The organism is Promicromonospora sp. NPDC057488 (assembly GCF_042802395.1).
GTDB lineage: Bacteria > Actinomycetota > Actinomycetes > Actinomycetales > Cellulomonadaceae > Promicromonospora.
Genome location: NZ_JBHVEG010000024.1, coordinates 1 through 55931, shown reverse-complemented (window position 1 = coordinate 55931; position 55931 = coordinate 1). Strand labels below are relative to the sequence as shown.

Below are 55931 nucleotides of genomic sequence, written 5' to 3'. Positions count from 1 at the left end.
CGATAACTTCACAACCACACTCACACGAGCTAAAAATCAAGTTCATTGCGTGTCGCGTCCACTATGCGGTTCCCGAGTCACGGGCACCAACCCCCTACAACCCCTACCGGTTTAACTGGTGTGAGCGGTTGGGTGTGGGGTTGCCTGTTCTCGATAGTGTTACGGTGGTCATAGCGTGGGGGAAACGCCCGGTCCCATTCCGAACCCGGAAGCTTAGCCTCACAGCGCCGATGGTACTGCCCTGGTGACGGGGTGGGAGAGTAGGACGCCGCCGGACAACCATTCCCAGGAGGGGGTGGAGCAGCAGCCCGTCAGGGTTGTCTGCTCCACCCCCTACCTGCATTCCCGGAACACCTGCATTCCCGGCACAACATTCGCAGCCGGCGGGTGGCATTCGAGGGCTCGGCCCGAGCCGGCGTCCGGCATGTGCGCGAGTTGCGGGGCGCGCAGCGCCCGCGGCTATCGTGGCGGTGTGAACGCAGACTCGACCCGCACTGCCGCGGGCTCCACCAGCACCCAGCCCGCAAGCAGCACCGAGGCGGCGTGGCGTCGCGAGCACTTCGTGTCGCTGCTGCGGTTCGCCGAGGCCTCGATTCGTACGGACGGCGCTGCGTGCTGGCTCGACGACGAGGGTCGACCCGACAGTTCGCACCCCGTCGAGACCTGGATCACGGCCCGGATGGCGCACACCTTCGCCGTCGGGCATCTGCTGGGGGTGAGCGGGACCGAGGAGTACGCGACGCGTGCGATCGCCGGGCTCCGTGAGGTGCTGGCCGACGCCGAGTTCGGCGGCTGGCTCGCCGCGCGCGGCGAGGGCGACGAGCTGGTCGGGACCAAGGAGGCGTACGCGCACGCGTTCGTCGTGCTCGCCGCCTCGACCGGCAAGGTGGCCGGCATCGCCGGCGCCCCGGAGCTGCTCACCGACGCCCTCGCGGTGCTGGACGCGCGGTTCTGGGAGCCGGAGCGGAACCTGCACCTCGACGAGCGGTCGCGCGACTGGGCCACCGCGTCGGACTACCGCGGCGTGAACGCGAACATGCACTCCGTCGAGGCGCTGCTCGCCGCCCACGCCGCGACCGGGGACAGCATGTGGCTGGAGCGTGCTTCGGCCATCGGTGACCAGGTCGTGAGCTGGGCAGAGGCCAACGACTGGCGGATCCCCGAGCACTTCGACGCCGACTGGAACCCGCTGCTGGAGTACAACGCGGACCGCCCCCGCGACCAGTTCAAGCCGTACGGCGCCACGCCCGGGCATGGGCTGGAGTGGGCCCGCCTGCTGCTGCAGATCGACGCCGAGGCGAACACACCTGGCGTGCGCACCGCTGCTGCCGCCGCGCTCTTCGACCGGGCTGTCGCGGACGGCTGGGATGCGCAGGGCGGGGGCGGCTTCGTCTACACGACGGACTGGTCCGGCACGCCCGTCGAGCCCCGCCGCTTCCACTGGGTCGCCGCCGAGGGCGCTGCCACGGCCAACGTCCTGGGTCGCGTCACCGGGGACGCCCGCTACACCGAGCTCGAGCGCGAGTGGTGGGCCTGGATCCGGGAGTACCTCGTGGACGACGAGCACGGCTCGTGGCACCACGAGCTCGACACCGAGAACCAGCCGTCCGGGCTCACCTGGGTGGGCAAGCCCGACGTCTACCACGCGGCGCAGGCCGTGATCCTGCCGGAGCTGCCGCTCACGGGCTCGTTCGCGGCCTCGGCGCGGCAGGCCGGCCAGATCCTGGCCTGACGAGGGCTGGGCCTGACGAGGGGCTGGGCCCGACGGAGTGTCAGGCCCAGCCTCGGACGGCAGCACACCCACGACGCAGCACACCCGCCACGGGCCACCCGAGCCCAGAGAACAGCAGCCCAGTGATTACGCCGGGTACAGGTCGACCTCGGTCGCCTTGACGGTGAACCACACCTCGTCACCCGGCGTGATCGCGAGGTCGGCCGCGGCCTGCGGGGTGATGTCCGCGCTGAGCCGGCCCGCCCGCACCCGGACCAGGTCGCCCTGGGGTTCGAGGGCGGTGACGGTCACGGGCCAGGAGTTGCGCGGCGAACCGGTCGCGCGCGCGGGGAACACAGAGACGGTCACGGGCCGGAACGCGGCGACCATCGGCGTCCCTGTGACCGGGACAGCGCGGTCAGCCTGATCGGACCGCTCGGCGCCCCCACCGTCGTCGTGCAGGCGGCCGTGGACCAGGTCGCCCGCGGCGGTGCGGACTGCGTCGTCGCCGGCGGACCAGGTGCCCGACGTGATGTTCAGGCCCGCGATGCGCGCGGCGAAGGCGCTGCGCGGCCGGGACAGCACCTCACGGGTGGGCCCGTGCTCGACGACGCGTCCGCCGTCGAGCACGACGACGCGGTCGGCGAGCAGGAGCGCGTCCAGGACGTCGTGCGTGGCGATGACGACCGTGCGGTCGGCGAGGACCTCCCGGAGCAGGTGCCGCAGCGCCGGCGTGACGTCCACGTCCAGGGCGGCCATGGGCTCGTCGAGCAGCAGCAGGCGCGGCTCCGCGGCCAGGGCCCGGGCCACGGCGACGCGCTGGGCCTGCCCGCCGGAGACGGCCGACGGCCGGCGTCCGCCGAGGTCGGGCAGGCCGATGCGGTCCAGCCAGCGGTCGGCCTCGAGGGCCGCCGTGCGGCGGGAGGCGCCGCGGGAGCGCGGGCCGAACGCGATGTTGTGCCGCACCGAGAGGTGGGGGAAGAGCAGCGGGTCCTGCGCCAGCAGGGCCACCTGGCGTGCGTGCGGCGGCACCCAGGCGCGGGTGCGGCCGGCCTCGACGTGGGTGAGGGTGCGGTCGTCGAGGGTGACGCGTCCGTCCTGCGGGCGCAGCAGCCCGGCGGCGATCGCGAGCAGCGTGGACTTGCCGGCGCCGTTGGGGCCGAGCAGGGCGACGGTCTCGCCGTCGGCGACCTCGAGGTCGACCTGGACGTCGCGTTCGGGCAGGTGCGCCGACAGGGAGAGGCTCACAGGGCGCTCCTGCTGCGCCGGGTCAGGCCGATCACGAGCACCGCGACCGCCACCAGCACGAACGACAGGGCGACGGCGGCGTCGGGGTCGGTCTCCCGCTGCAGGTAGATCTCCAGCGGGAGGGTGCGCGTGACGCCCTGCAGGCTGCCCGCGAACGTGATGGTCGCGCCGAACTCGCCCAGGCACCGGGCGAACGAGAGCACGGTCCCGGACAGCAGGCCCGGCCACACCAGGGGCAGCGTGACGCGGAACAGGACCGTGGTGGGCCGCGCGCCCAGGGTGGCCGCGACGACGTCGTACCGCGTGCCGGCCGTGCGGATGGCGCCCTCCAGGCTGATCACGAGGAACGGCAGCGCCACGAACGTCTGCGCCAGCACGACGGCGGCCGTGGAGAACGCGATCTGGATGCCCGCCAGCTCCAGGGACTCGCCGAGCAGCCCGCGGCGTCCGAACGTGTACAGCAGCGCGATACCGCCGACGACGGGCGGCAGCACGAGCGGGACCAGCACCAGCGAACGCAACAGGTCGATCCCCGCGAAGCGGGCGCGGGCGAGGACCAGCGCCAGCGGCACGCCGACCACCAGGCAGAGCAGCGTGCTCACCGCGGACGTGCGCAGGCTCAGCAGCAGTGCCGCCACCGACGACTCGCTGGTGATCAGGGTCCAGAAGTCGGCCCAGTTCACGCGGGCCGCCATCGCCGCGAGGGGGAGCACCACCAGGAGCGCCCCCACCGCCGCGACGGCGGCGACCCAGCGGGGGATCATGGCGCCGCGAACCCCGCGTCGCTCAGCACCTCTTGCCCGCCCTGGCCCAGCACGGCGTCGACGAACTCCTGGGCGAGCTCGGGCTCCGCGCTCTGCCCGAGGGCGGCGATCGGGTACACGTTGACCGCGCTGTCCGACTCGGGGAACTCGATGCCCTCGACCTTGTCGTCCGCGCCGCGGACGTCGGTGACGTAGACCAGGCCGGCGTCCGCCTCGCCGGTGATCACCTTGTTCAGCACGTCGGTGACGCTCTGCTCCTCGCTGACTGGTGAGAACGTCAGCCCGGCGGCCTCCTCGACCCGTTCGGCCGCGGCCCCGCACGGCACCTCGGGAGCGCAGACGACGAGGTTCACGTCGTCGCCGGCCAGGTCGGCGAGCGAGGCGACGTCGGCCGGGTTGCCCGGCGGCACCGCGATCATCAGGGTGTTCGAGGCGAAGTCGGCGGGCGTCCCCGCCTGCAGGTCGTCCGCGACGATCTTGTCCATGTTCGCGGTGTCCGCCGAGGCGAAGACGTCGGCCGGGGCGCCCTGCTGGATCTGGGCCACGAGGTCCGACGAGCCGGCGAATGACAGCTCCACGTCGACGCCCTCGTGGGCGGCCTCGAAGTCCTCCGCGATGTGCTCGAACGTCGTCGTCAGCGACGCGGCGGCGTAGACGGTCAGCGTCCGGTCCGTGGGGTCGTCGACGTCGGAGTCGGCGGCCCCGCCCGACCCCGCGCCGCACGCCGTCAGGGCGCCGGCCGCCAGCAGGCCGACGGCGCCCGCCGCGATGATCCGGGCCGACGCGCGGCCCCTGTGTGTGTACCCGGTCATGCGGATCCCCTCTGGTTCTCGGTCTCGATGACGACGTTCGTGGACTTGATGACTGCCACCGCCACCGACCCCGGCTCCAGGCCGAGGTCGTGCACCGCCTCGCTGCTCATCAGCGAGACCACGCGGAACGGGCCGCACTGCAGCTCGACCTGCGCCATGACGGCGTCGGCCTTGATGTCGGTGACCAGGCCCACGAACCGGTTGCGGGCCGAGCTGCGCAGTCCCGGCGGCAGTCCCGGCGGCGACGCGTGGTCCCGGGCCACCATGGCGACCTCGTAGCCGTCGACCACCTTGCGGCCCGCGTCGTCCGTGCGGGCGCCCAGCAGGCCGCGGTCGATCCAGCGACGCACCGTGTCGTCGCTGACGCCGAGATAGGCGGCGGCCTCTCGAATCCTCATGTGCGGCACGAACGGGACGTTAGCACCGCGTTCACGTATTGATAAAGGGCGTCCAGCCCGGATCTGCGGAGTGGAGGCGGCCCGGTCCGGTGGCCGGGGGAGAATGGACCCATGAGGATCTCCGCACGAGCCGACTACGCCGTCCGGGCAGCCGCCGAGCTGGCGGCCGCCGACCAGGACGGGCCCGTCCGCGCCGAGTCCCTGGCCCGGGCGCAGGACATCCCGCACCGCTTCCTGGAGGGGATCCTGAGCGACCTGCGTCGCGACGGCCTCGTGACCAGCCACCGCGGCGCCGGCGGCGGCTACCGCCTGGCCCGGCCCGCCGACTCGATCACCATCGCCGACGTCGTGCGGGCGGTGGACGGGCCGCTGGTCTTCGTGCGTGGCAACCGCCCTTCCGACCTGGAGTTCCAGGGCGCGGCCGCGCCGCTGCTGCACGTGTGGGTGGCCCTGCGGGCCAACGTCCGCGCGGTGCTGGAGACGGTCTCCCTCGCGGACCTGGTCAGCGGATCGCTGCCGGACGAGGTGCGCGCCCTGACCGAGGGCGAGTCGGCCTGGTCCAACTCCTGATCTCGCGGGCGACCGGTATTTCGCAGGGCGCCCGGCGCCCGGCTGAACTCCGATCGGACGGAGGGCTTTCACCCCGCTATCTGATACACACTTATCCGACCTGTGAGATGGTCATTGTTTCCGACCGGGTTAGGTGGATACCTTGACGGAGGCCTGAATGTGCCAGGCCTCGTGTCGCATCCCCCTTGACCTGGAAGGTCACGACCATGAGAACCCTGATCCTGCTGGCGCTCGTCGGCCTCGGCGCGCAGCTGGTGGACGGAAGTCTGGGCATGGCCTACGGCGTCACCTCCACCACGTTGCTGCTGGCCATCGGCACCAACCCCGCCGCGGCGTCGGCCACGGTGCACCTCGCCGAGATCGGCACCACCCTCGCGTCCGGCGCCTCCCACTGGCGCTTCGGCAACGTGGACTGGAAGGTCGTCGCCAAGATCGGTATCCCCGGCGCGGTCGGCGCCTTCGCCGGCGCCACGTTCCTCTCGTCGCTGTCGACGGAGGTCGCCGGGCCGGTCATGTCGGTGATCCTGCTCGCTCTGGGCCTCTACGTGCTGCTGCGCTTCACGGTGCAGGGCCTGCCGACCCGCTCGGACAAGCCCCTCCGCAAGCGGTTCCTCGCACCCCTCGGCCTGGTGGCCGGCTTCTTCGACGCCACCGGTGGCGGCGGCTGGGGCCCGGTCGGCACGCCCGCCATCCTCGCGAGCGGCCGCCTGGAACCGCGCAAGGTGATCGGCTCGATCGACACCAGCGAGTTCCTCGTGGCCGTCGCCGCCAGCGTCGGCTTCTTCGTCGGCCTGTCCGGCGAGGGCATCAACTTCACCTGGGTGCTCGCCCTGCTCATCGGCGGCCTGATCGCGGCGCCGATCGCGGCCTGGCTGGTGCGCCTCGTGCCGCCGCGCATCCTGGGCTCGCTCGTGGGCGGCGTCATCGTGCTCACCAACTCGCGCACGCTGCTCAACAGCGACTGGATCGCGGCCTCCGACGCCGTGAAGATCCCGGTCTACGTGGTGATCTGGCTGGGCTGGGCCGCCGCCGTCGCCTGGTCCGTGCGGGCGCACCGCAAGGCCGAGGCCCTCAAGCCCGCGCCCGAGCAGGCGCAGGAGCCGGAGGCCGATAGCGTGTCGGCATGACGTCCGACCAGGTCGCGGTGATCACCGTCTCCGACCGATGCGCACGCGGCGAGGCCGAGGACCGTTCCGGCCCCGCCGCGGTGCGCGTCCTGCGGGAGGCGGGGTTCACCGACCTGGTCACCCATCTCGTGCCCGACGGCGTCGAGCCGGTCCGCGACGTGCTGCGGACCGCGCTCGACGCCGGCGCGCGTCTGGTGCTCACCACCGGCGGCACGGGCATCACGCCCCGGGACCTGACGCCCGAGGGCACGCGCGAGGTGCTGGACTACGAGGTCCCGGGCGTCGCGGACGCCGTCCGGCAGCGGGGGGTCGCCGCGGGGGTCCCCACCGCCGTGCTGTCGCGCGGGCTGGTGGGCGTGGCCCGCGGGTCCGCCGGCACGCGCGCGCTCGTGGTGAACCTGCCCGGGTCGTCCGGGGGCGTGCGGGACGGCCTCGACGTGGTGCTCGCCCTGTGGCCGCACGTCCGGTCGCAGCTCGAGGGCGGCGACCACCCCGCCCCGGCGGCGTAGCGTCAGCCGCCCGCGAAGGGCGGGAGCACGTCGACCGTGACGCCGTCCGGCACCGGGGCGTCGTCCGCCGTGGTGCGGGCGCCCGCGACCAGCAGCGCGCACCGCGGGAGCACCGTGGTCAGGCCCGGGTGGGCGGCGGTGAGGGCGCCGCGCAGGGCGGCGACCGACGTCGGGCCGTCGAGCTGTTCGGTGGCGCGCCCGGCGGCCTCGCGGGCGCCGGCGAAGTAGCGGACCGTGATCACTCGGCACGCACCCAGTCGCCCGACTTGCCGCCGGTCTTGCGCTCCAGCCGCACGTCCGCGAGCGAGACCGACTTGTCCAGGCCCTTGACCATGTCGATCACGGCCAGGCCCGCCACGGACACCGCCGTCAGGGCTTCCATCTCGACGCCCGTGCGGTCGGCGGTGCGCACGGTCGCGGTGACCACGACGCCGTCGTCGGTGACCTCCAGGTCGACCGCCGCGCCGTGCACGCCGATCACGTGGGCCAGCGGCAGCAGCTCGGGCGTCCGCTTGGCGGCGGCGATGCCCGCGATCCGGGCCACGGCCAGCACGTCGCCCTTGGGCACGGCGTTGTCGCGCAGCGCCTGGACCACGGCAGGGGTGCAGCGGACCAGACCGGAGGCGGTGGCCGAGCGGACGGTCGGCTGCTTGGCGGTGACGTCGACCATGCGGGCCTGGCCGCGGTCGTCAAGGTGCGTGAAGCTCACGGCACCAGGGTGTCACGTCCTCACACGGCGGAGCGGCGGGCGGCGATCCGCACGGCCGCACGGTGCGCGCCCTTGGCGGCGATCCGCTTGGCGAAGACCGCTGTACCCGCGGCGACAGCGGCGAACACGGTCGCCTGGAGCAGGTCCAGCTCCGGGTCGTCGGGCTTGTTGGGCGCGTCGTTACCCGTCACGCCCTTCCAGATCATGCTGACCGCCTTCTGCGCGACCCAGCCGGCCGCGATCGTCAGGGCGAGAGTGCCGACCTTCTCGCCGAGTGTCTGTTCCGTCTCAATCTGGGCCATCTCCACACCGTAGCCCCCGGCAGCCGACTAGGCTGCATGGAAACGACAGGGGAGCGCCCCCACGGCGCTGAGAGTGCGGAAAGCCGCAGACCCTTGAACCTGATCCGGTTGACACCGGCGGAGGAAGTCGGAGGCACGATGTTGCGTCTTTCCGGTGCCCACAGGGGCACCATCACCACCGGCACGATCGCGGGCACGCTGTCGGCGGCGCTGCTGCTCGCGGGCTGCTCGGGCACGGGTTCCGGCGACGACGCGTCCGGTCCGGGCGACGACGCCCCGACCGTCACGCTCGTGACCCACGACTCCTGGGCGCTCGACGAGAAGCTGATCGACCAGTACGAGCAGGAGACCGGCACCACCGTGGAGGTCAGCGCAGCCGGCGACGCCGGCACGCTGGTCAACCAGCTCGTGCTGACCAAGGACGCGCCGCTCGGCGACGCCGTCTTCGGCATCGACAACACCTTCGCCTCCCGCGCCCTGGACGCCGGGGTGGTCGAGGAGTACACGCCCGCCGACCTGCCCGAGGGCGCCGAGCAGCTCGGCGGGGCGCTCACGCCCGTCGACCAGGGCGACGTGTGCGTGAACGCCGACGAGGCGTGGTTCGAGAAGTCCGGCCTCGAGGTCCCGAAGACCCTGGAGGACCTCGCGGACCCGCAGTACGAGGACCTGCTCGTGGTGACCAACCCGGCGACGTCGTCCCCGGGGCTCGCGTTCCTGCTGGCGACCGTCGGGGCGTTCGGCGAGGACGGGTTCGAGGACTACTGGACGTCCCTGGTGGACAACGGCGTCAAGGTCGCCGACTCCTGGGAGGACGCCTACTACGTGGACTTCTCGGGTGCGGGCGAGGGCGGCGAGCGTCCGCTCGCGCTGTCGTACGCGACGTCGCCGGCCTTCACGGTGAGCGAGGACGGTTCGGAGTCGACCACCAGCGCGCTGCTGGAGACCTGTTTCCGGCAGGTCGAGTACGCGGGCGTGCTCGCGGGCTCGGACAACGTGGAGGGCGCTCGGGCGCTGGTGGACTTCCTGCTCACCCACGACGTCCAGGCCGCCCTGCCGGAGTCGATGTACATGTACCCGGCCGACTCCGCCGTGGAGCTCCCCGACGACTGGCAGAAGTTCGCGCCGCAGGCCGAGGCCCCGTTCGAGGTGGACCCGGCCCAGGTGAGCGAGCACCGCGACGAGTGGATCGAACGGTGGACCGAGACAGTCGTGGGCTGACGCCGACGAACCGGCCCGGGCGCCGGCCGCGCCTCGCACCGTTCCTGTGGGGAGCGGCCGTCGTCGTCCCCCTCGCCTTCCTCGCGATCTTCTTCGCGTGGCCGGTGGTCGCGCTCGTCGTGCGGGGCTTCGTGCCCGACGGCGTGCTCGACCTCACCGGCTTCGCCGAGGTGCTGTCCCGGCCGCGCACCTGGCGGCTCGTGGGGCTCACGCTCACCCAGGCGGTGCTCGGCACGGCGTTCTCGGTGATGCTCGGGCTGCCGCTCGCCTACCTCCTGTACCGGCGGGCGTTCCCCGGCCGCACGCTGGCGCGCGGGCTGGTGACGGTGCCGTTCGTGCTCCCGGCCGTGGTGGTCGGCGTCGCGTTCCGCGCCCTGTTCGCGCCCGGCGGCACCCTCGGGTTCCTCGGGCTCGAGGAGTCGCTCGCCGGGATCGTCGTCGCGCTCGTCTTCTTCAACGTGTCCGTGGTGGTGCGCACCGTCGGCGGGCTGTGGGAACGGCTCGACCCCCGCGCCGAGGAGGCCGCCGCGTCGCTCGGCGCGGGGCCCGCCCGGGTGTTCCGCACCGTCACCCTGCCCTCGCTCGCGCCCGCGATCACGTCCGCGGCCTCGGTGGTCTTCCTGTTCTGCGCCACCGCGTTCGGGGTGGTGCTCGTGCTCGGCGGCGTGCGGTACGGGACCATCGAGACCGAGATCTGGACCCGCACCACCCAGTTCCTGGACCTGCGGGCGGCGTCCGTGCTCTCGATCCTGCAGCTCGTGGTCATCTCGGGCGCCCTCGCCGTCTCCGCGCGGGCCCGCCGGCGCCGCGAGGCCGCCCTGCACCTCGTCTCGGCACGCCGCGCGGCCCGCCCCCTGTCCTGGCGCTCGCCCGCCGACGTCGCCGCGGCGCTCGCGGGCATCGCGATCGTGGCCGGGCTGATCGTGCTGCCGCTGGCCGGGCTGGTGGCCCGCTCGTTCCGCGAGCCGGACGGCTCCTGGGGACCCGGCAACTACCTCGCGCTCGGCACGACCGGCGAGCGCAACGCCCTGGTCGTCACCGTCTGGGAGGCCACGGCGACCTCGCTGCGGATCGCGCTGGCCGCGACCGTGATCGCGCTGGTCGTGGGCGGGCTCGTGGCCCTGGTCGTGTCCCGCCGGCCCCGGTCCGCGGGGGCACGCCGCGCCGTCGGGACGCTCGACGGCCTGTTCATGCTGCCGCTGGGCGTGTCCGCGGTGACCGTCGGCTTCGGGTTCCTGATCACCATGGACCAGCCGGTGCTCGGCCTCGACCTGCGCACCTCCGGGCTGCTCGTGCCGGTGGCCCAGGCCGTCGTGGCCGTGCCGCTCGTGGTGCGCACCGTGCTGCCGGTGCTCCGGGCCATCGACCCCCGCCTGCGCGAGGTCGCCGCCGTGCTCGGCTCCGGGCCGGGCCGCGTGCTGCGCACCGTGGACCTGCCGATCGCCCTGCGGTCGGTCGGGCTGGCCACCGGGTTCGCGTTCGCGGTGTCGCTCGGCGAGTTCGGCGCCACGTCGTTCCTCGCGCGGCCCGACGGCGCCACCCTGCCGGTCGTGATCTACCGGCTCATCGGGCGGCCCGGGGCGGAGAACTACGGGATGGCGCTCGCGGCGTCCGTGGTGCTGGCCGCGCTGACCGCGACGGTGATGATGGTGGCCGAGCTACTGCGCGACGACCGCGCGGGAGGGGAGTTCTGATGGCGGGGCTGGAGGTCCGGGACGTCTCGGTCCGGTACGGCGGCAAGACGGCGGTGGACGGGGTGACGCTCGACGTCGACCCCGGCGAGGTGGTGGCGCTGCTCGGGCCGAGCGGCTGCGGCAAGTCCTCCCTGCTGCGGGCCGTGGCCGGGCTGGAGCCGCTGGCCGGCGGGCGCGTGCTGTACGACGGCGCCGACCTGGCCGGGCTGCCGGTGCACAAGCGCCGGTTCGGGCTGATGTTCCAGGACGGGCAGCTCTTTCCGCACCGGGACGTGCGGCGCAACGTCGCCTACGGGCTGGAGACCCTGCCGCTCACCCGCCAGGAGCGGGACGAGCGGGTCTCCGCCCTGCTGGACCTCGTGGGGCTCGCCGGGTACGAGCAGCGGTCGGTGCCCACCCTGTCCGGCGGCGAGCAGCAGCGGGTGGCCCTCGCGCGCGCCCTGGCGCCGCGGCCCCGGCTGCTGCTCCTCGACGAGCCCCTGTCGGCGCTCGACCGGCAGCTCCGCGAACGCCTGGCCGGCGAGGTGCGGGCCGCGCTGGTGGAGACCGGGACGACGGCGGTGTTCGTGACGCACGACCATGCCGAGGCCTCCGCGGTGGCCGACCGCGTGGGCGTCATGGACCAGGGCCGGCTGCTCCAGGTGGCGGCGCCGCAGGAGCTGCGCACCGCGCCCGCGTCGGACCGGGTGGCCGAGTTCCTGGGGCTGCGCGCCTGACGGCGCCCAGCCGCGTCAGGCCGCGCCGGCCTGCTGGACGAGCAGCGCCACCTGGGTGCGGTTCTCCACGCCGAGCTTCACCAGCACGCTGGAGACGTGCGCCTTCACGGTCGGGACGCTGAGGTAGAGGCGCCGTCCGATCTCCGCGTTGGAGGAGCCGCGCCCGATCTCGACCGCGACGTCGCGCTCGCGGCCCGTGAGCCGGTCGAGGGCCTGGCGGGCCGCCCGCGCCTCGCCGCCCCCGGCGGCGACCGTGTCCATCAGGCGGCGGGCGATGTCGGGCGCGAGCACCGGCTCGCCGCCCGCGGCCGCGCGGACCGCCGCGGCGATCCGCGCCGGCGGCATGTCCTTGAGCAGGTAGCCGGCCGCCCCGGCGCGCAACGCGCCCACCACCTCGGTGTCGGTGTCGAAGGTGGTGAGCACGACGACGGCGGGCGGCGACGGCCGGGCCCGCACCCGGCGGGTGGCCTCGATGCCGTCGACGCCGGGCATCCGCAGGTCCATCAGCACCACGTCGGCCGGGTGCGCGTCGAGCACCTGCGCCACGTCCCCGCCGTCGGCGGCCTCGCCGACCACCCGGATCCCCTCGGCGCCGTCGAGCATGAGGCGCAGGCCCGCGCGGACCAGGGCGTCGTCGTCGACGATCACGAGGCGGGTCTCCATCAGGCCCACGGTATCCGCGCCTCCAGGACGAAACCAGCAGGTGAGCGGCCTGCGTCGAGCGTGCCGTCGAGCAGCTCCACGCGTTCGCGCAGGCCGACCAGCCCGGTGCCGGGCTCGCCGGCCGCGGCGCGTGCGGGGCCGTCGTCGGCCACGACCACCCGGACCTCGTCCGCCGTCGTGGTCACCGTGACCCGGACGGCGGCGCCCGGCGCGTGTCGGCGGGCGTTGGTCAGGCCCTCCTGGACCACGCGGTAGGCGGCCGTCGCGACCGGGGGCGACGGCTCGGCGTCGTCGTGCCCGGCAGCCGCCCGGTCGCCGGACCGGTCGAGCACCACGGTGGTGCCCACGGAGCGGGCGGCGTCCACGAGCCCGGGGATGTCGCGGAGCGTGGGCGGCGGGGCGAGCTGGTCCACCCCGCCGCGCAGGAGCCGGACGAGCCGGCGCAGGTCCTCCAGGGCCTCGGCGGCGCCGGTCCGTACCCGTCCGGCCGCCGCCGCGAGCTGCTCCGGGGGCGCGTCGGGCCGGTACTCGACGGCGCCCGCGGTCGCGGCCAGCAGGGACAGCCGGTGCCCCAGCGCGTCGTGCATCTCGGCGGCGATCCGGTTGCGCTCCCCGGAGCGGGCGGTCTCCAGCGCCTGCTCCCGGTCGGCCTCGGCGCGGCGGGCGCGGGCGCGCAGATCGGCGAGGAGCTGCGCGCGGGCCTGCAGGTAGGCGCCCCAGCCCAGGAGCGCGGCGTGGACGGCGACGTCGCACAGGATCCACCAGCCGTAGGGGAACGCCGGGGGCCGCCACAGGCCCTGCACGGCGTGCGCGACGGCGCTCGCCGCCGCGACGAGGACGGCGGTGCGCAGCGGCGACCACCGGGCGATCTGCAGCACCCCGGACGTCGCGGCCGGCGTCGCGCCCGGCGAGAGCGCCGAAAGCGCGGCCAGGGCGAGCGCCGCGGGCACCGACCGGCGGGCCCACATCACGGGCAGCAGCGCCAGCGACACCACCGCGACCACCAGGTCCAGGATGTCCAGGGGCAGTGCGGTGCCCCCGCTCGCCTGGCGGGTCAGCACCGTCGCGAGGGTCAGCACCCCGAGCAGCACCATGGCGAGCGCCACCGCGCGCCGCGGGGGACGTGTGCGCAAGGCGTCGTCGGGCGGGCAGTCCCGCTGGTCACCTGTCATGCCGGTGACACTACGCACGGCGCCCCGGGCTCGGACACCGACCTTGGTCGGGGGTGCCGCTACCGAAGGGTGACCCGGCCCGGTACCCCGGACGGATGCCCCGGACGCCGTCGGGCCAGGAGGCTGTGACCAGGCGCGACGGACGCGCCGAGAAGGAGAAGGACTCATGGCCGAGAACCTGGTGACCCGTAGCCCGTGGCCCGCCTGGGCGGTGCCGCTCGCCGCCGCCGTCGCCGCCGTGGCGGTCTGGCTCGTCGGCGCGGCGCTCGGCGTGGACCCGCAGGCGCAGGCCGGGGCGAGCACCCAGTCCGTGACCGTCGTCGCGGCGGCGGTCGCCGCACTCGTGGCCGGCCTGGCCGGCTGGGGCGTGCGAGCGCTCGTGGCACGCCTGACCAAGGGCGGCGGCGAGGTGGCGTGGCTCGTGCTGTGCGGCGTGGCCCTGCTCGTGTCGCTCACCGGGGCCGCGAGCGGCACCACGCCGGCGACGGTCGCACTGCTGATGACCGAGCACCTGGTGGTCGGCCTGGTCGTCGCGCTGGGGCTCCGGCGGGCCTAGCCGGGCCTGGCCGGGCCTAGTCGGGCGGCTGCCGCTCCAGCACGTCGCGGTGCCTGCGGCCCCACTCGCCGAGCGGCTGCATGGCCGCGACCAGCTCGGCCCCCGCCGGGGTGGGCGAGTACAGGATCTGCACCGGCATGGTCGGCACCACCTCCCGGGCGATGAACCCCTGCTGCTCCAGCTCGCGCAGGCGCAGGGTCAGCAGCCGGTCGGAGATGCCGCGGACGGCGCGGCGGTACTCGACGAACCGGCGGGCGCCCGCTACCGCCGCGTAGAGGATCGCGGCGGACCAGCGCCGGCCGGCGAGCTCCATGGTCTGCCGGAACTCCTGGCACTCCTGCTCGTTGACGGGCGCCTCGTACGGGGAACCCGCGGCGTCCGCCGCCGTCGTCCTGGAAGTCACTTACCAATAGTGAGTTGCTAACCCGGCACTTGGCAAGCCCCGGCCGGTGCCGCACGATTCCGGGGGCGCCCCTGCCGGGGCGCTCTCGCTCGCCGGGCCGTCCTGCTAGGTCGTGCCCGGCCGTCGTCCTCGGAGGACCCGTGTTCGTCGCTTCTGTCATCGTCTCCGCACTGCTGATCCTGGGCACCGCGTTCAGCGGCTGGAACAAGGTGACGCGCAACCCCCAGCTCGTCGAGCAGCTCACCGGGCTGGGTGTGCCGGAGCGGTTCATCCCGGTGCTCGGCAGCCTGCTGCTGGCCGGCGCCCTCGGCACCCTCGCCGGCATCTGGTGGGCGCCGATCGGGATCGCCGCGACCGCGTGCTTCGTCCTGTACTTCCTGGGTGCGGTCGTCACGCACCTGCGCGCGAAGGACTGGCCGGGCCTGATCCCGACCGGCGCGCTGGCGCTGTTCTCGGCCGCGGCCCTGACCCTGCGGCTGCTCTCGCTCTGATCCCCTGATCCGCCGATCTCGGATCCTCGGATCCCGGCCGGATACCGTGCCCCCATGCCCTTCCACGAGACCCCCGCCCGCCCGGACACCGACACCGACGCCCTGATCGCGGACCTGCGCACGCTGGTCGAGTGCGAGTCGCCGTCGTCGGACCCGGCCGCGCTGGCCCGGTCCGCCGACCTGGTGGCCCGGCTCGGCACGGCGCACCTCGGCGTCGAGCCCGAGCGGCTCGGCATCCACCTGCGGTGGCGGCTCGGCGGCCCGACCCGCGTGCTGGTGCTCGCGCACCACGACACGGTGTGGCCGCTGGGCTCGCTCCGGACGCACCCGTTCGGCATCACGGACGGCGTGCTGCGCGGTCCCGGCAGCTTCGACATGAAGACCGGCCTGGCCATGGCGCTGCACGTGCTGGGCTCCCTGCCCGACCGCACCGGCGTCACCCTGCTGGTCACGGGCGACGAGGAGCTCGGCTCGCCGTCGTCCCAGGCCCTGATCGAGGACGAGGCGCGCGGGGCGGCGGCCGCCCTGGTCCTGGAGGCCTCGGCCGACGGCGGCGCGCTCAAGGTGGAGCGCAAGGGCACCTCGATCTACGAGGTGCTGGTCAAGGGCCGCGCCGCGCACGCCGGGCTGGAGCCCGAGAAGGGCGTGAACGCGGTGGTCGAGCTGGCGCACCAGGTGCTCGCGGTCGCCGCGCTGGGCGACCCGGAGCTCGGGACCACCGTGGTGCCGACGGTCGCCGCGGCGGGCACGACGCGCAACACCGTGCCGGCCGAGGCGTCGTTCGCGGTGGACGTGCGGGCCCGCACGGTCGCCGAGCAGGAGCGGGTCGACGCCGCCCTGCGGGCGCTGGCGCCCGTGCTCCCCGGCGCCGCGCTGGAGATCGGGGGCGGCATCAACCGGCCGCCGCTGGAGCGCGCGCTGTCCGCCGACCTGTTCGAGCGGGCCTCCCGGCTGGCGCGGGCGGCGGGTCTGCCGGAGCTCACCGGCGTGGCCGTGGGCGGGGCGTCCGACGGCAACTTCGCCGCCGGTGTCGGCACGCCGACCCTGGACGGGCTCGGCGCCGTGGGCGGCGGCGCGCACGCCGACGACGAGCACGTGCTGGTCGACCGGATCGCCGACCGCGCGGCGCTGCTCCGCGCGCTGCTCGTGGACCTGGTCGAGGCGTGACACCCCGTGTCAGACGTACAGGTCACCGGAGGGATCCGTACGTCTGACACGTCAGGACTGGCCCGGCGGGCGGAAGCCCGTCGCGCCCCACGGGGACGCCGGCGGGTGCGGCAGCCGCGCGACGAACGCGGCCCGCGCCTGCTGCATGACCCACACGAGGTACTGCCGCTGCTGCTCCAGGCCGTGCGGGTCCAGGTCGCGCTGGGCGCCGGCCCGCTGGTGCAGCAGCGCGAGCTCGGTCGCGGCCTGCTGGTAGTCGGTCATCGCGCGCTCGGCCGGGCGGCCGCCCGCCGCCCGGGCCCAGCTCCGGGCCGCGCGGCGGCCCGGCAGGCTGGACAGCATGCGCAGGTCGTCGGGCGTGATGATGCCGACGGGCCCGTACAGGGGCAGGTAGTGCTCGATGAGCTGGACGATCCGGCGCCGGTCGCGGGCCAGGATCGCGATCAGCACGATCAGCACGACGAACCCGACGAGGTACGCGCCGCCGAGGCCGACCAGGCCGAACTTCGTGGAGCCGTTCCACAGGCTGTGGAGGGCGATCGCGCCGAGCAGACCCCACAGGGGCGCCGTGCGGCGCAGCCGGCCCGGTCCCGCCAGGGCGGCGACCGCCACGCCGATGCCCGTCATCGCGGTGCACAGCGGGTGCAGCAGCGGCGAGACGACGGCCCGGAGCACGAACACGTACCCGAGCTGGTCCGAGTCCAGGGCGTCGATGAAGTACTGCACGTTCTCGGTCGCGGCGAAGCCGAGCCCCACCATCGCGGCGTAGATGACGCCGTCGGTGGGCCCGTTCAGCTCCTGCCGCCGCCACCAGAGCATGCCGAACAGGACGGCGCCCTTGAGCAGCTCCTCGACCACCGGGGCGCCGAACGTCGCGACGACGTACCAGCCCTCCTCCTCGCCCGTGAGCTCGGTCTCGGTGAGCAGCGACAGCCCGAGCGTGTTGAGGATGCTCGCGAACAGCGCCGCGACGCCCGCGCCCCACAGGAACGCGAAGATCAGGGCGTTCGGCGGCTCGGGCTCCAGGCGGTCCAGCGCGAGCACGAGCGGCAGCCAGACGGCGACCGGCAGCAGCGCCAGCAGCAGCCCGACGACGAACGAGCCCCCGCCCGTCACCGCGTCGAACGCGAGGATCACGAGCAGGCAGACGGACGCGAAGACGATCCCGACGATCACTCCGACAGGGGCACGCCCGGGGGCGCGACCCTGGAGGATCGCACTGGGATCGATGGCCATGCCATGGGACCCTACCCATTGCGCACCCGGGACGGCGGGCGAACGGCCGCGCCGCGCCCGGCTACGCTTTCGCACGTGCCCCCACGTGTCGCTCTCGAGCTCGCTGTCCAGGACCCGGCCGGGGCGGTGATCGCAGCCGACGTCGGCGCCCGGCGCGTCGAGCTCTGCTCCGCGCTCGGCGCCACCGGCGGCATCACGCCCAGTGCCGCGCTGCTCGAGGCGGTGATCGACGCCGCGGCGGTGGTGCCGTCGTCGGACAGTGCCCCGCTCCTCGAGGTGCACGTGCTGGTGCGCCCGCGGCCGGGCGGGTTCGTCTACTCGCCCGCCGAGCACGAGCTCATGCTCCGCGAGGTGGTGCTCGCGGTCGACGCGGGCGCCGACGGCGTCGTGGTGGGCGCGCTGACGCCGTCCGGCACGGTGGACGTCGCGCGCACGCGCGACCTGGTCTCCGCCGCCGAGGACGCCGAGGTGACCTTCCATCGCGCGCTCGACGTGGTGCCCGACCCGCTCGCCGCCCTCGACGTGCTGGCCGAGCTGGGCGTCGCGCGCGTCCTGACCTCCGGCGGCGCCGCCCGCGCGGCCGACGGCCTGGACCGGCTGGCCGCCCTGGTCGAGCGCAGCGCGGAGCTGGGCATCGAGATCATGGCCGGCGGCGGCGTGACGGCCGCCGACATCCCCGCGCTGGTCGCCGTGGGTGTGGACGCGGTGCACCTGTCGGCGAAGAGGACCGTGGCCGACGCCGGCGGGCCCGGCGGCGGGGGCGACGCCGGCTACGAGGTGACGGATCAGACACTGGCCGAGGCTGCGGCCCGCGCCCTCCGCACTACGGTTGAGCCATGACCTCAGAGCCGGCCCGTGTGCCTGTCGACGCCACCACCACCAACGCCTGGGGCTCGCTCACCGAGCTCTCCAAGAACCTCGACCCCGACCTGCGCGCCTGGTTCGCCGCCGACCCCGAGCGGGCCGCCCGGCTGAGCCACCAGGCGGGCGACCTGCACGTCGACCTGTCGAAGAACCTCGTCACCGACGACGTGCTCGCCGCGCTGCTCGCGCTCGCCGAGGAGGTGGGCCTCGCGGAGCACCGCGACGCGATGTTCGCCGGCCGGCACATCAACGTCACCGAGGACCGCGCCGTGCTGCACACCGCGCTGCGCCGCCCCTCGGACGAGCCCCTGACCGTGGACGGGCAGGACGTCACGGCCGACGTCGCCGACGAGCTCGCCAAGGTCTACGCGTTCGCCGAGCAGGTGCGCTCCGGCGAGTGGACCGGCGTCACCGGCGAGGCCGTCCGCACCATCGTCAACATCGGCATCGGCGGCTCCGACCTCGGCCCCGTCATGGCGTACGAGGCGCTCGAGCCCTACGTCCAGGACGGCCTGGAGGTGCGGTTCGTCTCCAACATCGACCCCACCGACGTCGCGCAGAAGACGGCCGACCTGGACCCGACGACCACGCTGTTCATCGTCGCGTCCAAGACCTTCGGCACGCTGGAGACCCTCACCAACGCGCGGCTCGCCCGCGACTGGCTGTGGCGCTCGCTGGTCGCCGCCGGCGCCATCGAGGACTCCGAGGACGGGCGCGCCGACGCCGTCGCCAAGCACTTCGTCGCCGTGTCCACCGCCCTGGACAAGGTCGAGGCGTTCGGCATCGACCCCGCCAACGCCTTCGGGTTCTGGGACTGGGTGGGTGGCCGCTACTCCGTGGACTCGGCCATCGGCACCTCGCTCGCCGTCGCGATCGGGCCGGACGCCTTCGCCGACTTCCTCGCGGGCTTCCACGCCATGGACGAGCACTTCCGCACCACGCCGTTCGAGGACAACGTGCCGGCGCTGATGGGCCTGCTCAACGTCTGGTACGTGAACTTCCGCGACGCGCACACGCACGCCGTCCTGCCGTACGCGCAGCAGCTCCACCGGTTCCCGGCGTACCTGCAGCAGCTCACCATGGAGTCCAACGGCAAGTCCGTGCGCTGGGACGGCACGCCCGTCACCACCGAGACCGGCGAGGTCTTCTGGGGCGAGCCCGGCACCAACGGCCAGCACGCTTTCTACCAGCTCATCCACCAGGGCACGCGGCTCATCCCCGCCGACTTCATCGCCGTGGCCAACCCCGCCTACCCGCTGGCCGACGCGGGAACCGACGTGCACGGCCTGTTCCTCGCGAACTTCTTCGCGCAGACCAAGGCGCTCGCGTTCGGCAAGACGGCCGACGAGGTGCGCGCCGAGGGCGTCGCCGAGGAGCTGGTCTCGGCCAAGGTGTTCAGCGGCAACCGGCCCACGACATCGATCCTGGCGCCCGCGCTGACGCCGTCGGTGCTGGGCCAGCTCGTCGCGCTGTACGAGCACATCACGTTCGTGCAGGGCGTCGTGTGGGGCATCGACTCGTTCGACCAGTGGGGCGTGGAGCTCGGCAAGAAGCTCGCGTTGGAGATCGCCCCGGCGGTCGCCGGCGACGAGGCCGCGCTCGCGGCGCAGGACCCGTCGACGGCGGCGCTCATCGCGAAGTACCGCGAGCTGCGCGCCTGACGACACCCGTACGAGGAGCCCCGCGGCACGTCGGTTAGAGGATTCTCATCCGAATCGAAGGGCTTTCGCCGGTAGCGGCTGCGAGGATGACGTGATGACCACGCACCTCGATCTGCTGACCGGCGAGTCCGCCGCGGGGCTCCTCGACGCCGCCGTGGCGACGGCGGGCGGGGAGCTGGTCGACTGGCGGGTGCGGCAGGTGGACCACCGCCCCGGCTCGACCACGACCGTCGCCTACCGCGCCACCGTGCGCTGGAACGGCGTGGAGCGCTCCGAGACGCTGGGCGCGAGCGTGGGCCGGGCGCGGGACGGGCGCAAGCCGGGCGTGGTCACGCTGTCCGACGGCGACGCGACGGTCGCCGTCTGGCGGTTCCCCGGCGACCCCGCGCTGCCGGCCCTGCCGCGCGCGTTCGACCCGGCCGCCGTCGAGGAGCTGCTGGCGGGGCTGGGCGTGGGCCCGCGCGAGCGTGCCCATCCCGAGCTCAAGGTCCGCGCGTACCGGCCCACCCGGCGCGCGGTGCTGGAGGCCACGGCGGCGTCGTCCCGGGTGTTCCTCAAGGTGCTGCGGCCCCGCAAGGTCGCGGACCTGCACCAGCGGCACGCGCTGCTGTCCCGGGCCGGGCTGCCGGTGCCGCGCCCGCTCGGCTGGTCCGACGACGGCCTGCTGGTGCTCTCCCCGCTGCGCGGCACGGAGATGCGCACCGCCGTCCGCGACGGCGGCCGCATCCCGTCCCCGCCGGAGATCCTGAACCTGCTCGACCGGCTCCCGGCCGAGGTGCGCGACCTGCCGCGCCGCCCGGCCTGGAGCGAGTCGGCGCAGCACTACGCGGGCGTGATCGGGGCGGCCCTGCCCGCCGAAGCCGGGCGGGCGAGCGACCTGGCCGGCGCCGTCGCGGAGCGCCTCGCGGAGCGCGGCGTCGGGGCCGACCCGACGCACGGCGACCTGTACGAGGCGCAGATCATGCTCACCGACGGGCACGTCACCGGCCTGCTCGACGTCGACTCCGCTGGGCCCGGGCACCGGGCCGACGACCTCGCCTGCCTGGTGGCCCACCTGGACGTCCTGTCGCTCGTGGGCGGTTCCGACCCCGAGCAGGTGGCCCGCGCGGCGCGGATGCACCGGCTCGCGGCCGACTACGCGGCGGGGTTCGTGACCGCGCCCGGCAGCCGGGGCGCGGACCGCAGCGACCTGGCCGCGCGTGTCGCGGGCGTGCTGCTCTCGCTGGCCACGGGCCCGCACCGCGTGCAGGAGCGGCACTGGCAGGCCGCCACCTCGCGCCGGCTGGACGTCGTCGCCGCCTGGCTCGACGGCTCGCGCCTCGCGGCCGCGGGCGTGGGCCACGCATGAGCCTGCGCCGGCCGTCGGTCCGGGCCAAGGTCGTGACCGTCGTCGTGGCGGTGACCGCCATCGGGCTGCTCGCGGCCGGGCTGCTCACCCACGCCATCCAGTCCCAGCAGATCATGGACGACATCTCCGAGGACTTCGACCAGGAGATCCGCGAGCTGCAGGCGCTCGCGAAGGAGGGCGTGGACCCGGAGACGGGCGAGGACTTCCACGGCGCCGGGCGGCTGATGAGTGTTGCCATGGAGCGCAACATCCCGGGCACCAACGAGATGTTCGTGAGCTACCTGGACGGCGTGCACCAGCAGTCCAACCCGTCCACCGCCGGCCGCGTGGTCGTGGACAGCCCGGAGGTGCAGCAGCTCGTGGACGGCCTGACCCCGCAGTCGGCCACGACCGTCGAGCGGGAGATCGAGACCGAGATCGGCCGGGTGTGGTTCGTCGTCGTGCCTGTGACGGTGCCGGACCGGCAGGAGGTGGGCGCGTACGTCATGGCGTCCGCGCTGGACCAGTCGCTCGCCGCCGAGACCGCCGTGATGCGCACCTACGCGATCGTCTGCTGCGTGGCGCTGGTGCTGCTGGGGCTGTTCGCCTGGCTCGTGGTGAGCCGCCTGCTGCGGCCGTTGCGCCAGCTCAGCGCCACCGCGACGCGGGTGACCGAGACCGACCTGACCCAGCGCGTCCCCGTCGCGACCGACGACGACCTGGGCGAGCTCGCGGGGGCCTTCAACACCATGCTCGACCGGCTGTCGACGGCCATCGAGACCCAGCGCCGGTTCCTGGACGACGCCGGCCACGAGCTGCGCACGCCGCTGACCGTGCTGCGCGGCCACCTGGAGGTGCTCGACCCCGACGACCCGGCCGACGTCCGCGAGACCCGTGACCTGCTGCTCGACGAGACCTCCCGGATGGGGCAGATCGTCGAGGAGCTCGTGCTCCTCGCCAAGGCGGAGCGCTCTGACTTCGTGACCCTTGCCCCGGTGGACCTCGGCCGGTTCACGGACGACGTGCACGACAAGGCGCGGGCGCTGGGCGCCCGCCGCTGGGTGGTGGACGCGCGGGCCGACGTCGAGGTGGCCGCCGACGCGCACCGGCTCACCCAGGCGGTGCTCCAGCTCGCCGACAACGCCGTGAAGTTCACCGAGGCCGACGACGAGGTGGGCATCGGCACGCAGGTGTTCGACGGCCCCGCCGGCCGTCTCGTCCGGCTCTGGGTGCGCGACACCGGGCCGGGCGTTCCGCCCCAGGAGGCGGAGCGCATCTTCGACCGGTTCGCGCGGGGGAGCGAGACGGGCGGCACCCCGGGCTCGGGCCTGGGCCTCGCGATCGTCCGGGCCATCGCGCAGGGGCACGGCGGCGACGTCGTCGTGGAACGGTCCGACGGCGGCGGCGCGCGCTTCGTGATGACGTGGCCGCTCGGCGGCGGCCTGCAGCGGGCGGTCCCGCCCGAGGCCAGGCGCGCGACGGTGGAGGAGGCGGCGTGAACCAGATCCTGATCGCGGAGGACGAGGAGCGCATCGCGCAGTTCGTGCGCAAGGGCCTCAAGGCGCACGGCTTCCAGCCCACGGTCGTCTCGGACGGCGCCTCGGCGCTCGGCCACGCCATGTCGGGCGGCTACGACCTGATGGTGCTGGACATCGGGCTGCCCGTGCTGGACGGGTTCACCGTGCTGCAGCGCCTGCGCGACGTCGGCTCCACGCTGCCCGTGGTGATCCTCACCGCGCGCGACTCGCTCTCGGACCGGGTGGCGGGCCTGGAGGGCGGCGCGGACGACTACATGTCCAAGCCGTTCGGCTTCGACGAGCTGCTCGCGCGGATCCGGCTGCGGCTGCGCAAGGCGGCGGGGGAGGCCGCGCAGTCCGACCGGCTGGAGCACGGGGGCGTGGGGCTCGACCTGCGCACCCGCACCGCCACCGTGTCCGGGCGGGAGGTGGAGCTGTCCGCGCGCGAGTTCGCGCTCGCGGAGGTGTTCCTGCAGCACCCGGGCCAGGTCATGTCCCGGGAGCAGCTCCTGTCGCGCGTGTGGGGGTACGACTTCGACCCCGGGTCCAACGTGGTGGACGTGTACGTGCGGTACCTGCGCAAGAAGCTCGGCGCGGACCGCATCGAGACCGTGCGCGGCGCCGGCTACCGGTTCCGCGGCTGACGCGGTCCGGACCCGGTCAGGACATGAGAACCGTCTCATCCTCGTCTCCTCGTCGCCTCATGCTGGCGGGGCAGACTCGTGGTCAGCAGGCACCCGACCGAGGTGCCGGGAGAATCTGGGAGGCACTCACATGAACCCCTCGTCCATGAAGAAGCGCTGGGTCGTCGTCGGGGCGGCCGCCGTGCTCGGCGTCGCCGGGGCGAGCACCGCCGCCGCCCTGAACGACCCGGCCCCGCACACCGCGTCCTCCGCCGCCGTCGCGCTGTCGGGCGGCACAGCGGCCGACGACGGCGCGGTCGCCGCCGACCCGTCGCCCGAGTCGGCGGACTCGCCGAACGAGTCGGCCGTCGACACCCCGGGCTCCGCGCAGTCCGCGGACTCGCCGGGCGACGCAAACTACGACCCGTCGCCGGAGTCGGCGGACTCGCCGAACGAGTCGGCGGTCGACACGGCGGGCTCGGCACAGTCGGCCGACTCGCCCGACGACGCGAACTACAAGGGCGGGGCCGACGACACCCCGGACGGCCCCGGCGACGATGACGACGCCGACGACCGCGGCGACGACTGACCCCGCCGCGCAGGCATCCCGACAGGACCTCAGGTCGCCCCGGTGACCTGAGGTTCTGTCGCGTCCGGGTGGGGATGGGCCGGTATCGCCGGGGACGAACACGCACGAACCGGTAACCCGCCCCGCCTACACTGCGCGCGTGACCCGTACCCACCAGAGACCGCGGATCGCGATCTGCGGCATGGCCATCGAGTCCAGCACGTTCTCCCCGCACCGCTCGGGCTGGGAGGCGTTCACCCTGCTGCGTGGCAACGAGCTCGTCCGGAGGTACCCGTTCCTGCGCGACGGCACAGCCCTGCGCCGCGAGGCCGAGTGGGTCGGGATCCTGCGCGCCGGGGCGCTCCCGGGCGGCGCCGTCCTGACGGACGTCTACGAGACGGTCCGCACGGAGATCGGCCTGGCGCTGGAGGCGCAGGGTCCGTTCGACGGCGTGCTGCTGGAGATCCACGGGGCCATGGCCGTGCTCGGGTACACCGACGCGGAGGCGGACCTCGCGCGGGCGGTACGGGCCGCCGTCGGGCCGGACTGCCTGGTCTCGGCGTCCATGGACCTGCACGGCAACGTGTCGCGGGACCTCGCCACGACCGTCGACCTCATCGCCTGCCACCGCACGGCCCCGCACGAGGACGAGGACGAGGCGCGGGAGCGGGCGGCCACCGACCTGCTGCGGCGCATCGACGGGGCGGGCCGGCCGCGCAAGGCCTGGGTGCAGGTGCCCGTGCTGCTGCCGGGGGAGCGGACGAGCACCCGGCTGGAGCCCGCGAAGGGCATCTACGAGGACGTCGCCCGGGTCGGCGAGCTCGACGGCGTGCTCGACGCCTCCCTCTGGGTCGGGTACGCGTGGGCGGACGAGCCGCGCAGCCGGGCCGCCGTCGTGGTCATGGGCGACGACGACGCCGTCATCACCCGGGAGGCCGAGCGCCTGGCGCGCCGGTACTGGGACGCGCGCGACGAGTTCGAGCTCGTCGCCCCGGCCGGGACGTACGAGGAGTGCCTGCGGGCCGTCCTGGCGAGCGACGCCCGGCCGTTCGTCCTGTCGGACTCCGGCGACAACCCCATGGCCGGCGGGGCGGGCGACGTCACCTGGACCCTCGCGCGGCTCCTCGCGGAGCCCGCCTTCGCGGCCCCGCCCGCCGACGGCGGCCGCAGCGCCATCTACGCCGCCCTGCCCGACGCCGACGCCGCCCGCGCGGTGGCCGCCGCCGGGGTGGGCGCCGTGGTCGAGGTGGAGGCTGGGGCCCGGGTCGACGCCGGCCCGCACGGGCCGGTCACGCTGCGGGGCGTCGTCGAGCACGTGCGCACCGACGATCCCCTCGCGGGGATCGTGTGCGTCGTGGCGGCCGGCGGGCTGCGCGTGGTCCTGACCGAGCGCCGGCGGCCGTACCACCTGGAGTCCGACTTCACGGCGATCGGCCTGGACCCGCGCGGCACCGACGTCGTGGTGGTGAAGATCGGCAACCTGGAGACCGAGCTCCACGACATGGCCGAGGACTGGATGCTGATGCTCACCCCGGGCGGCGTGGACCAGGACCTGCCCGGGCTGCGCCACACCGGCCTGGGCGGCCCCGTGCACCCGTTCGACGACGACGCGGCGTTCGGCGACGGCCCCGACCTCACGCCGGAGCTGCTCTGACGAACGCCGAGCGGGCTACAGCGGGCCCTGGAAGTCCGCGCTGCCGCCCGCCGGCACGAACCCGAGCGCGATGTTGATCGCGAGCATGTGCGGGTTCTCCTCGTTGTTCCACGTGTAGATGCGCCGGGCGGCGGGGCGCAGCAGCGCGTGCTCGCGCAGGTTGACGGCCTTGACGAGCATCCCGAGCCGGTGCCCGCGGTGCGCCTTGAGCACCACCGTCGACTGCTGGTTGGTGTGCTCGGGCTTGTCGTCGCTCCACTGGAGCATCGTCATCGCGACGAGCTCCCCGGTGGCCACGTGCTCGGCCGCCGTCACCACGTACCGGTCGCCCTTGGCGGCGATCGTCGCGTCCTCGCCGCGGATCCGCTCCGCGTCCCAGACGTCGGACTCGACCTCGAGGCCACCGCGCGGCTCGTCGTCGGCCAGGGCCTGCTCCAGGGCCGCGTACTGCTCGATCCACTCCTCCGGCGTCGGAGCCGTCCAGGTGTGGACGCGGTACGCGTCGCCCGCGACGGCCCGGGCCTCGGCCTCGAACCGCGAGATCGCCTCGGGCAGGACCGGCAGGTCGATCCGGGAGCGGCGCTCCACGAGCTGGAGCGTCAGGCCCAGCTTGCGCGCGAGGCGCACGCCCGGCAGGTCGGCGGCGACCTCGCCGGTGCCGGACGCCGGGGTCAGCGTCTCGCCGGTACCGTCCTCCGGCCGGGGGCCGAAGTCGACGGGGGCCAGGAGCGTCGTCCGGCCCTCCGCGCGGGCCGTGTCCTGGATCCACTGTGCCAGTGCCGACCCGATGCCCTGCCGCCGGTGCTCCGGGCGGACCGCGACGACGCCGAACGCCAGCTCCGGGTTCGACCGCACGTGCAGGAACATGAAGCCGCTGCCCACGACCTGCGGGCCGGCCGGCGTGTCCACCACGGCGACCTGCCGCAGCTTGCGCAGGTACTTCTGGTTGTTCATCCCCACGAGGATCCCGATCGGCGTCGGGGCGCCGTCCGCGTTGCCGGTGTCCGCGGCCTCCGCCGCGGCGTGCGTCTCCGCGATACCCCGGTACGCCCAGGCGTCCGCGTCGTCCAGCGAGTCCGGGTGTGGCGGGGTCATGAGCCGCCACGCCGACGTCGCCGGGGCGGGTACTGCCGAGGATGTGGTCATGGGTCCAGGGTGCTCCGCCCCTCCCCGGGGCGCACGGCTTTATTTCGGTCCCGGTAGCGTGACCGCATGACGAAGAGGTCGCGTGCCCGGGCCGCGTCGGCCGCAGGGGCGACGGATCCCGCCGACGTCGTCCGGCGGCTCACCCTGCGGCAGAAGGCCCGGCTGCTGTCCGGGTCCTCGTTCTGGACCACCGCCGAGGCGCCCGGCGTCCCGGCGGTCTACCTCGCCGACGGCCCCCACGGCGTGCGGCGGCTCGCGGCCGACGTCGGCGACATCGAGGGCGCGCTCCCCGCCACCTGCTTCCCGCCCGCCGTGGCCCTGGGCAGCACGTTCGACGTCGACCTCGTGCGCCGGGTCGGCGCGGCCGTCGGCGCGGAGGCCCGGGCACGCGCCGTCGACGTCGTGCTCGGCCCGGGTATCAACATCAAGCGCAGCCCCCTGTGCGGCCGCAACTTCGAGTACGTCGCGGAGGACCCGCTGCTCGCCGGCGAGATCGGCGCGGCCCTGGTCACCGGGATCCAGGGCGGGGGCGTGGCCGCGTGCGTCAAGCACTACGCCGCGAACAACCAGGAGACCGAGCGCATGCGCGTCTCCGCCGACGTCGACGAGCGCACCCTGCGCGAGATCTACCTGCGCGCGTTCCAGCGGGTGGTGACCAGGGCGCGGCCCGCCACGCTCATGTCGTCCTACAACCGGGTCAACGGCACGCACACCGGCGAGGACCGGCGCCTGACCAACGACGTGCTGCGCGGCGAGTGGGGCTTCGAGGGCCTGGTCATGTCCGACTGGGGCGCCGTCCACGACCGCCTCGCCGGCGTCCGCGCGGGACTGGACCTGGAGATGCCCGGCGCCGGCGAGGTCCGGGTCAAGGAGATCGTCGCGGCCGTCCGGTCCGGCGGCCTCGACGTGGCCGACGTCGACCGCTCGGCCACCCGTGTGGTCGCGCTGGCGCTCGCGGCCCGTGCTGCGCGGGAGTCGGCCGCGGACGGGACGGACGCCGCGCCCGGGGCGCTTCTCGCGGAGCGGGGCGACGACCCCGAGGCCTGGCACGACGACGCGCACCACGCGCTGGCCCGCGAGGCGGCGGGCCGCGCGGTGGTGCTGCTCAAGAACGACGGTGGCCTGCTGCCTCTGGCCCCGCGCACGCGCCTTGCCGTGATCGGCGAGCTCGCCCGGACGCCGCGGTTCCAGGGCGCGGGCTCGTCCCAGATCGTGCCCACCCAGGTCGACGACGCGCTGTCGGCGATCCGCGACTCGGCGGCCGACGTCGTGTTCGCGCCGGGGTACGAGCTGGGGCCGGGGGACGGGTTCGGCCCGGCGGGTCGCCGGGCACGAGGCCGGAGGGGCCTGACCGCCGGCCGCCGCGCGCGTGCCGCCGCCGCGCTGGCCGACGAGGCCGTGGCCGCGGCCCGGGACGCGGGCGTGGTCCTGTTCTTCGCGGGCCTGCCGCAGTCGGCCGAGGCCGAGGGCCGCGACCGCGCGCACATCGAGCTCCCCGCGGCGCAGCTCGACCTGCTGGACCGGGTGCTCGCGGTCAGCTCCCGCGTGGTCGTGGTGCTCTCCAACGGCTCGGTGGTGCGGCTGTCCGGCTTCGCGGACCGCGTGCCCGCGATCGTCGAGGGCTGGCTGCTGGGCCAGGCGGGCGGCGGTGCGGTGGCCGACGTCCTGTTCGGCCGGGTCAACCCGTCCGGCCGCCTGGCCGAGACGGTCCCGCTCCGCATCGAGGACACCCCCGCGTGGACGAGCTTTCCGGGCACCGGGCTGCACGTGACCTACGGCGAGGGCATCTTCGTGGGCTACCGCTGGTACGACGCGCGGGACCTGGCCGTGCAGTACCCGTTCGGCCATGGGCTCTCGTACACGACGTTCGGGTACTCGGGGCTGGTGGTCTCGACAGGCTCGACCAGCGGGGCGGGCTCGGCCAGCGGGCTGGCCGTGCGCGTGACCGTCACCAACACGGGCGGCGTGGCGGGGCGCGAGGTGGTGCAGTGCTACGTGTCCGTGTCCGGCTCCGCCGTCCCGCGGGCGCCGCGCGCGCTGGCGGCGTTCGCCGTCGTCGACCTGGTGCCGGGGGAGTCACGCGAGGTCGAGCTGGTCGTGGACCGGGCCGACCTCGCGTACTGGGACGTGCGGGCCGACCGGTGGCACGTGGAGAACGGCACCTACCGCGTCGAGGTGGGCGCCTCCAGCCGCGACCTGCGGGTCGCCGCCGAGGTGGAGGTGGCGGGCGACGTGTTCGTCGCGCCGCTCACCCCGGAATCCTCGGTGGGGGAGGCGATGGCGCACCCGGTGATCGGCCCAGCGGTGACGGCGCTGCTGCGGGCGGCCGGCCTGTCCGACGACGTCATGACCATGACCATGGCGATGCCCTTGGAGCGCCTCCCGTACCAGCCGGGCTCTGGCATCACGCACCGACGCGTCCGCCAGCTGCTGAGGATCGCGAACGGCCGGCTGGCCGCTCGCCTGCGCGGTAGTAAAGGCTCCTGACTCGAAGGCGAAGTGCATGATCTGTAGCATCCAAGCTGCAGGATTCGAAGCGTAGATCATGCATGAGATGGAGCGTAGAGACTGCGAAATCTGTAGCCTAGATGCATGGTGGCTTACTCGACACGCGTTGTGGATCGTCTGCTTGACCGATATCTCGAAGGCCTGCCTGCAGTGGCATTGCAGGGGCCGAAGGGCGTGGGCAAGACGGCGACAGCGCAGCAGCGGGTGCAGCGAACGATCGACCTGTCGGACCCCTTTGCGCGCGAGGCGTTCCGCGCGGCGCAGGATCCGTTGGCCGGCTTGGACGGGGCGACGCTGATCGACGAGTGGCAACGAGAGCCGGGCTCGTGGGACCAGGTCAAGCGTGCTGTTGACGGTGGTGTCGCTCCAGGCTCGTTCCTGATCGCCGGAAGCTCCACACCGCCTGGGGCGACCGTTCACTCCGGGGCTGGCCGGATCCTGACGCTACGGATGCGCCCACTGTCCTTGTACGAACGAGGTGTTGCCGTCGACGGTGTCAGCCTTGCCGAGCTCCTGGTCGGCAAGAAGCCGACGATCGCCGGAAATACCAGCGTAGATCTGCGTACCTACACCAACGAGATCCTTGCGTCGGGGCTGCCGGGTGTCCGACGGACACCTGTGGACCTGCGACAGGATCAGATCGACGCCTACTTGGAAGCAACGGTCAGCCAGGAGTTCGCGGAACAGGGTGTGTCTGTGCGTCGCCCGGCGATCTTGCGTGCCTGGATGGCTGCCTACGCTGCCGCGACCGCGACGACGTCGACCTACACGACGATCCTCGACGCGGCCACGCCAGGCCTCCCGGACAAGCCAGCTCGTTCGACGACTCTCGTCTACCGAGACGTGCTGACCCGGGCCTTTCTCCTCGATCCCCTCGAACCGTGGATGCCGTCCCGGAACCATCTGAAGAGGTTGGGACAGACGCCGAAGCACTACCTGGCTGACCCGGCGCTGGCCGCGCGGCTCCTCGGTGCCAGTGAGAACGGGCTGCTCGCGGGGCGCGCCGCTGGGCCCGACGTGCCGCGGGACGGCACGCTTCTCGGCGCGCTGTTCGAGCACCTCGTCGCGTCGTCGGTCCAGGTCTACGCACAGGCCGCTCGGGCGAGGACGGGCCACCTGCGAACGCAGGACGGCAGGCACGAGGTCGATCTGATCGTCGAGCGCGACGGCGCAGTTCTCGCTCTTGAGGTCAAGCTTGCGGCGACCGTGACGGATGACGACGTCAAGCACCTCCTCTGGCTCCGCGAGCAGATCGGCGAAGAGCTGGTGGACGCCGCAGTGATCTCCACCGGCCCGGATGCCTACCGTCGTCGGGACGGGATCGCTGTGATTCCTGCGGCGCTGCTCGTTCCCTGAGCGGAACTCCTGCGTCCGAGACGGTCAGAGGCGCTTCTGCAGGGCGGCCTCCGCGCCCGACGGGCGGAAGCCCAGGGCCACGTTGATGCCCAGCATGTGCGCGTTCTCCTCCGCGTTGAACGTGTGCACCCGTTCCGTCTGCGGGTAGCGGGCGGCGAGCTCGCGGAGGTTCACGGCCTTGACGAGCATCCCGAGCCGGTGCCCGCGGTGCGCCTTGAGCGCGATCGTCTCCTCCTGGAACACGTACGCCGGCTTGCCGTCCTGCAGCAGGAACGAGGTGCCACCCGCGATCTCGCCCGACGGGACGTGCACCACCAGGGTGGTCAGCAGGCGCTCGCCGCTGTCGGCCCGGGATGCCAGGTAGGTGCGCACGCGCTCGGCGTCCCAGGTCTCCTCGCCGAAGTCGAGCTCGCCCTGCGGCACGTCCGTGGACATCCGCGTCATGAGCTGGGCGTATCCCTCGTGCCACTCCTCGGGGATCCCCTCCCAGGTGTGGGTCACGTAGTCGGCGCCGGCCTTCTCCCGCGCCTCGGCCTCGAAGGCGGCCAGCGTCTCCGGGTCCACGGGCAGGTCGAGGCGCGACATGCGCTCCACCTGCTCCAGCGTGTACCCGCGGCCCAGCGCGAACCGCACGCCGGCGGCGTCGGCGGGCAGCCGTCCGGCGCCGGTGGCGGGCACCAGAGCGTCCTCGCCCTCGGCCGCCTCGCGGGCCGAGAGCGACCAGCCGAAGAACGTGGTCCGGCCCGCGTCCGCCGCCACTCGTTCCGCCTGCTCGGCCAGGGCGCTGCCGATGCCGCGGCGCCGGTGCTCCGGGTGCACGCCCACGTAGACGTCGGCGGTGTGGGTGTTCTGGTCGCGGCTCATCGTCAGCAGCCCGAAGCCGACGACGTCGTCGACGGTGGGGGTGGCACCGTCCGCCCGGTCGAGGACCGCGACGAACCGCCGCTTGTCGGCGTACTCCTGGTGCAGCATGCCGCTGACGAGCTGCTGCTCGGTGCGGGCGAGGTCGTCGTAGCCCAGGTTCGCCGTCTCGACGGCCCGGTCCACGGCGGCGATGCCGTGGTAGGCCCAGGCGTCGGGGTGGTCGGCCGCCGGTGCGGGGGCGACGTCAAGGATGCGCCACGTCGTCGGCTCGGGCGCGAAGCCGGTGGGAGAGGTCATACGACCAGGGTGCCCCGCACGCCGCCGGGCGGCGAGAGATTTTCGACGGCGTGCGGGCCCGGGTCAGGCGGCGACGGAGATGGCCTGCCCGACGGCGGTCCGGTCGGTCAGGGCGTCGCGCATCGCCAGGGCCAGGTCGGGGCGGGCGATGGTCCAGGCCCACCGCACGTTGCCGTCCCGCCGGGCCTGGTAGCGGCCGGTGCCCGGGCGGTCCTGGAGGCGCGGTGGGCGCATGATCGTCCAGTCCACGTGGCTGGCCCGGATCACCTGCTCCATGGCTTCCAGGTCGGCGTTCGCCACCGCCAGCGCCCGCTTGAGGATCGGCTTGGCGACGTAGCGGGAGAGCGGGTCGTCGCCGTCGACCAGCCAGCCGCTCGCGCTGATGGCGACCAGGCGGCGCACGCCGGCCTGCTCCATGGCGGCGACGACCGCCGTGATCCCGTCGCGCAGGACGTGCGGCGACTCGCCGGGGACCGGTCCCAGGCAGCTCGCCACGGCGTCGACCCCCTCGAACGCGGCGGCGAGGGCCGCGACGTCGGTGGCCTCGGCGACCCGGACCTCGCCGGGCGCCCCGGTCAGGCGGGACGGGTCGCGAACGACGGCGACCACCTCGTGGCCGGCCGCCGCGAGGACGCGGACGAGCTCGCGCCCGGTACGGCCGCTCGCTCCGACAACTGCGATCTGCATGACGTCTCCTCGGTCTGGGGTGGTGCTCGGCAGGGGGTGAGTGAATACTTACTTACACCGTGGCACGAGCCAGGACCGCAGGTCAAGGGAACGGGGGGCGAGAATGTCTGCCATGAGCACACGGGAGCGGATCCTCGACGCGGCGGCGCGGGTGATGCGCGAGCAGGGCGTCGCGCACGCGACGACCAAGGAGATCGCCCGCGCGGCCGGCTGCTCGGAGGCGCTGCTCTACCGGCACTTCGACGACAAGCAGGGCCTCTTCATGGCCGTGCTGCAGGAGCGCCTGCCGCGGTTCGACCTGCCCGACGACGCCGTGGGCGCCGCGACCGTCGCGGCCAACCTCGAACGGCTCGTGTCGGGGCTGCTGGACTTCTACGTGGACAGCTTCCCGATCTCGGCCTCGATCTTCTCCAGCAGCACGCTGCTGGCCCGGCACCGGGAGTCGATCGCGGCGAAGGGGGCAGGCCCGGCGACGCCGCAGCTCCGGCTGCAGGCCTACCTGGAGGCAGAACGTGCGGCCGGCCGGGTGCGCGCCGACGCCGACGTCGAGGCCGTGGCGCGCCTGCTCGTGGGCGCGGCGCTGCACCAGGCGTTCCTGGCCACCTTCTGGGGCGACGGGAGTGCCGACGAGCCGGACCTGGCCGGTCGTCTGGTGACCCCGGTCCTGCCGGGGCTGCTGGCGGGCTAGGCCCTACACCCCAGGTGGCGCCGTGCTCGAACGTTGCACCAGCCGCGTGGGCAGCCGGGTGTGGTGCCCGGCCGACGGGCCGGACTCCAGCATCGAGATGACCATGCGGAGCGCCTCGGCGCCCATCTCGTGCAGGGACTGCGCCACCGTGGTCAGGGGTGGCGTGCACCCGGCGGCCTCGGGGACGTCGTCGAACCCGATGACCGAGAGGTCCTCCGGCACGCGCAGGCCCAGCTCCTGGGCCACCTGGATGACGTGGATCGCGGACAGGTCGTTCGCGGCGAAGACGGCCGTGGGCCGGTCGGGGCGCTCGAGCAGGTCGTGCGTGGGCCGGTCGGAGCGGTCGGGGCGGTAGCCGCCCTCCAGCACCAGGCTGGGGTCCGGCGTCAGGCCCGCCGCGTTCATCGCCTCGAAGAAGCCCAGCTCGCGCAGGCGGGCCGACTCCAGGTCGGCGCGTCCGCCCAGGTAGCCGATGCGCGTGTGGCCCAGGCCGATGAGGTGCTCGGTCGCGGTGCGGGCGCCGCCCAGGTTGTCGGAGTCGACGGTGGCCGGGCCCGTGGGCCCGGTGTGCGGGTCGATGGCGACGATCGGGACGCCGTCGTGCTGCGGGAGGGCGAGCGTGGGTGTCACGATGACCACGCCGTCGATCAGCGTGCCGGCGAGGCGCGACAGCGAGCGGCGCTCCCAGCCCACGTGGTCCGAGCGGCCGGCGTCGCCGCAGTAGGCGAGGAGCTCGTAGCCCGTGCCGGCGATCGCGGCGGAGATGCCCTTGAGGAGCTCGGTGCTGAACGGCTCGAACTCGGCCACGAGCACGCCGATCACGTTGGTCTGCCGGCGGCGCAGGCTGCGCGCGACCAGCGACGACTCGTACCCGAGGTCGGCCACGACGGCGAGCACGCGCTCGGCGGTGGCAGCCGCCACGCCGTACCGGCCGTTGACGACCTTCGACACGGTGGCGACCGAGACTCCGGCGACGCGCGCGACGTCGGTGATGGTGGCGCGGCCGGTCGCGCGCTCGTCGGTGCCGGACTGCCCGAGGATCTCGGGGTCGTCCCGCACGCCGTCACCCGGTCCGGCGGTGGACCCGGGTGAGCCTGTCCCACTGTGCACGGAAGAGACAGTACATCCGGGCGGGGCGGTCCGTGTGCCGGGCCGAGCCGTTTCGAAATCGATATCGAAACCGTTTGACGAAACGATGGCGCTCCTGACACTCTCCTGGTTGACGGACTCCGTGGTCCGTCGTAGAGGCAGGCTCCTGCCAACCGTCGATGACGACTTACAAGGGGTTCCACAATGATGAGGAAAACGCGGGCCTCGGGCATCGTTGCCCTGGGTGCCACCGTTGCCCTGCTGGCCACGGCTTGTTCGGGTGGCGGGGGCAATGAGGGAGGTTCGGACGGCGAGGTCTCGATGACCTTCTGGCACAACTCCACCACCGGGCCGGGCAAGGCGTTCTGGGAAGACACCGTCGCCGCCTTCGAGGAGGCCAACCCGGGTGTGACGATCGACGTCCAGTCGATCCAGAACGAGGACATGGACGGCAAGCTGCAGACCGCCCTCAACTCGGGCGACGCACCGGACATCTTCATGGCGCGCGGCGGCGGCAAGCTGGCCGACGTCGTCGAGGCCGGCCAGATCATGGACCTCACCGACTCGATCGACGAGGCGACGAAGACCAACGTCGGCGCCGGCTTCGACGCCTTCACCGTCGACGGCAAGGTCTACGGCATGCCGACCGCCATCCTGCCGGGTGGCCTGTTCTACAGCCAGGACCTGTTCGACGAGGCCGGCATCACCGAGACGCCGACCACCGTCGACGAGCTGGACGACGCGGTGTCCGCCCTGAAGGACAAGGACATCTCCCCGATCGCCCTGGGCGCCAAGGACGCTTGGCCTGCCGCCCACTGGTTCTACTTCTTCGCGCTCCGCGAGTGCTCGCAGGAGACGCTCGAGACCGCGGCGCAGTCCCGCAGCTTCGACGACGACTGCTGGATCGCGGCCGGCGAGGACCTGCAGGCGCTCGCCGACACCGAGCCGTTCCAGAACGGCTACCTGACGGCGACCGCCCAGCAGGGCGCCGGCTCCTCGGCGGGCCTCATCGCGAACCACAAGGCCGCCATGGAGCTCATGGGTGCCTGGGACCCGGGCGTCATCGCGGGGCTGACCCCGGACCAGAAGCCGCTGAAGGACCTCGGCTGGTTCCCGTTCCCGGCCACCGCGAGCGGTGACGGCGACCCGGCCGCGTTCATGGGCGGCGTCGACGGCTACTCCTGCTTCGTCGAGGCTCCGCCGGAGTGCGCCGACTTCCTGAACTTCTTCATGCAGAAGGAGTACCAGGAGAACTACGCCGAGGCCTTCGTGACCCTGCCGGCCAGCAAGGAGGCGCAGGAGGTCGTGACCGACCCCGCGCTGCAGTCCGTGCTGGCGGCCTACAACGAGGCACCGTACGTCTCCGTCTGGCTGGACACGCTCTACGGCCAGAACGTGGGCAACGCGCTCAACGCCGGCGTCGTGGAGATGCTGGCCGGCGACGGCACCCCGCAGAGCATCGTCGACGCCGTGAACGCCGCGGCCGCGATGGAGTAACGAGCCAGATGACTCACTCCCTGGGCGAGAGCTCGACAACCAGGACGGCCTCGCCTGAGGGTCCCACGGCGGGCGGGGGCGGCGTGCAGACGCCGTCCCCGGCCCCCGGGCCGCGGTGGGGCAGGCGGACCGACTGGCGCAAGACGCTCGAGATCACGGTGCTCTCGGGCCCTGCCATCGTCGTGTTCCTCGCGTTCGTCATCTTCCCCGTCTTCCTGGCGGCCTACTACGGGTTCTTCAAGTGGAAGGGCTACGGGCCGCCGACCGAGTTCGTCGGGCTGGACAACTACCTGACGATCTTCCGGGACTCGGCCTTCCACGACGCGCTCCTGCACAACGGCTACATCGTGGTGCTCTCGCTGATCCTGCAGGGGCCGGCGGCCGTCGCGCTGGCGCTCCTGCTGAACCAGAAGATCCGCGGGCGTTCGATCATCCGGGTCCTGATCTTCGTGCCGTACGTGATCTCCGAGGTCATCGTGGGTACCGGCTGGAGCCTGCTGCTGCAGAGCTCCGGTGCGGTGAACGACCTGTTCGAGAAGATGGGCCTCGGGTTCCTGGCCGTCGACTGGTTGTCCGATCCCAAGATCGCCCTCTGGTCCCTGATGATCATCATCAGCTGGAAGTACATCGGCTTCGCCGTGATCCTGTTCCTCGCGGGCCTGCAGAGCATCCCCGAGGAGCTCTCGGAGGCGGCGGCGATCGACGGCGCCTCGTACTGGCAGATCCAGCGGACGATCACGCTGCCGCTGCTCGGGCCGACGCTCCGTATCTGGGCGTTCCTGTCGATCATCGGCTCGCTCCAGCTCTTCGACCTCGTCTACATCATCTGGGGCCAGTACATCTCCGCCACCGCCGGTACGTCGACGATGGCGACCTACATGGTCCTGAACGGGCGCCTGGCCGGGAACTTCGGTTACGGCAACGCTGTCGCCGTCGTCCTGTTCCTGATCTCGCTGGTCATCGCGCTGGTCTACCAGCGCTACGTGCTGCGCCGGGACACCGAGGGTGCGCTCACGGAAGGGAAGAAGTGATGGCGACGCTGCTCCAAGCCCCCACCACGACCGGGCAGGCGCTCCGCCGGCAGCCGAAGGTCGCCTGGGGAAGCCCGATGACCTACGTCGTCGCGTTCCTGTTCGTCGGCATCTGCATCGCCCCCGTGCTCTACATCATCCTGGGCGGGTTCCGGACGAACGCGCAGATCACCACTGACCCGTCGGGCCTGCCCGCGCCGTGGGTGGTCGAGAACTACGTCAGCGTGCTCGTGAGCGAGGTGTTCTGGCGCCAGGTCGCGAACTCGGCGGTGGCGGGCATCCTCACCACCGTCGGCGTGGTGGCGCTCGGGCTCATGGTCAGCTTCGTGCTGGCGCGGTACGACTTCAAGCTCAACGCGGCCATGTACTCGCTGTTCGCGGCCGGTCTCATGTTCCCCATGACGGTCGCGATCACGCCGCTGTACATCCTGATCCGTGACCTGGGCCTCATGAACACCATGGGCGGGATCGTCCTGCCGCAGATCGCGTTCGCACTCCCGACCACGATCATCATCCTGGTGCCGTTCCTGCGTGCCATCCCGAAGGAGATCGAGGAAGCGGCCTCGATCGACGGCGCGAGCCGCATCGGGTTCTTCTTCCGGATGGTCGTGCCGCTGTCGCTGCCCGGCGTCATCACGGTCGGCATCCTGGCGTTCGTCGCGTCGTGGAACTCGTACATGCTGCCGCTGTTCATCCTGAACGACGAGCTGTCGTACACGCTGCCGCTCGGCGTCCAGGCGTTCGCGTCGCAGTACTCGGTCGACACCGCGCGCGTGCTGGCCTTCACGTCGCTGTCGATGATCCCCGCGCTGATCTTCTTCTCGCTGTTCGAGCGGCGCATCGTCGGCGGCCTCACCGGAGCCGTGAAGGGCTGACCGGGCGCGGCCGCGCCGCGCCACCTCCGCACAGGGTCGTACAAGCAGGTCGTACAAGCAGGTCGAGGAAGGAAATTCATGACGGAGCTGCCGGTGGCGCTTCGGGCGATGCCCGAGGTGTCGGAACGCGTGCGTGAGCTGCACGCCCAGATGACGCTCGAGGAGAAGCTCGCACAGCTTGTGGGGTACTGGCTGGACCAGGGCGGCAACGTCGTGGCCCCGATGCAGGGCGAGATGGCGGGCGGCCAGGGCACCACCGCGCTCCCGGACATCACCCGGCACGGGCTGGGGCACTACACCCGCGTGTACGGCACGCGGCCCGTGGACCCGGCCGAGCGCGCCGCGTGGCTCTGGGCCGAGCAGCGCCGGATCAAGCGCGAGACGCGCCTCGGCATCCCCGCGCTGGTCCACGAGGAGTGCCTCACCGGCCTCGCGGCCTGGAAGGCGGCGACCTTCCCGACGCCGCTCGCCTGGGGCGCGTCGTTCGACCCGGAGCTGGTCGAGGAGATGGGCCGGCTCATCGGCGACTCCATGAAGGAGCTCGGCATCCACCAGGGCCTGGCGCCGGTGCTCGACGTCGTCCGCGACCCCCGCTGGGGCCGCGTCGACGAGTGCATCGGCGAGGACCCGTACCTCGTCGGCACGGTCGGCACCTCGTACGTCCGCGGCATGCAGGGCGCGGGCGTGCACGCCACGCTCAAGCACTTCGTCGCCTACTCCGCCTCCAAGGCGGGGCGCAACCACGCCCCGGTGAGCGCGGGCCCGCGCGAGATCGCCGACGTTTTCCTGCCGCCCTTCGAGATGGCCGTGGTCGACGGCGACGTGCGGTCCGTCATGGCCTCGTACAACGACGTCGACGGCGTGCCGATGCACTCCTCCGGCGAGTACCTCACCGAGCTGCTCCGCGAGAAGTGGGGGTTTGACGGCGTCGTCGTCGCCGACTACTTCGGCGTCGCGTTCCTCAGCGTGATGCACGCGATCGCCGCCGACCGGGGCGCCGCCGCCGCGGCGGCCCTGCAGGCCGGCGTCGACGTCGAGCTGCCCTCCGGCGACGCGTACCTCGAACCGCTGACCGCGCTCGTCAAGGACGGCGACGTACCGGTCGAGGTGGTGGACCGGGCCGTGCTGCGCGCGCTCAAGCAGAAGGAGGAGCTCGGCCTCCTCGAGCCGGATGTGTACGAGGACGAGCCGCCCGCCGTCGTGGACGTCGACTCGCCCGCGCACCGCGACGTCGCCCGGCGCCTCGCCGAGGAGTCGGTGGTGCTGCTGGCGAACGACGGCGTGCTGCCGTTCGGGTCCTGGCACGACAAGCCGGCCCGCGTGGCCGTGATCGGGCCCAACGCGGACCGTCCCGAGGCCCTGATGGGCTGCTACTCGTTCGCCAACCACGTGCTGGCGCACCACCCCGGTGTCCCGGCCGGGTTCGAGATCCCGTCCCTGGCCGAGGCCCTGGCCACGGAGCTCGGCGGCCCGGACGCGCCCGAGCTCACCTTCGCGCGCGGCTGCGACGTCGAGGGCGACGACACCTCCGGGTTCGCCGAGGCGGTCGCCGCCGCGGAGGCCGCCGACGTGGCGGTCGTCGTGGTGGGCGACCAGGCCGGCCTGTTCGGCCGCGGCACCGTGGGCGAGGGCAACGACAGCGAGTCGCTCGACCTGCCCGGCGTGCAGCGCGAACTCGTCGAGGCGGTGCTCGCCACCGGCAGGCCCGTCGTCATGGTGCTGCTCACCGGCCGCCCCTACGCCATCGGCTGGGCGCTCGACGGCGACGGGTCCGGCGGGCGCACGCCCGGCGCCGTCCTCCAGGCGTTCTTCCCGGGCGAGGAGGGTGGCTCGGCGCTCGCGGGCGTGCTCTCGGGCCGGGTCAACCCGTCCGGGCGCCTGCCCGTGTCGCTGCCGCGCTCGTCGGGCGCGCAGCCGTACTCGTACCTGCACCCGATCCTGGGCGGGGCGTCCGAGGTGACGTCGACCGACTCCACGCCGGTGCGCGCCTTCGGGTTCGGGCTGTCGTACACGACGTTCGAGCGTGAGCTCGTGTCCGTGGACCCGTCGGTCGAGGCGGGCGGCACGTTCCGCGCCGTCGTCGTGGTGACGAACGCGGGCGAGGTGGCCGGCTCCGACGTCGTGCAGCTCTACGGGCACGACGTGGTGAGCTCGGTGGCACGGCCCACGACGCAGCTGCTCGGCTACCACCGGGTGGACCTGGCGCCGGGGGAGTCGACGACCATCGCGTTCGACGTGCCGACCACGCGGTTCGCGTTCAGCGACCGCAAGATGGTGCGGATCGTCGAGCCCGGGGACGTCGAGGTCTGGGTCGGCGCGCATGCGGCTGACAACGTTGTCAGGGTGGTGGCCGAGGGCATCGCCGACCTGGACGAGCCGAACGACTCCGTGCCCGTCCTGCCGCCGTCGGCCCGCCGGCTCGTCACCATCACGGGCGACGTGCACGAGGTCACGACGTCGGACCGGCGGTGGGTCGACACCACCGTGGCGCCGTGACGGTTGTCCGCAACCCCGTCCTGCCGGGCTGCTACCCCGACCCGACGATCTGTCGGGTCGGGGCGTGGTACTACCTCGTCAACTCGACGTTCGAGTACTTTCCCGGTCTGCCGGTGTTCCGCAGCCGCGACCTGGTGCACTGGGAGCAGATCGGCCACGCGCTCGACCGGGCGGGGCAGCTCGACATGCAGGGGATCGCGTCGTCGGGCGGGCTGTACGCGCCGACGCTGCGGCACCGCGACGGGGTGTTCTGGCTGGTCTGCACCCTTGTGGACCAGCGGGACAGCTCGCGGGGCGGCAACTTCGTGCTGACCGCGACCGACCCGGCGGGGCCGTGGTCCGACCCCGTGTGGCTGGACGAGGACGGTATCGACCCCTCCTTGTTCTTCGACGACGACGGCCGGGTCTGGCTGCACGGGACCCGCCTTGCCCGCGAACCGCAGTGGCACGACCAGACGGAGGTCTGGCTGCGCGAGCTCGACCCGGCCACGATGCGGCTGACCGGACCCGAGCACGTGCTCTGGCGGGGCGCGGTGCTGGGTGCCGTGTGGGCGGAGGGGCCGCACCTCTACCGGGTGGACGGGACGTACTACCTGCTCGCTGCCGAAGGGGGCACCGAGTTCCACCACGCGATCTCCGTGGCCCGTTCCGAGTCGGTGACCGGCCCGTACGTCGGCAACCGGGCCAACCCGGTGCTGACCCACCGGCACCTGGGGCGGGACGTGGACGTCGTCGGCGTCGGGCACGCCGACCTGGTGGAGGCGCCCGACGGTTCGTGGTGGGCCGTGCTGCTCGCCATGCGCCCGTACGGCGGCTACCACTACAACCTCGGCCGGGAGACGTTCCTCGTACCCGTGACGTGGGAGGACGGCTGGCCGGTCTTCGCGCCGGGGCAGGGCCGCGTACCGGCGGTGGTGGAGGTGCCGGACGGTGTCCGGGCGGACGGCGTGGCTGCCGGCCCGCGTGCCGCCTGGCCGCCCGCCGGACCGGTGCTGCCCGGCGACCTGCGGTGGACCGGTCTGCGCGGCCCCGCCGACTTCGCCGAGCCGCACGGCGACGGCTGGCTGCTGCGCGTGCGCCCGCAGAACCTGACGGATGCGGCGACGCCGGCCTTCCTGGGCGTGCGCCAGCAGCACCAGGACGTCACGGTGCGGACCGTGCTGCGGTTCGACCCGGCAGGGCCGGACGAGCACGCGGGTCTCGCGGTGCGCCAGTCCGAACGGGACCACGTGCTGCTGGTCGTGGCGGGTGCGCTCGACACCGACGACCGCCGGGTGCTCGCGGTGCACCACCGGGCGGGCGTGGCCACCGTGCTCGGGGAGCGGCCGCTGCCCGCGGGCGACGCCCCCGTCACCCTGGCCGTGCAGGCACGCGGGCAGGACTACGTCCTGCTCGCGGGGGTCGGGGAGGAGCTGCCGACCCCGGTCGCGACCGCCGACGGGCGCGCCCTCGACAGCGTCTCGGCAGGTGGCTTCCTGGGGGTGTGGCTGGGCCTGGTCGCGACGAGCAACGGCGCGCCGTCGACCGGGGTCGTCACCGTCGAGCGGTTCGAGTACCAGCCGTCCGCCTGAGGGCCGGACCGGGTGGGAGGATGGGCCGATGCGCATCGACGTCTGGCTGTGGGCGGTCCGGCTGACCAAGAGCCGGTCCGTCGCCGCCGAGCTGTGCCGGAGCGGCCGGGTACGGATCAACGACAAGGTGGCCAAACCGTCGTCGGCCGTGGCGGTGGGCGACAGCGTGACCTGGCGCGACCCGCTCCGGGACCGGATCGTCGAGGTGGTCGAGCTGCTGCCCAAGCGCGTCGGCGCGCCGATCGCGGCCAAGGCCTACCTGGACCACAGCCCCGCGCTGCCCACGCGCGTGGAGCGGGAGGCGGTCGGCCTGCGCGACCGGGGCACCGGGCGCCCCACCAAGCGCGAGCGGCGCGAGATCGACCGGCTGCGGGGGCGGCACGAAGGCTGAGAATCACCCGGGTGAGATCTGGGATTCTTCGGACTTTTGCGCCTCGATAACGGTACTTTCGCGACACATCCCTGCCTTGCGCAGGTTTCAGTGCGCCTTGGTACCCCGGGCGCCCCAGCCTGGAGAGCACATGCATCCTCGCCCCCGAGCACGTACCAGGACCCTGGCCACGGCCACCGTGCTGGCACTGCTGGCAGCACCCGGAACGGCGTTCGCCGCTCCCGACCCCGACCCGGAGGGCTCCGGCAGCGTCGCCGTACGGCCCCTGCCGGGCGCCGCGCAGCCGGCCCCGAGGCTCGCCCCCGCCGACCCGGCGGACAAGATCACGCCCGCCGCCCGGAAGGCGTTCGCCGCTCCCGGCGACACGACCTTCTGGCTGCGGTTCGCCGACACCGCGGACCTGTCCGCGGCCGGCGGCATCACCAGCTGGTCCGAGCGCGGCGAGTACGTCTACGAGACGCTCCTCGCGACGGCGCAGGCCGCCCAGAAGGACGCCGTGGCGGAGCTCGAGAAGTCGGGCATCGAGTACACGTCCTACTGGGCCACGAACGCGATCCTCGTCGAGGACGCCTCGCTCGGCCTGGCCACGGACCTGGCCGCCGACAACGAGGTCCTGGAGATCCGGCCGACGGCGCACTACGAGGCGCCGGAGCCGGTCGAGGTGGTCGACGCCGCGGACGTCGCGCCGTCGGCGGCGGGGACCCCGACCTGGGGCATCACCGCGATCAACGCGGACGACATGTGGAACCGGGGCTTCACCGGTGAGGGCATCGTGGTGTCCAACATCGACACCGGCGTCGACGGCGAGAACGCCGCGCTGGCCGGGCAGTACCGCGGCCAGGGCTCCAGCGAGCTCGACGCCTACAGCTACTTCTCCGTCGACGGCGGCCTGTACCCGCACGACGACGACGGGCACGGCACCCACACGATGGGCACCATGGTCGGCGGCACGGTGAGCAACGGCGGTGCGAACCACGCCGTCGGCGTCGCCCCCGGCGCCGAGTGGATCGCCGCCGCGGGCGGTGGCGACGGGTGGCAGGACGATGACCTGATCGCCTCCGGCCAGTGGATCCTGGCCCCGTTCCGCCAGGGCTGGACCGACCCGGCCCCCGACCCTGCCATGCGGCCGCACGTGGTCAACAACTCCTGGGGCGCGGACTTCTCGACCGACCCGTTCATGGAGGACGTCATGACGGCGTGGGAGGCAGCGGGCATCTTCGCGACCTTCGCCAACGGGAACGCCGGCGAGGCCGGCTGCCAGTCGTCCGGCAGCCCGGGCTCGCGGACCGTCAACTACTCCGTCGGCGCCTTCACCCAGAGCGGCTCCATCGCCTCGTTCTCCGCGCGCGGCCCCGGCCAGAGCGGGACGGTCAAGCCCGACATCGCCGCCCCGGGAGCCAACGTCCTGTCGACCTACACGTCGCCGAGCTCGGCCTACCTCGACGGCACCTCCATGGCCGCCCCGCACGTCGCGGGCGCCGTGGCACTGCTGTGGGACGCCGTCCCCGAGCTGGTCGGCAACGTGCAGGCGACCCGCGCCATCCTGGACGGGACGGCGCGGGACGTGAACGACACGACCTGCGGTGGCACCGCCGACGACAACAACGTGTGGGGCGAGGGCAAGCTCGACGTCCTCGCCGCCTACGAGCTCGCGCAGGAGTCGGCGTTCGACACGACGACCGTGCCGACCGTCTCCGGCACGTACGAGGTGGGCAAGCCGCTGACCGCGACGGTCGGCGCCTGGAGCCCGGCCGCGACGTTCACCTACCAGTGGCGCCGGGACGTGGACCCCACCGACGACCTGGACGGCGACATGATCGCGGGGGCGACCAAGTCGACCTACACCCCGGACGACGCCGACCTCGGTGCCGAGCTGTCGGTCACCGTCGTCGGCTCCGCCTCCGGCCGCACGCCCACCTCGACGACGAGCGTCAAGACGCCCGAGATCACTGCCGGCACCCTGACGGCGTCGACCCCGACGATCGACGGCACCGTCCGCGTGGGCTCCACGCTCCGGGCGCTCGCGGGCTCGTGGACGTCGGGCACCCGCTTCACCTACCAGTGGTACGCGGACGGCTCGGCGATCAGCGGTGCCACCGGGTTCTCCTTCACGCCGACGGCGTCCCAGCAGGGCAAGAAGCTCACGGTCCGGCTCAACGGCTCCCGGGCGGGCTACAGCGGGGCGACCCGCACCAGCGGGGCCTCCGCAGCTGTCGCCACGGGCGTGTTCTCGCAGTCCGCACCCGTGATCGTGGGTCCGGCGACGCCCGGTGCCACGCTCTCCGTCTCCCGGCCCCAGTCCACCCCCGCCCCGAGCTCGGTCACCTACCGGTGGCGGCTCGACGGCACGGCCATCCGGGGCGCGACGCGGAGCACGCTGGCCATGCGGTCTGAGTGGAAGGGCCGCCTCATCACGGTCGGCGTGACCGTGAGCCAGTCCGGGTACACGACGAAGTCCGTCACCACTCCGAGCGTGCGGGTGGGCGGGAAGCACGCGAAGTCTCCGAACCCGGTGATCTCCGGCGCCACGCGGGTGGGCTCCACGCTCACGGCCGCGCGCGGCACCTGGTCGCCCACGCCGTCGTCGTTCTCCTACCAGTGGTACGCGAACGGGCAGCCGATCTCGGGAGCCACGACGTCCAGGTACACGCTCACGGGCAGCGACTACGCGAAGAAGATCACCGTTACCGTGCGCACCTACCGGGCGGGCTACGGCACGGTGCTGCGGCGCAGCGCGGCGACCAGCGAGGTGCTGGCGTCGGCCGTGCGGTGGCGGGGCGACGACGAGTACGCCTGGCTGGTCGGGTCGGACAGCGTGGCTCCGACCACGTACATCGCGCAGGCGGGTTCGGCCTACTGCGAATGGGGGCGGCAGTCTCCCACCAAGGTGCTCGGCCACAGCCTCGGGTCGGGCCAGCGGCTGTTCAGGGTGGTGAGCACCGACGACAGCGTCTGGGCGAGCGAGAGCTGCGGCATCTGGATCAAGTACTACGCCGGGATGGCCAAGGCGGGCACCTCGACGGCCGCGGACGGTATGTACGTCCTCGGCGACCACCTGGAGCGCGGGGTGTACTCCACGACGGGGCCGGCGGACGCCGAGACCTCGTGCCGCTACACCTTCTACAAGGGCTTCTCCGGACTGGACGCGGTGGTCAGCCAGGGCGAGGTGTCGTCGGCCCACACCATCACGATGCCGTCGTCCGCGACCGGGTTCGAGACGGCCGGCTGCGCCTGGAAGCGCATCGGCTGACCGGAGGACCGACCGGGAGTCCGGGAGCCGCACCGAGCCTGTCTCGGCGCGGCTCCCGGGTGCTTTTCCGCGAAGCTCGGCCTCCGCGGCGGCTGAGCGCTACCGGGTGATTTCCCGGGAGTTATCGGGACTTTGACCGTGCGGCAGCGTTACGTTCTCGGGACATCTCCTGCCGAGCGCAGGCCCAGCGCGTCCGGTACGCCGGGCGCCTCAGTCTGGAGAGTCCATGCAACGACGCACCCGAACTCTGTCCAGCGCGCTGGCCTCGGCCACCGCCCTGGTGCTCCTCGTTCCGCCGGCGGCGGCGATCGCCGCGCCGGACTCCGACGACGAGGCGCGCGGCACCGTCGCCGCGACGCCCACGGACAGCACCACTGGCACCGCCCCCGCCACCGACCCGGCGGACAAGATCAGCCGCGCCGCGGAGCAGACCTTCGCGGCGCGTGGCACCACCGACTTCTGGCTGCGGTTCGACGAGGAGCCGGACCTGGAGGCGGCCGAGGGGATCACCGTCTGGTCCGAGCGCGGCCGGTACGTCTACGACGCGCTCACGGCGGCGGCCGAGAAGGCCCAGGCGGGCACGATCGCCGAGCTGGAGAAGGCGGGCGCCGAGTACACCTCGTACTGGGCCGCCAACGCGATACTCGTCGAGGACGGGACGTTCGACCAGGCGGTCGAGCTCGCGGCGGACGGCGACGTCGTCGAGGTCCGACCGACGGTGCGGTACAGCGTGCCGGAGCCCGTGAAGGTGCCCCACGCGGCCGACGTCGCCGCGGCGGAGGCGGACGGCCTGACGACGTGGGGCATCGGCGCCATCAACGCGGACGACATGTGGGCGGAGGGCTTCACCGGTGACGGCGTCGTCGTCGCCAACCTCGACTCGGGGGTCGCCCCGCACAGTGCCCTGTCGGAGAAGTACCGCGGTGCCGGGGCCAGCAACCCGAACGCCTACAACTACTTCTCGGCCGACGGCCTGTACTACCCGCACGACACCAACGAGGTGAGCCACGGCACCCACACCATGGGCACCATGGTGGGCGGCACCGTCGTCAGGGAAGGCGTGGAGCGGGCGGTCGGTGTCGCGCCGGGCGCGCAGTGGATCGCCGCCGGGGTCGGGGACGACCTGTCGGACGAGAACCTGGTCGCGGCCGCCCAGTGGATCCTGGCCCCGTACGACCAGGCCTCCTCGGAGCCGACGCCCGACCCGGACCGCCGGCCGCACGTGGTCAACAACTCCTGGGGCGCCGAGTTCTCGACCGACCCCTTCATGGAGAACGTGATCACGGCCTGGGAGGCGGCGGGCATCTTCTCGACCTTCTCCAACGGCAACGCCGGGGAGGCCGGCTGCACCTCGGCGGGCAGCCCGGCCTCGCGGCTGGTCAACTACGGCGTCGGCGCGTACGACATGGACGGCGTGATCGCGCCCTTCTCGTCGCGCGGCCCCGGCCAGAGCGGCACCGTCAAGCCGGACATCGCCGCGCCGGGCGTCCACGTGCTGTCGACCACCCGGACCGGCACGGCGTACCTGAACGGCACGTCGATGGCCGCGCCGCACGTCGCGGGCGCGGTCGCGCTGCTCTGGGACGCCGTTCCCGGGCTCGTCGGCGACGTGCCGGCGACCCGGGCGATCCTCGATGCCTCCGCCCATGACGAGAACGACACGAGCTGCGGCGGCACGGCCGACGACAACAACGTCTGGGGCGAGGGCAGGCTCGACGTCCTGGCCGCGTACCGGCTGACCCAGGACGAGGAGGAGTTCGAGGCCACGCCGGCACCCGTCATCTCGGGCGACGACTACCGGACGCCGTTCCCGGGCTCGTCGGCGACGTGCCGGCGACCCGGGCGATCCTCGATGCCTCCGCCCATGACGAGAACGACACGAGCTGCGGCGGCACGGCCGACGACAACAACGTCTGGGGCGAGGGCAGGCTCGACGTCCTGGCCGCGTACCGGCTGACCCAGGACGAGGAGGAGTTCGAGGCCACGCCGGCACCCGTCATCTCGGGCGACGACTACCGGGTGGGCGTGCCGCTGACCGTGACCACCGACGCCTGGACGCCCGCCGCCTCGTTCGCCTACCAGTGGCGCAGGGACGGCAGGGCGATCTCCGGCGCCACGGGGACGACCTACACGCCGACCGGTGCCGACGAGGGCAAGTACGTCACGGTGACCGTCACGGGCACGGCCGACGGCCGCATCCCCACCACGGTGACGAGCGCGGAGACGCCCGAGATCTCCTACGGCCACCTGGAGGGGTCGACCCCGACGATCAGCGGCACCGTCCAGGTGGGTTCGACGCTCCGTGCGCTCGCGGGCACGTGGCCGTCCGGCACCACCTTCCAGTACCAGTGGAGGGCGAACAGCGAGGAGATCGACGGCGCGAACGGGCCCACGTTCACCCCGACCCGGGAGCAGCACGGCGCTCAGCTCACCGTCACGCTCACCCCTTTCCTGAAGGGCTATGTCGCGGGCCTCTGGGAGAGCGAGCCCACCGCCCCTGTCGCGACGGGACTGATCTCCCAGCCCAGCCCGCTGATCCTCGGCCGCGCGACGCCGGGTGCCACGCTCACGGTCTCCCGGCCCCCGTCCGTGCCCGCTGCCAACTGGGTCTACTACCAGTGGATGCTCGACGGCCAGCCCGTCCAGGGCGCGACGAAGAGCACGCTGACCGTGCTGTCCGCCTGGAAGGGCAAGGTCATCACGGTCCGCGTGATCGTGAAGGCGTCCGCGTACAAGGACACGACCGTCACGTCCGCGGGTTCGCGGGTCGGGGGCGCGTACTCGAAGTCTCCGAACCCGGTCATCTCCGGCACGAAGCGCGTGGGCTCGACGCTCACGGCGACGCGCGGCACCTGGTCGCCGACGCCGTCGTCGTTCTCCTTCCAGTGGTATGCCGACGGCCGCCCGATCTCCGGGGCCACGACGTCGAAGTACGCGCTGAAGGGCAGCGACTACCAGAAGAAGATCACCGTGTCGGTGCGCGCCTACCGGGCGGGCTGGGGCACCACGGTGCGGCGCAGCGCGGCGACCGCCGAGGTGCTGGCTTCGGCCCTGCGGTGGCGGGGTGAGGGCGAGGAGACCGCCGTCTCGCCGGGGCCGGCGGGCACGACCTACATCGCACAGGCCGGCTCGGCGGAGTGCCGCTGGGTGCAGAACCAGTTCGGCGGACCACTCGGTCTCGACGCGGGATCGGGGCAGCGGATGCTCACGGTGCAGGCCCGCACCACCAACATCATGGCGAGCGAGAGCTGCGGCCTCTGGATCAAGTACTACCCCGGGATGGTCCGGCCGAGCGACGTGACCGCCGCGAACGGCATCTACGTCCTCGGTGACCACCTCGAACGCGGGGTGTACTCAACCTCGGGCCCGGCCGACGCCGACATCCCGTGCGAGTACGTCTTCTACCGGGACTTCGAGGGCAAGGGCGCCTCGGTGATCAGCCGCGGCGTGGTGCCGGAGGCCACGACCATCACGATGCCGTCGTCCGCGACCGGCTTCGAGACCGTCGGCTGCACCTGGCAGCGCATCAGCTGACCGGGTGATCTCTTCGGACTTTACGAGGTGAACACCGGCCGGGAGGGCTACGTTCGTGAAGAGTCTTGCCAAAGGTGAGCTCAGCGCCACAAGCATCCTGAACGTCCCCGAGCAAGGAGTATCGGTCATGCATCCACTCATACGACGTCTCTCCAGGACCCTGGCCACAGCCACGGCTCTGACGCTCCTCGTCACGCCCGCCGTCGCCGTCGCCGCGCCGGGCACCCTGGCCACCGTGACGGGCGCGGCTGTGCCCGCGGCCGTCGACGACCCCCCGCTGGAGGCGTCGACGCCGACGATCGTGGGCGCCGTCCAGGTAGGCAAGACGATCAAGGCGCACGCGGGTGCGTGGACGTCCGGCACCACCTTCACCTACCAGTGGTTCGCGGACGGCGTGGCGATCAGCGGCGCGACCGGGTTCGCCTTCACGCCGACCGCGGCGCAGCACGCCAAGCGGCTCACCGTCCGGCTCGACGGCTCCCGGACGGGCTACGCCCCGGTGAGCCGGACCAGCGGGCGCACGACCTTTGTCTCGCGTGGGCACATCTCCCCGCCGCGGCCGGCGATCGTCGGCAGCGCGACACCCGGTGCCACGCTGACCGTCGCCCGGCCGCCGGCCGTGCCCACGCCCGACTCCGTCTCCTACCGGTGGCGGCTCGACGGGGAGTCCATCCGGGGCGCGACGAAGAGCACGCTGACGGTGCGGCCCGAGTGGAGGGGCCACGAGCTCACGGTCAGCGCGACCGTGAAGGAGCCCGGGTACCTCGACGCGTCGCTCCGGTCCCCTGCCGCACGGGTCGGAGCCGCGTACTCGAAGTCGCCGAACCCGGTGATCTCCGGCACCAAGCGCGTGGGTTCCACGCTCACGGCGACGCGCGGCACCTGGTCGCCCTCGCCGTCGTCGTTCTCGTTCCAGTGGTACGCCGACGGGCGGGCGATCGCCGGGGCCACGACGTCGAAGTACACGCTGAAGGGTGCCGAGTACCAGAAGGAGATCACGGTTACCGTGCGCACCTATCGGGCGGGCTACGGCACGGTGCTGCGGCGCAGCGCCCCGACCGCCGAGGTGCTGGCGTCGGCCGTGCGGTGGAAGGACGACGGGACGGACGAGTCGTTCTACGTCGGGAAGGAGACGCGCGGCGTCGTCGCGACGACCTACATCGCGCAGGCCGGCTCCGGCGACTGCACCTGGGGCCGCCAGCGCAACAACGGGACCGAGCTCGCCCGGGACACCGGTTCGGGCCAGCGCATGTTCACCATCCTGCCCACCGACTACAGCGTCTGGACGAACGAGGCCTGCGGTGTCTGGATCAAGTACTACCCGGGGATGGTCAAGACGGCCGACTCGACGGCCGCGAACGGCAACTACGTCCTCGGCGACCACATCAACCGCGGCGAGTACTCCACCACCGGTCCGGCCGACCCGGGCACACCGTGCACGTACGCCTTCTACGAGGGCTTCTACGGCGAGCCCGGAGTGATCGACAGCGGTGAGGTGACGGAACCCACGTCCATCACGCTGCCGACCTCCGCGTACGGCTTCGCGACCGCCGGCTGCGCCTGGACGCGGATCAACTGACGCTTCCCGCCCCACGACGTGTCAGACGTGCAGGTCACCCCGGTGATCTGCACGTCTGACACGTTTCCCGGTACTGGGTACTCTGGCGTCCGGCGACCTGGAGGCACCTTGTCCGATGCTTGGCACCCCGACATCAGGCGTGAGCTGCTCCCCGGACCGTCCGAGGTCGTGCTGTCCAACCGGTCCCTCGCCTGCACGCTGACCGGGATCGTCGCCTCGGTCGTCGTCCTGGCCGTGCTGTTCGTGGAACCGATGCTCTGGGTCTGGGGGCTCGTGCCCGCCGGGGTCGCCGTCGGCTGCATCGCCACGGGCGGGTTCCTGGACAGCGCCGCCGCGTCGCGGCAGGCGGACGAGGCACGGGCCGGGTACACGACGGTGCTCACCGAGTCGACCGACCTGGACTTCGTGGACGACCTGTCGGGGCGGCTGGTGCGCCGCGCGGGCGAGGCGTTGACCGTCCACGAGATCCGCGACCGGCTCAGACGGGTCCGGACGGCGAGGTAGCGTCACCCGCATGACGACCGCAGACCGCCTCGCCGCGCTCCTCGAGAAGCACCCCGTCTGGGACGGGCACAACGACCTCCCGTGGGAGCTGCGCGAGCAGTCGTCCTACGACCTGGACGCGGTCGACATCGCGCAGCGGCTCACCACCACCCACACCGACCTGCCGCGCCTGCGCGACGGCGGCGTCGGCGCCCAGTTCTGGTCCGTCTACGTGCCCTCCACGCTGCAGGGCGGCGCCGCCGTCACGGCCACGCTCGAACAGATCGACTGCGTGCACCGCATGGTCGGGAAGTACCCGGAGAGCCTGCGGCTGGCCCGGACCGCCGCCGACGTCGAGCAGGCGTGGCGAGAGGGCCGCATCGCCAGCCTGATGGGCGCCGAGGGTGGCCACTCGATCGACGAGTCCCTGGGTGTGCTCCGCATGCTCCACGTGCTCGGCGTGCGCTACATGACCCTCACGCACAACGACAACGTGCCCTGGGCCGACTCGGCCACCGACGAGGAGGTGCTCGGCGGCCTCTCGCCCTTCGGCGAGGACGTGGTGCGCGAGATGAACCGCATCGGCATGCTGGTCGACCTCTCGCACACGTCGGCGGGCACCATGCGGCACGCGCTGCGGGCCACGTCGGCACCGGTGATCTTCAGCCACTCCAGCGCCCGCGCCGTCTGCGACGTCCCGCGCAACGTGCCCGACGACGTCCTCGGTGCCCTCGCGGCCAACGGCGGCGTCTGCATGGTGACCTTCGTGCCGCAGTTCGTGTCGTCGGCCGTCGCGGAGTGGCGGGCCGCGGGCGCCGAGGCCGCCGCGGCCGAGGGCATCAGGAACACCGACCTCGGCGCGTTCGAGCCGTTCATGGCGCGCTGGCGGGCCGACCACCCGCAGCCGCGCAGCACGCTGTCCGACGTCGTCGCGCACGTCGAGCACGTGCGTGAGGTCGCCGGCGTCGACCACGTGGGCCTCGGCGGCGACTACGACGGCACGCCCAACCTGCCCGAGGGGCTGGAGGACGTGACGGGCTATCCCCGGCTGCTGGCGGCGCTGGCCGACAGGGGCTGGTCGGACGCCGACCTCGGCAAGCTCACCAGCGGCAACGTGCTGCGGGTGCTCCGGGATGCCGAGCAGGTGGCGGCCCGGGCCGCCCAGGGCTGACTCAGCTGGGGAGCTGAACCACCTTGCGCTGGAAGCCCAGGGCCACCTTCTGCAGGGACTCCAGCGGCTCCTGCTCGTTGTGGTAGCTGATCTGCCGCAGCATCGACCCGGACGACGCGAGCAGCGCGACGATCACGTCGCGTGCGTCCTCGCGCGTCTCGAGCGCCTCCTGCAGCAGGTCCTGGACGTGAGGTGATCTGAGGCCGTCTTCCTCGGGATCGAGCAGCGCTGTCAGGAGCGCGATCGACAACGAGCTCCCGTGGATGCTTGCCATGGTGGTCTCCCCCGGTCGGGGCCCGGGAGTCCCGGGCATCAGGCACCCGCGGGCTGGCCCGCGGGGTACTCGTCCGATGCCCCACCCCCTGTGGCCTCGGCCGTGCACCCCTGTGTACCGCAGGTCAGGGCGTCGCGCCTGTTGACACGGGTGAAACAGCCCGGGCGGCGACGTGTCCCGCGTGCCGTCCGGGCCGGGTCAGCCGTGCAGGATGAGCTGGAACACGACGTGGTCTTGCCACTCGCCGGCGATCTTGAGGTAGCTGGGCGCGAACCCGATCCGCTCGAACCCGACCTGGGTCAGCACGGCCTGCGACGCCGTGTTGTGCGGCAGGGTCGCCGCCTGGAGGCGGTGCAGGCCGAGCTCGTCCCGGGAGTGGGCCACCATCGCCCCGACGGCCCGCGTCATCAGGCCGCGCCCGGTGAACCCGGCGTCCAGCCAGTAGCCGAGGTGCCCGTTCTCGAAGGCCCCGTGCACGACGTCGGTGAGGTTCAGCCGGCCCACGATCTGCCCGCCCGACTCCAGCACGGTGTGCAGCGCGCGGCCCGTCGAGTTGTCCAGGACCTGCGTCCACAGGCGCTCTCGGTGCCAGTCCGCGGTGTAGAACTCCTCGGGCCGCTCGGGCTCCCAGGGCGCGAGGTGCTCGCGGTTGCGGACGTAGGCGTCGGCGAGCGCGTCGGCGTCGTCCTTGCTGAGCTCGCGCAGCGTGACGTCGTCCGTCAGGAGGGTCTCGAAGGGCATGGCGTCACGATAATCCCGCCGGGAACTATTTCGCCCCCGCCGTAGTTGAGTGAAGTAGGCTCAACTTTACGAGCGTCAGCTTGCTTCCTCGCGAGCTCCGGCTTAAGTTGAGTGCAGCAGACTCAATCTGTCGTAGGAAGGCAGCAGACATGGCACGCGCAGTAGGTATCGACCTCGGAACGACGAACTCGGTGGTGGCGGTCCTCGAGGGTGGGGAGCCCACCGTCATCGCCAACGCGGAGGGCTCGCGGACCACCCCCTCGGTGGTCGCGTTCTCCAAGACCGGCGAGGTCCTGGTCGGTGAGGTCGCCAAGCGGCAGGCCGTCACCAACGTGGACCGCACCATCTCCTCGGTCAAGCGCCACATGGGCACGGACTGGACCGTCGACATCGACGACAAGAAGTACACCGCGCAGGAGATCTCGGCCCGCATCCTGGGCAAGCTCAAGCGTGACGCCGAGGAGTACCTGGGCGAGCCCGTCACCGAGGCCGTCATCACGGTCCCGGCGTACTTCAACGACGCCGAGCGCCAGGCGACCAAGGACGCCGGCCAGATCGCCGGCCTCGACGTCAAGCGCATCGTCAACGAGCCCACCGCGGCCGCCCTCGCCTACGGGCTGGAGAAGGGCAAGGAGGACGAGCTCATCCTCGTCTTCGACCTCGGTGGCGGCACGTTCGACGTCTCCCTGCTCGAGGTGGGCAAGGACGAGGACGACTTCTCGACCATCCAGGTGCGCGCCACCTCCGGTGACAACCGCCTCGGTGGTGACGACTGGGACCAGCGCGTCGTGGAGCACCTCATCAAGCAGGTGAAGAACTCCTCGGGCGTCGACCTGTCGAAGGACAAGATCGCCCTGCAGCGCCTCCGTGAGGCCGCCGAGCAGGCCAAGAAGGAGCTCTCGTCCGCGACGAGCACCAACATCTCGATGCAGTACCTCTCGATGAGCGAGAACGGCCCCATCCACCTGGACGAGAAGCTCACGCGAGCTCAGTTCCAGCAGATGACGCAGGACCTCATCGACCGCACCAAGGCGCCGTTCCACGCCGTGATCCGTGACGCCGGCATCTCGGTGTCCGACATCGACCACGTGGTGCTCGTGGGTGGTTCCACCCGCATGCCCGCCGTGACCGAGGTCGTCAAGGAGCTCACCGGTGGCCGCGAGCCCAACAAGGGCGTGAACCCGGACGAGGTCGTCGCCGTCGGCGCCGTGCTGCAGGCCGGTGTCATCTCCGGTGACCGCAAGGACGTCCTGCTGATCGACGTCACCCCGCTGTCCCTCGGTATCGAGACCAAGGGTGGCGTGATGACCAAGCTCATCGAGCGCAACACCGCGATCCCGACCAAGCGCAGCGAGGTCTTCTCCACGGCCGACGACAACCAGCCGTCCGTGGCGATCCAGGTGTTCCAGGGCGAGCGCGAGTTCACCCGCGACAACAAGCCGCTGGGCGTCTTCGAGCTCACCGGCATCGCGCCGGCGCCGCGTGGCGTGCCGCAGATCGAGGTCACCTTCGACATCGACGCGAACGGCATCGTGCACGTGTCCGCCAAGGACCGCGGCACGGGCATGGAGCAGTCGATGAAGATCACGGGCGGCTCCGCGCTCCCCAAGGACGACATCGACCGCATGGTCAAGGACGCCGAGCTGCACGCCGAGGAGGACAAGAAGCGGCGCGAGGAGGCGGACACCCGCAACCAGGCCGAGGCCTTCGCGTACTCCATGGAGAAGCAGATCGCGGACAACCGCGACAAGCTCCCGGCCGAGGTCGTCACCGAGGTCGAGACCGACATCGCCGCCGTGAAGGCCGCGCTCGAGGCTGAGGACGCCGACGCCGTGAAGAGCTCGTACGAGAAGCTCGGCGCGTCGTCGCAGAAGATCGGCGAGGCCCTGTACGCGGCCGAGCAGCCCGCGGCGCAGGGTGCCGACGGCAACCCGCAGCCGGCGAACGCCCAGTCCGCCAAGGACGAGGACGTCGTCGACGCCGAGATCGTGGACGACGAGGACGAGCGCAAGTGACGGACGAGCACCAGCAGGGACCCCCCGAGCCCGAGGGCTCGGGGGAGCACCCCTTCCAGTTCACGGACAAGCGCAAGGTGAACGCCTCCGGCGACGAGGCGCGTCCGGCGGAGCCCGCTCCGGCGGACGACGCCGCGGACGAGTCCGCCGCGACCCCCGCCCAGGGGGACTCGTCGGTCGACCCGCTGGCCGGGCTCGACTTCGAGCCCTCCGGTGACGCCGCCGAGGCGTCCGCGGTCCTCAAGGCCCAGGCCGAGGCCGCGGAGCACCTGGACGCGCTGCAGCGCGAGCGGGCCAGCTTCACGAACTACCGCAACCGGGCGCTGCGCGACCAGGACGCTGCGCGGGACCGGGGCGTGCAGGACGTGCTGGCGGCCCTGCTGCCCGTGCTCGACGACGTCGAGCGCGCCAAGCAGCACGGCGAGCTGAGCGGCCCGATGGCCGCGATCGCCGAGAAGCTCGACCAGAGCCTGCAGAAGTTCGGCGTCGAGCGGTTCGGCAAGGTGGGGGAGGAGTTCGACCCCAACCTGCACGAGGCGCTCATGCACTCGACCGACGCGGACTCGACGGCTGCCACGATCAACCTCGTGGTCGAGCCCGGGTACAAGATCGGCGACAAGGTGGTCCGGGCGGCACGCGTGGGCGTCGTCGGACCTGAGTAGCAGCCCCCGGTGGTCGAGCTTGTCGAGACCCAGGTCTCGACAAGCT

General features: G+C 72.9%; 51 protein-coding genes, 1 rRNA gene and 1 riboswitch. Of the genes, 35 read left to right on the top strand and 17 right to left on the bottom strand.

The features are described from left to right. Positions 1-160: 160 nt before the first annotated feature. Positions 161-277 (top strand): 5S ribosomal RNA (gene rrf / locus ACFU5G_RS07585). A 195-nt stretch (positions 278-472) separates the two neighbouring features. Further along, on the top strand, positions 473-1732 hold the full coding sequence (locus ACFU5G_RS07580) for an AGE family epimerase/isomerase (RefSeq protein ID WP_377242358.1): 1260 nt from the start codon (positions 473-475) through the stop codon (positions 1730-1732). Between the two features lie 126 nt (positions 1733-1858). Here ACFU5G_RS07580 and ACFU5G_RS07575 read toward each other — a convergent pair whose 3' ends face one another. Genes ACFU5G_RS07575 through ACFU5G_RS07560 form a run of 4 tightly spaced genes read right to left on the bottom strand, consistent with a single transcriptional unit; the run spans position 1859 to position 4942 of the window. Beyond that, positions 1859-2959 (bottom strand): sulfate/molybdate ABC transporter ATP-binding protein, encoded by a 1101-nt coding sequence (locus ACFU5G_RS07575; protein ID WP_377242356.1) that lies wholly within the window; start codon positions 2957-2959, stop codon positions 1859-1861. Further along, the gene (locus ACFU5G_RS07570; protein WP_020017749.1) at positions 2956-3723 is read right to left on the bottom strand and encodes an ABC transporter permease; all 768 of its coding nucleotides are present in this window, start codon (positions 3721-3723) and stop codon (positions 2956-2958) included. The genes ACFU5G_RS07575 and ACFU5G_RS07570 overlap by 4 nt, the downstream gene beginning before the upstream one ends. After that, on the bottom strand, positions 3720-4535 hold the full coding sequence (gene modA / locus ACFU5G_RS07565) for a molybdate ABC transporter substrate-binding protein (RefSeq protein ID WP_377242354.1): 816 nt from the start codon (positions 4533-4535) through the stop codon (positions 3720-3722). Before modA ends, ACFU5G_RS07570 begins: the two co-directional genes overlap by 4 nt. Beyond that, positions 4532-4942, bottom strand: a complete 411-nt coding sequence (locus tag ACFU5G_RS07560; RefSeq protein WP_377242352.1) for a molybdopterin-binding protein — start codon at positions 4940-4942, stop codon at positions 4532-4534. The genes modA and ACFU5G_RS07560 overlap by 4 nt, the downstream gene beginning before the upstream one ends. A 102-nt stretch (positions 4943-5044) precedes the next feature. On the opposite strand from ACFU5G_RS07560, the gene ACFU5G_RS07555 reads away from it, so the two are divergent. The 3 genes from ACFU5G_RS07555 to ACFU5G_RS07545 all read left to right on the top strand — a co-directional run bounded on the left by ACFU5G_RS07555 (position 5045) and on the right by ACFU5G_RS07545 (position 7139). Continuing rightward, entirely contained in the window at positions 5045-5503 is a 459-nt protein-coding gene (locus ACFU5G_RS07555) for an RrF2 family transcriptional regulator (RefSeq protein WP_377242350.1), read from the top strand. A 206-nt stretch (positions 5504-5709) separates the two neighbouring features. Beyond that, positions 5710-6630 (top strand): sulfite exporter TauE/SafE family protein, encoded by a 921-nt coding sequence (locus tag ACFU5G_RS07550; RefSeq protein WP_377242348.1) that lies wholly within the window; start codon positions 5710-5712, stop codon positions 6628-6630. Beyond that, positions 6627-7139, top strand: coding sequence for a molybdenum cofactor biosynthesis protein B (locus ACFU5G_RS07545; protein ID WP_377242346.1), 513 nt, complete (start codon positions 6627-6629; stop codon positions 7137-7139). Before ACFU5G_RS07550 ends, ACFU5G_RS07545 begins: the two co-directional genes overlap by 4 nt. A gap of 2 nt (positions 7140-7141) precedes the next feature. On the opposite strand, the gene ACFU5G_RS07540 is transcribed toward ACFU5G_RS07545, so the two are convergent. From ACFU5G_RS07540 to ACFU5G_RS07530, 3 genes are read right to left on the bottom strand one after another with little or no spacing between them, the layout of a single operon-like run. Further along, the gene (locus ACFU5G_RS07540; protein WP_020017755.1) at positions 7142-7381 is read right to left on the bottom strand and encodes a MoaD/ThiS family protein; all 240 of its coding nucleotides are present in this window, start codon (positions 7379-7381) and stop codon (positions 7142-7144) included. Beyond that, entirely contained in the window at positions 7378-7848 is a 471-nt protein-coding gene (gene moaC, locus ACFU5G_RS07535) for a cyclic pyranopterin monophosphate synthase MoaC (protein WP_377242344.1), read from the bottom strand. Before moaC ends, ACFU5G_RS07540 begins: the two co-directional genes overlap by 4 nt. A gap of 20 nt (positions 7849-7868) precedes the next feature. Beyond that, positions 7869-8150, bottom strand: a complete 282-nt coding sequence (locus ACFU5G_RS07530; protein ID WP_036958858.1) for a DUF4235 domain-containing protein — start codon at positions 8148-8150, stop codon at positions 7869-7871. Between the two features lie 37 nt (positions 8151-8187). Further along, positions 8188-8293: riboswitch (TPP riboswitch) on the top strand. On the opposite strand from ACFU5G_RS07530, the gene ACFU5G_RS07525 reads away from it, so the two are divergent. The 3 genes from ACFU5G_RS07525 to ACFU5G_RS07515 all read left to right on the top strand — a co-directional run bounded on the left by ACFU5G_RS07525 (position 8289) and on the right by ACFU5G_RS07515 (position 11778). Beyond that, positions 8289-9368 (top strand): thiamine ABC transporter substrate binding subunit, encoded by a 1080-nt coding sequence (locus tag ACFU5G_RS07525; RefSeq protein ID WP_377242342.1) that lies wholly within the window; start codon positions 8289-8291, stop codon positions 9366-9368. It overlaps the preceding riboswitch by 5 nt. Beyond that, positions 9365-11062: an ABC transporter permease gene (locus ACFU5G_RS07520; protein WP_377242362.1), complete on the top strand. Its 1698-nt coding sequence runs from the start codon at positions 9365-9367 to the stop codon at positions 11060-11062. The genes ACFU5G_RS07525 and ACFU5G_RS07520 overlap by 4 nt, the downstream gene beginning before the upstream one ends. Further along, on the top strand, positions 11062-11778 hold the full coding sequence (locus ACFU5G_RS07515) for an ABC transporter ATP-binding protein (RefSeq protein ID WP_377242340.1): 717 nt from the start codon (positions 11062-11064) through the stop codon (positions 11776-11778). Before ACFU5G_RS07520 ends, ACFU5G_RS07515 begins: the two co-directional genes overlap by 1 nt. A gap of 15 nt (positions 11779-11793) precedes the next feature. On the opposite strand, the gene ACFU5G_RS07510 is transcribed toward ACFU5G_RS07515, so the two are convergent. Next, positions 11794-12441, bottom strand: a complete 648-nt coding sequence (locus tag ACFU5G_RS07510) for a response regulator (protein WP_377242338.1) — start codon at positions 12439-12441, stop codon at positions 11794-11796. Beyond that, positions 12441-13613: a sensor histidine kinase gene (locus tag ACFU5G_RS07505; protein WP_377242336.1), complete on the bottom strand. Its 1173-nt coding sequence runs from the start codon at positions 13611-13613 to the stop codon at positions 12441-12443. Before ACFU5G_RS07505 ends, ACFU5G_RS07510 begins: the two co-directional genes overlap by 1 nt. A 166-nt stretch (positions 13614-13779) precedes the next feature. Between ACFU5G_RS07505 and ACFU5G_RS07500 the strand changes: the two genes are divergently transcribed. Next, on the top strand, positions 13780-14169 hold the full coding sequence (locus ACFU5G_RS07500; RefSeq protein WP_377242334.1) for a DUF6069 family protein: 390 nt from the start codon (positions 13780-13782) through the stop codon (positions 14167-14169). 16 nt (positions 14170-14185) lie between these two features. Here ACFU5G_RS07500 and ACFU5G_RS07495 read toward each other — a convergent pair whose 3' ends face one another. Then, on the bottom strand, positions 14186-14572 hold the full coding sequence (locus ACFU5G_RS07495; RefSeq protein ID WP_377242332.1) for a winged helix-turn-helix transcriptional regulator: 387 nt from the start codon (positions 14570-14572) through the stop codon (positions 14186-14188). Between the two features lie 140 nt (positions 14573-14712). Between ACFU5G_RS07495 and ACFU5G_RS07490 the strand changes: the two genes are divergently transcribed. Next, on the top strand, positions 14713-15063 hold the full coding sequence (locus tag ACFU5G_RS07490) for a DoxX family protein (RefSeq protein WP_377242330.1): 351 nt from the start codon (positions 14713-14715) through the stop codon (positions 15061-15063). Positions 15064-15117: 54 nt separating this feature from the next. Further along, the gene (locus ACFU5G_RS07485; protein ID WP_377242328.1) at positions 15118-16230 is read left to right on the top strand and encodes a M20 family metallopeptidase; all 1113 of its coding nucleotides are present in this window, start codon (positions 15118-15120) and stop codon (positions 16228-16230) included. 51 nt (positions 16231-16281) lie between these two features. Here ACFU5G_RS07485 and ACFU5G_RS07480 read toward each other — a convergent pair whose 3' ends face one another. Continuing rightward, positions 16282-17466 (bottom strand): PrsW family intramembrane metalloprotease, encoded by a 1185-nt coding sequence (locus ACFU5G_RS07480; RefSeq protein WP_377242326.1) that lies wholly within the window; start codon positions 17464-17466, stop codon positions 16282-16284. A gap of 75 nt (positions 17467-17541) precedes the next feature. Here ACFU5G_RS07480 and ACFU5G_RS07475 point away from each other — a divergent pair, with 75 nt between their 5' ends. The 7 genes from ACFU5G_RS07475 to ACFU5G_RS07445 all read left to right on the top strand — a co-directional run bounded on the left by ACFU5G_RS07475 (position 17542) and on the right by ACFU5G_RS07445 (position 25680). Then, entirely contained in the window at positions 17542-18306 is a 765-nt protein-coding gene (locus ACFU5G_RS07475) for a copper homeostasis protein CutC (protein WP_377242324.1), read from the top strand. Beyond that, positions 18303-19991, top strand: a complete 1689-nt coding sequence (pgi, locus tag ACFU5G_RS07470) for a glucose-6-phosphate isomerase (RefSeq protein ID WP_377242322.1) — start codon at positions 18303-18305, stop codon at positions 19989-19991. Before ACFU5G_RS07475 ends, pgi begins: the two co-directional genes overlap by 4 nt. Before the next feature lie 94 nt (positions 19992-20085). Further along, a complete protein-coding gene (locus ACFU5G_RS07465) occupies positions 20086-21339 on the top strand; it encodes a phosphotransferase (RefSeq protein ID WP_377242320.1) in 1254 nt (417 codons plus the stop codon). Beyond that, positions 21336-22817: a sensor histidine kinase gene (locus tag ACFU5G_RS07460; RefSeq protein WP_377242317.1), complete on the top strand. Its 1482-nt coding sequence runs from the start codon at positions 21336-21338 to the stop codon at positions 22815-22817. The genes ACFU5G_RS07465 and ACFU5G_RS07460 overlap by 4 nt, the downstream gene beginning before the upstream one ends. Continuing rightward, entirely contained in the window at positions 22814-23479 is a 666-nt protein-coding gene (locus ACFU5G_RS07455) for a response regulator transcription factor (protein ID WP_377242315.1), read from the top strand. Before ACFU5G_RS07460 ends, ACFU5G_RS07455 begins: the two co-directional genes overlap by 4 nt. A gap of 130 nt (positions 23480-23609) precedes the next feature. Next, positions 23610-24047, top strand: a complete 438-nt coding sequence (locus ACFU5G_RS07450; RefSeq protein ID WP_377242313.1) for a hypothetical protein — start codon at positions 23610-23612, stop codon at positions 24045-24047. A gap of 139 nt (positions 24048-24186) precedes the next feature. Continuing rightward, the gene (locus ACFU5G_RS07445; protein ID WP_377242311.1) at positions 24187-25680 is read left to right on the top strand and encodes a M81 family metallopeptidase; all 1494 of its coding nucleotides are present in this window, start codon (positions 24187-24189) and stop codon (positions 25678-25680) included. A gap of 15 nt (positions 25681-25695) precedes the next feature. Here the strand turns inward: ACFU5G_RS07445 and ACFU5G_RS07440 are convergent, their stop codons facing one another. After that, positions 25696-26826, bottom strand: a complete 1131-nt coding sequence (locus ACFU5G_RS07440) for a GNAT family N-acetyltransferase (RefSeq protein WP_377242309.1) — start codon at positions 26824-26826, stop codon at positions 25696-25698. A 66-nt stretch (positions 26827-26892) separates the two neighbouring features. On the opposite strand from ACFU5G_RS07440, the gene ACFU5G_RS07435 reads away from it, so the two are divergent. Together ACFU5G_RS07435 and ACFU5G_RS07430 are read left to right on the top strand one after the other, a co-directional pair. After that, complete coding sequence (locus ACFU5G_RS07435; protein ID WP_377242307.1) at positions 26893-29313, top strand: glycoside hydrolase family 3 C-terminal domain-containing protein; 2421 nt, start codon at positions 26893-26895, stop codon at positions 29311-29313. A 105-nt stretch (positions 29314-29418) separates the two neighbouring features. Further along, complete coding sequence (locus ACFU5G_RS07430) at positions 29419-30690, top strand: ATP-binding protein (RefSeq protein WP_377242305.1); 1272 nt, start codon at positions 29419-29421, stop codon at positions 30688-30690. Positions 30691-30714: 24 nt separating this feature from the next. Here the strand turns inward: ACFU5G_RS07430 and ACFU5G_RS07425 are convergent, their stop codons facing one another. Continuing rightward, positions 30715-31851, bottom strand: a complete 1137-nt coding sequence (locus ACFU5G_RS07425; protein WP_377242303.1) for a GNAT family N-acetyltransferase — start codon at positions 31849-31851, stop codon at positions 30715-30717. 63 nt (positions 31852-31914) lie between these two features. Beyond that, the gene (locus tag ACFU5G_RS07420; protein WP_377242300.1) at positions 31915-32538 is read right to left on the bottom strand and encodes an NAD(P)-dependent oxidoreductase; all 624 of its coding nucleotides are present in this window, start codon (positions 32536-32538) and stop codon (positions 31915-31917) included. Between the two features lie 112 nt (positions 32539-32650). On the opposite strand from ACFU5G_RS07420, the gene ACFU5G_RS07415 reads away from it, so the two are divergent. Beyond that, positions 32651-33226 (top strand): TetR/AcrR family transcriptional regulator, encoded by a 576-nt coding sequence (locus ACFU5G_RS07415; protein ID WP_377242298.1) that lies wholly within the window; start codon positions 32651-32653, stop codon positions 33224-33226. A 3-nt stretch (positions 33227-33229) separates the two neighbouring features. On the opposite strand, the gene ACFU5G_RS07410 is transcribed toward ACFU5G_RS07415, so the two are convergent. Then, positions 33230-34336, bottom strand: coding sequence for a LacI family DNA-binding transcriptional regulator (locus ACFU5G_RS07410; RefSeq protein WP_377242296.1), 1107 nt, complete (start codon positions 34334-34336; stop codon positions 33230-33232). A gap of 183 nt (positions 34337-34519) precedes the next feature. Here ACFU5G_RS07410 and ACFU5G_RS07405 point away from each other — a divergent pair, with 183 nt between their 5' ends. From ACFU5G_RS07405 to ACFU5G_RS07350, 12 genes are all read left to right on the top strand, one after another. After that, positions 34520-35812, top strand: coding sequence for an extracellular solute-binding protein (locus ACFU5G_RS07405; RefSeq protein WP_377242294.1), 1293 nt, complete (start codon positions 34520-34522; stop codon positions 35810-35812). Between the two features lie 8 nt (positions 35813-35820). Further along, positions 35821-36843 (top strand): carbohydrate ABC transporter permease, encoded by a 1023-nt coding sequence (locus ACFU5G_RS07400; RefSeq protein WP_377242292.1) that lies wholly within the window; start codon positions 35821-35823, stop codon positions 36841-36843. Continuing rightward, positions 36843-37718 (top strand): carbohydrate ABC transporter permease, encoded by an 876-nt coding sequence (locus ACFU5G_RS07395; RefSeq protein ID WP_377242290.1) that lies wholly within the window; start codon positions 36843-36845, stop codon positions 37716-37718. Before ACFU5G_RS07400 ends, ACFU5G_RS07395 begins: the two co-directional genes overlap by 1 nt. A 78-nt stretch (positions 37719-37796) precedes the next feature. Further along, positions 37797-40214 carry a beta-glucosidase gene (locus ACFU5G_RS07390; RefSeq protein WP_377242288.1) on the top strand — a complete coding sequence of 806 codons (2418 nt, stop codon included), beginning with the start codon at positions 37797-37799 and terminating at the stop codon, positions 40212-40214. After that, complete coding sequence (locus tag ACFU5G_RS07385; RefSeq protein ID WP_377242286.1) at positions 40211-41785, top strand: glycoside hydrolase family 43 protein; 1575 nt, start codon at positions 40211-40213, stop codon at positions 41783-41785. Before ACFU5G_RS07390 ends, ACFU5G_RS07385 begins: the two co-directional genes overlap by 4 nt. 28 nt (positions 41786-41813) lie before the next feature. After that, the gene (locus ACFU5G_RS07380; protein ID WP_377242284.1) at positions 41814-42176 is read left to right on the top strand and encodes an RNA-binding S4 domain-containing protein; all 363 of its coding nucleotides are present in this window, start codon (positions 41814-41816) and stop codon (positions 42174-42176) included. 130 nt (positions 42177-42306) lie between these two features. Further along, complete coding sequence (locus tag ACFU5G_RS07375; RefSeq protein WP_377242282.1) at positions 42307-45426, top strand: S8 family serine peptidase; 3120 nt, start codon at positions 42307-42309, stop codon at positions 45424-45426. Positions 45427-45652: 226 nt separating this feature from the next. Beyond that, positions 45653-47383 carry a S8 family serine peptidase gene (locus tag ACFU5G_RS07370; RefSeq protein ID WP_377242280.1) on the top strand — a complete coding sequence of 577 codons (1731 nt, stop codon included), beginning with the start codon at positions 45653-45655 and terminating at the stop codon, positions 47381-47383. A gap of 62 nt (positions 47384-47445) precedes the next feature. Next, positions 47446-48960: a hypothetical protein gene (locus ACFU5G_RS07365; RefSeq protein WP_377242360.1), complete on the top strand. Its 1515-nt coding sequence runs from the start codon at positions 47446-47448 to the stop codon at positions 48958-48960. Between the two features lie 127 nt (positions 48961-49087). Then, positions 49088-50539 (top strand): hypothetical protein, encoded by a 1452-nt coding sequence (locus ACFU5G_RS07360; RefSeq protein ID WP_377242278.1) that lies wholly within the window; start codon positions 49088-49090, stop codon positions 50537-50539. A gap of 108 nt (positions 50540-50647) precedes the next feature. Beyond that, positions 50648-51043, top strand: coding sequence for a hypothetical protein (locus ACFU5G_RS07355; RefSeq protein ID WP_377242276.1), 396 nt, complete (start codon positions 50648-50650; stop codon positions 51041-51043). 10 nt (positions 51044-51053) lie between these two features. Beyond that, positions 51054-52193 (top strand): dipeptidase, encoded by a 1140-nt coding sequence (locus ACFU5G_RS07350; RefSeq protein WP_377242274.1) that lies wholly within the window; start codon positions 51054-51056, stop codon positions 52191-52193. 1 nt (position 52194) lies between these two features. Here the strand turns inward: ACFU5G_RS07350 and ACFU5G_RS07345 are convergent, their stop codons facing one another. Further along, the gene (locus tag ACFU5G_RS07345; protein ID WP_026366117.1) at positions 52195-52467 is read right to left on the bottom strand and encodes a hypothetical protein; all 273 of its coding nucleotides are present in this window, start codon (positions 52465-52467) and stop codon (positions 52195-52197) included. A 198-nt stretch (positions 52468-52665) separates the two neighbouring features. Further along, positions 52666-53208 (bottom strand): GNAT family N-acetyltransferase, encoded by a 543-nt coding sequence (locus tag ACFU5G_RS07340; protein ID WP_377242272.1) that lies wholly within the window; start codon positions 53206-53208, stop codon positions 52666-52668. A gap of 149 nt (positions 53209-53357) precedes the next feature. Between ACFU5G_RS07340 and dnaK the strand changes: the two genes are divergently transcribed. Both dnaK and grpE read left to right on the top strand, forming a co-directional pair. Beyond that, positions 53358-55223 (top strand): molecular chaperone DnaK, encoded by a 1866-nt coding sequence (dnaK, locus tag ACFU5G_RS07335; protein ID WP_377242270.1) that lies wholly within the window; start codon positions 53358-53360, stop codon positions 55221-55223. Next, entirely contained in the window at positions 55220-55885 is a 666-nt protein-coding gene (gene grpE / locus ACFU5G_RS07330) for a nucleotide exchange factor GrpE (RefSeq protein ID WP_377242268.1), read from the top strand. Before dnaK ends, grpE begins: the two co-directional genes overlap by 4 nt. The last annotated feature ends 46 nt before the right edge of the window (positions 55886-55931 follow it).

Coding starts and splice junctions, on each gene's coding strand:
- ACFU5G_RS07415 (WP_377242298.1), top strand. CDS start 32,651: ATGAGCACACGGGAGCGGATCCTCGACGCGGCGGCGCGGGTGATGCGC.
- ACFU5G_RS07405 (WP_377242294.1), top strand. CDS start 34,520: ATGATGAGGAAAACGCGGGCCTCGGGCATCGTTGCCCTGGGTGCCACC.
- ACFU5G_RS07350 (WP_377242274.1), top strand. CDS start 51,054: ATGACGACCGCAGACCGCCTCGCCGCGCTCCTCGAGAAGCACCCCGTC.
- ACFU5G_RS07500 (WP_377242334.1), top strand. CDS start 13,780: ATGGCCGAGAACCTGGTGACCCGTAGCCCGTGGCCCGCCTGGGCGGTG.
- ACFU5G_RS07515 (WP_377242340.1), top strand. CDS start 11,062: ATGGCGGGGCTGGAGGTCCGGGACGTCTCGGTCCGGTACGGCGGCAAG.
- ACFU5G_RS07450 (WP_377242313.1), top strand. CDS start 23,610: ATGAACCCCTCGTCCATGAAGAAGCGCTGGGTCGTCGTCGGGGCGGCC.
- ACFU5G_RS07485 (WP_377242328.1), top strand. CDS start 15,118: ATGCCCTTCCACGAGACCCCCGCCCGCCCGGACACCGACACCGACGCC.
- ACFU5G_RS07395 (WP_377242290.1), top strand. CDS start 36,843: ATGGCGACGCTGCTCCAAGCCCCCACCACGACCGGGCAGGCGCTCCGC.
- ACFU5G_RS07345 (WP_026366117.1), bottom strand. CDS start 52,467: ATGGCAAGCATCCACGGGAGCTCGTTGTCGATCGCGCTCCTGACAGCG.
- ACFU5G_RS07420 (WP_377242300.1), bottom strand. CDS start 32,538: ATGCAGATCGCAGTTGTCGGAGCGAGCGGCCGTACCGGGCGCGAGCTC.
- ACFU5G_RS07555 (WP_377242350.1), top strand. CDS start 5,045: ATGAGGATCTCCGCACGAGCCGACTACGCCGTCCGGGCAGCCGCCGAG.
- pgi (WP_377242322.1), top strand. CDS start 18,303: ATGACCTCAGAGCCGGCCCGTGTGCCTGTCGACGCCACCACCACCAAC.
- ACFU5G_RS07440 (WP_377242309.1), bottom strand. CDS start 26,826: ATGACCACATCCTCGGCAGTACCCGCCCCGGCGACGTCGGCGTGGCGG.
- ACFU5G_RS07390 (WP_377242288.1), top strand. CDS start 37,797: ATGACGGAGCTGCCGGTGGCGCTTCGGGCGATGCCCGAGGTGTCGGAA.
- ACFU5G_RS07525 (WP_377242342.1), top strand. CDS start 8,289: ATGTTGCGTCTTTCCGGTGCCCACAGGGGCACCATCACCACCGGCACG.
- ACFU5G_RS07505 (WP_377242336.1), bottom strand. CDS start 13,613: ATGACAGGTGACCAGCGGGACTGCCCGCCCGACGACGCCTTGCGCACA.
- dnaK (WP_377242270.1), top strand. CDS start 53,358: ATGGCACGCGCAGTAGGTATCGACCTCGGAACGACGAACTCGGTGGTG.
- ACFU5G_RS07465 (WP_377242320.1), top strand. CDS start 20,086: ATGACCACGCACCTCGATCTGCTGACCGGCGAGTCCGCCGCGGGGCTC.
- ACFU5G_RS07425 (WP_377242303.1), bottom strand. CDS start 31,851: ATGACCTCTCCCACCGGCTTCGCGCCCGAGCCGACGACGTGGCGCATC.
- ACFU5G_RS07370 (WP_377242280.1), top strand. CDS start 45,653: ATGCAACGACGCACCCGAACTCTGTCCAGCGCGCTGGCCTCGGCCACC.
- ACFU5G_RS07545 (WP_377242346.1), top strand. CDS start 6,627: ATGACGTCCGACCAGGTCGCGGTGATCACCGTCTCCGACCGATGCGCA.
- ACFU5G_RS07530 (WP_036958858.1), bottom strand. CDS start 8,150: ATGGCCCAGATTGAGACGGAACAGACACTCGGCGAGAAGGTCGGCACT.
- ACFU5G_RS07400 (WP_377242292.1), top strand. CDS start 35,821: ATGACTCACTCCCTGGGCGAGAGCTCGACAACCAGGACGGCCTCGCCT.
- ACFU5G_RS07435 (WP_377242307.1), top strand. CDS start 26,893: ATGACGAAGAGGTCGCGTGCCCGGGCCGCGTCGGCCGCAGGGGCGACG.
- ACFU5G_RS07375 (WP_377242282.1), top strand. CDS start 42,307: ATGCATCCTCGCCCCCGAGCACGTACCAGGACCCTGGCCACGGCCACC.
- ACFU5G_RS07510 (WP_377242338.1), bottom strand. CDS start 12,441: ATGGAGACCCGCCTCGTGATCGTCGACGACGACGCCCTGGTCCGCGCG.
- ACFU5G_RS07380 (WP_377242284.1), top strand. CDS start 41,814: ATGCGCATCGACGTCTGGCTGTGGGCGGTCCGGCTGACCAAGAGCCGG.
- modA (WP_377242354.1), bottom strand. CDS start 4,535: ATGACCGGGTACACACACAGGGGCCGCGCGTCGGCCCGGATCATCGCG.
- ACFU5G_RS07570 (WP_020017749.1), bottom strand. CDS start 3,723: ATGATCCCCCGCTGGGTCGCCGCCGTCGCGGCGGTGGGGGCGCTCCTG.
- ACFU5G_RS07430 (WP_377242305.1), top strand. CDS start 29,419: ATGGTGGCTTACTCGACACGCGTTGTGGATCGTCTGCTTGACCGATAT.
- ACFU5G_RS07550 (WP_377242348.1), top strand. CDS start 5,710: ATGAGAACCCTGATCCTGCTGGCGCTCGTCGGCCTCGGCGCGCAGCTG.
- ACFU5G_RS07460 (WP_377242317.1), top strand. CDS start 21,336: ATGAGCCTGCGCCGGCCGTCGGTCCGGGCCAAGGTCGTGACCGTCGTC.
- ACFU5G_RS07480 (WP_377242326.1), bottom strand. CDS start 17,466: ATGGCCATCGATCCCAGTGCGATCCTCCAGGGTCGCGCCCCCGGGCGT.
- ACFU5G_RS07340 (WP_377242272.1), bottom strand. CDS start 53,208: ATGCCCTTCGAGACCCTCCTGACGGACGACGTCACGCTGCGCGAGCTC.
- ACFU5G_RS07360 (WP_377242278.1), top strand. CDS start 49,088: ATGCATCCACTCATACGACGTCTCTCCAGGACCCTGGCCACAGCCACG.